50 protein-coding genes and 1 tRNA gene (2 of these 51 cut by a window edge) are annotated in these 57,671 nt (G+C 47.3%); 28 read left to right on the top strand and 23 right to left on the bottom strand.

What is annotated here, in order from left to right; all coding sequences use genetic code 11:
• The 3 genes from dnaG to rpsU all read right to left on the bottom strand — a co-directional run.
• Window positions 1–1,260, bottom strand: the 5' portion of a protein-coding gene (gene dnaG, locus P3C17_RS06660; protein ID WP_300928678.1) for a DNA primase. It extends 465 nt beyond the left edge of the window; the window shows 1,260 of its 1,725 coding nt (coding positions 1–1,260); it begins with the start codon at window positions 1,258–1,260; the stop codon falls past the left edge of the window.
• A 76-nt stretch (window positions 1,261–1,336) separates the two neighbouring features.
• Complete coding sequence (locus P3C17_RS06655) at window positions 1,337–1,780, bottom strand: GatB/YqeY domain-containing protein (RefSeq protein ID WP_300928677.1); 444 nt, start codon at window positions 1,778–1,780, stop codon at window positions 1,337–1,339.
• A 16-nt stretch (window positions 1,781–1,796) separates the two neighbouring features.
• Complete coding sequence (gene rpsU, locus P3C17_RS06650; protein ID WP_008899776.1) at window positions 1,797–2,012, bottom strand: 30S ribosomal protein S21; 216 nt, start codon at window positions 2,010–2,012, stop codon at window positions 1,797–1,799.
• 169 nt (window positions 2,013–2,181) lie between these two features.
• Between rpsU and tsaD the strand changes: the two genes are divergently transcribed.
• Complete coding sequence (tsaD, locus tag P3C17_RS06645; RefSeq protein ID WP_008899777.1) at window positions 2,182–3,195, top strand: tRNA (adenosine(37)-N6)-threonylcarbamoyltransferase complex transferase subunit TsaD; 1,014 nt, start codon at window positions 2,182–2,184, stop codon at window positions 3,193–3,195.
• Between the two features lie 55 nt (window positions 3,196–3,250).
• On the opposite strand, the gene plsY is transcribed toward tsaD, so the two are convergent.
• Window positions 3,251–3,874, bottom strand: coding sequence for a glycerol-3-phosphate 1-O-acyltransferase PlsY (plsY, locus tag P3C17_RS06640; RefSeq protein WP_300928676.1), 624 nt, complete (start codon window positions 3,872–3,874; stop codon window positions 3,251–3,253).
• Window positions 3,875–4,011: 137 nt separating this feature from the next.
• Between plsY and folB the strand changes: the two genes are divergently transcribed.
• Window positions 4,012–4,365: a dihydroneopterin aldolase gene (gene folB / locus P3C17_RS06635; RefSeq protein ID WP_300928675.1), complete on the top strand. Its 354-nt coding sequence runs from the start codon at window positions 4,012–4,014 to the stop codon at window positions 4,363–4,365.
• Window positions 4,365–4,874, top strand: coding sequence for a 2-amino-4-hydroxy-6-hydroxymethyldihydropteridine diphosphokinase (folK, locus tag P3C17_RS06630; RefSeq protein ID WP_300928674.1), 510 nt, complete (start codon window positions 4,365–4,367; stop codon window positions 4,872–4,874). The genes folB and folK overlap by 1 nt, the downstream gene beginning before the upstream one ends.
• On the opposite strand, the gene P3C17_RS06625 is transcribed toward folK, so the two are convergent.
• A complete protein-coding gene (locus P3C17_RS06625; RefSeq protein ID WP_300928673.1) occupies window positions 4,837–6,081 on the bottom strand; it encodes a multifunctional CCA addition/repair protein in 1,245 nt (414 codons plus the stop codon). The genes folK and P3C17_RS06625 overlap by 38 nt on opposite strands.
• A 113-nt stretch (window positions 6,082–6,194) precedes the next feature.
• On the opposite strand from P3C17_RS06625, the gene P3C17_RS06620 reads away from it, so the two are divergent.
• The gene (locus P3C17_RS06620; protein ID WP_300928672.1) at window positions 6,195–7,103 is read left to right on the top strand and encodes an AAA family ATPase; all 909 of its coding nucleotides are present in this window, start codon (window positions 6,195–6,197) and stop codon (window positions 7,101–7,103) included.
• Window positions 7,104–7,112: 9 nt separating this feature from the next.
• Window positions 7,113–7,949, top strand: coding sequence for a general secretion pathway protein GspB (locus P3C17_RS06615; RefSeq protein WP_300928671.1), 837 nt, complete (start codon window positions 7,113–7,115; stop codon window positions 7,947–7,949).
• Window positions 7,950–7,957: 8 nt separating this feature from the next.
• Here P3C17_RS06615 and P3C17_RS06610 read toward each other — a convergent pair whose 3' ends face one another.
• Window positions 7,958–9,172, bottom strand: coding sequence for an HD-GYP domain-containing protein (locus P3C17_RS06610; RefSeq protein WP_300928670.1), 1,215 nt, complete (start codon window positions 9,170–9,172; stop codon window positions 7,958–7,960).
• Between the two features lie 230 nt (window positions 9,173–9,402).
• The gene (gene putA, locus P3C17_RS06605; RefSeq protein WP_300928669.1) at window positions 9,403–13,176 is read right to left on the bottom strand and encodes a bifunctional proline dehydrogenase/L-glutamate gamma-semialdehyde dehydrogenase PutA; all 3,774 of its coding nucleotides are present in this window, start codon (window positions 13,174–13,176) and stop codon (window positions 9,403–9,405) included.
• A 134-nt stretch (window positions 13,177–13,310) separates the two neighbouring features.
• On the opposite strand from putA, the gene P3C17_RS06600 reads away from it, so the two are divergent.
• Window positions 13,311–13,820 carry a winged helix-turn-helix transcriptional regulator gene (locus P3C17_RS06600; protein ID WP_300928668.1) on the top strand — a complete coding sequence of 170 codons (510 nt, stop codon included), beginning with the start codon at window positions 13,311–13,313 and terminating at the stop codon, window positions 13,818–13,820.
• Window positions 13,821–14,229: 409 nt separating this feature from the next.
• On the opposite strand, the gene P3C17_RS06595 is transcribed toward P3C17_RS06600, so the two are convergent.
• Entirely contained in the window at window positions 14,230–15,138 is a 909-nt protein-coding gene (locus P3C17_RS06595) for an HNH endonuclease (protein WP_300928667.1), read from the bottom strand.
• 348 nt (window positions 15,139–15,486) lie between these two features.
• Window positions 15,487–16,110, bottom strand: a complete 624-nt coding sequence (locus P3C17_RS06590) for a TIGR04211 family SH3 domain-containing protein (RefSeq protein ID WP_233078849.1) — start codon at window positions 16,108–16,110, stop codon at window positions 15,487–15,489.
• A 126-nt stretch (window positions 16,111–16,236) separates the two neighbouring features.
• Between P3C17_RS06590 and P3C17_RS06585 the strand changes: the two genes are divergently transcribed.
• A complete protein-coding gene (locus P3C17_RS06585) occupies window positions 16,237–17,121 on the top strand; it encodes a CYTH domain-containing protein (protein WP_300928666.1) in 885 nt (294 codons plus the stop codon).
• Window positions 17,122–17,128: 7 nt separating this feature from the next.
• Window positions 17,129–19,954 carry a bifunctional [glutamate--ammonia ligase]-adenylyl-L-tyrosine phosphorylase/[glutamate--ammonia-ligase] adenylyltransferase gene (gene glnE / locus P3C17_RS06580; protein ID WP_300928665.1) on the top strand — a complete coding sequence of 942 codons (2,826 nt, stop codon included), beginning with the start codon at window positions 17,129–17,131 and terminating at the stop codon, window positions 19,952–19,954.
• 51 nt (window positions 19,955–20,005) lie between these two features.
• On the opposite strand, the gene P3C17_RS06575 is transcribed toward glnE, so the two are convergent.
• The 3 genes from P3C17_RS06575 to tolC form a co-directional block, all read right to left on the bottom strand.
• Window positions 20,006–20,614: a TcpQ domain-containing protein gene (locus P3C17_RS06575; protein WP_300928664.1), complete on the bottom strand. Its 609-nt coding sequence runs from the start codon at window positions 20,612–20,614 to the stop codon at window positions 20,006–20,008.
• Between the two features lie 91 nt (window positions 20,615–20,705).
• The gene (gene lpxL, locus P3C17_RS06570) at window positions 20,706–21,629 is read right to left on the bottom strand and encodes an LpxL/LpxP family Kdo(2)-lipid IV(A) lauroyl/palmitoleoyl acyltransferase (RefSeq protein ID WP_300928663.1); all 924 of its coding nucleotides are present in this window, start codon (window positions 21,627–21,629) and stop codon (window positions 20,706–20,708) included.
• A 130-nt stretch (window positions 21,630–21,759) separates the two neighbouring features.
• Window positions 21,760–23,103, bottom strand: coding sequence for an outer membrane channel protein TolC (gene tolC / locus P3C17_RS06565; protein ID WP_300928662.1), 1,344 nt, complete (start codon window positions 23,101–23,103; stop codon window positions 21,760–21,762).
• Window positions 23,104–23,219: 116 nt separating this feature from the next.
• Here tolC and nudF point away from each other — a divergent pair, with 116 nt between their 5' ends.
• From nudF to P3C17_RS06515, 10 genes are all read left to right on the top strand, one after another.
• Entirely contained in the window at window positions 23,220–23,861 is a 642-nt protein-coding gene (gene nudF / locus P3C17_RS06560; RefSeq protein ID WP_300928661.1) for an ADP-ribose diphosphatase, read from the top strand.
• 43 nt (window positions 23,862–23,904) lie between these two features.
• Window positions 23,905–24,348 (top strand): DUF1249 domain-containing protein, encoded by a 444-nt coding sequence (locus tag P3C17_RS06555; RefSeq protein ID WP_300928660.1) that lies wholly within the window; start codon window positions 23,905–23,907, stop codon window positions 24,346–24,348.
• Window positions 24,348–25,118 carry a metallophosphoesterase gene (locus tag P3C17_RS06550; protein WP_300928659.1) on the top strand — a complete coding sequence of 257 codons (771 nt, stop codon included), beginning with the start codon at window positions 24,348–24,350 and terminating at the stop codon, window positions 25,116–25,118. Before P3C17_RS06555 ends, P3C17_RS06550 begins: the two co-directional genes overlap by 1 nt.
• On the top strand, window positions 25,119–25,688 hold the full coding sequence (locus P3C17_RS06545; protein ID WP_300928658.1) for a YqiA/YcfP family alpha/beta fold hydrolase: 570 nt from the start codon (window positions 25,119–25,121) through the stop codon (window positions 25,686–25,688).
• Window positions 25,689–25,801: 113 nt separating this feature from the next.
• Complete coding sequence (gene parE / locus P3C17_RS06540) at window positions 25,802–27,697, top strand: DNA topoisomerase IV subunit B (RefSeq protein WP_300928657.1); 1,896 nt, start codon at window positions 25,802–25,804, stop codon at window positions 27,695–27,697.
• 29 nt (window positions 27,698–27,726) lie between these two features.
• Entirely contained in the window at window positions 27,727–29,178 is a 1,452-nt protein-coding gene (locus tag P3C17_RS06535) for a tetratricopeptide repeat protein (protein ID WP_300928656.1), read from the top strand.
• A 12-nt stretch (window positions 29,179–29,190) separates the two neighbouring features.
• A complete protein-coding gene (parC, locus tag P3C17_RS06530; RefSeq protein ID WP_233080908.1) occupies window positions 29,191–31,461 on the top strand; it encodes a DNA topoisomerase IV subunit A in 2,271 nt (756 codons plus the stop codon).
• A gap of 195 nt (window positions 31,462–31,656) precedes the next feature.
• Window positions 31,657–32,397, top strand: a complete 741-nt coding sequence (locus P3C17_RS06525) for a 1-acylglycerol-3-phosphate O-acyltransferase (protein WP_300928655.1) — start codon at window positions 31,657–31,659, stop codon at window positions 32,395–32,397.
• Window positions 32,398–32,401: 4 nt separating this feature from the next.
• On the top strand, window positions 32,402–32,803 hold the full coding sequence (gene rraB / locus P3C17_RS06520; protein ID WP_233080910.1) for a ribonuclease E inhibitor RraB: 402 nt from the start codon (window positions 32,402–32,404) through the stop codon (window positions 32,801–32,803).
• Between the two features lie 198 nt (window positions 32,804–33,001).
• Window positions 33,002–33,127 carry a hypothetical protein gene (locus tag P3C17_RS06515; RefSeq protein ID WP_300928654.1) on the top strand — a complete coding sequence of 42 codons (126 nt, stop codon included), beginning with the start codon at window positions 33,002–33,004 and terminating at the stop codon, window positions 33,125–33,127.
• A gap of 8 nt (window positions 33,128–33,135) precedes the next feature.
• Here P3C17_RS06515 and P3C17_RS06510 read toward each other — a convergent pair whose 3' ends face one another.
• Both P3C17_RS06510 and P3C17_RS06505 read right to left on the bottom strand, forming a co-directional pair.
• Window positions 33,136–33,930 carry an isocitrate lyase/phosphoenolpyruvate mutase family protein gene (locus P3C17_RS06510; protein ID WP_300928653.1) on the bottom strand — a complete coding sequence of 265 codons (795 nt, stop codon included), beginning with the start codon at window positions 33,928–33,930 and terminating at the stop codon, window positions 33,136–33,138.
• A 313-nt stretch (window positions 33,931–34,243) separates the two neighbouring features.
• Window positions 34,244–36,646 (bottom strand): TonB-dependent receptor, encoded by a 2,403-nt coding sequence (locus P3C17_RS06505; RefSeq protein WP_300928652.1) that lies wholly within the window; start codon window positions 36,644–36,646, stop codon window positions 34,244–34,246.
• A gap of 471 nt (window positions 36,647–37,117) precedes the next feature.
• Here P3C17_RS06505 and P3C17_RS06500 point away from each other — a divergent pair, with 471 nt between their 5' ends.
• Window positions 37,118–38,407, top strand: coding sequence for a dicarboxylate/amino acid:cation symporter (locus tag P3C17_RS06500; protein WP_300928651.1), 1,290 nt, complete (start codon window positions 37,118–37,120; stop codon window positions 38,405–38,407).
• A gap of 3 nt (window positions 38,408–38,410) precedes the next feature.
• On the opposite strand, the gene P3C17_RS06495 is transcribed toward P3C17_RS06500, so the two are convergent.
• From P3C17_RS06495 to P3C17_RS06480, 4 genes are all read right to left on the bottom strand, one after another.
• The gene (locus P3C17_RS06495; protein ID WP_300928650.1) at window positions 38,411–39,574 is read right to left on the bottom strand and encodes a PLP-dependent aspartate aminotransferase family protein; all 1,164 of its coding nucleotides are present in this window, start codon (window positions 39,572–39,574) and stop codon (window positions 38,411–38,413) included.
• 49 nt (window positions 39,575–39,623) lie between these two features.
• Window positions 39,624–40,685, bottom strand: coding sequence for a 2-oxoglutarate and iron-dependent oxygenase domain-containing protein (locus tag P3C17_RS06490; RefSeq protein ID WP_300928649.1), 1,062 nt, complete (start codon window positions 40,683–40,685; stop codon window positions 39,624–39,626).
• 437 nt (window positions 40,686–41,122) lie between these two features.
• Window positions 41,123–42,553 (bottom strand): Na+/H+ antiporter NhaC family protein, encoded by a 1,431-nt coding sequence (locus P3C17_RS06485; RefSeq protein ID WP_300928648.1) that lies wholly within the window; start codon window positions 42,551–42,553, stop codon window positions 41,123–41,125.
• 333 nt (window positions 42,554–42,886) lie between these two features.
• Window positions 42,887–43,288 carry a hypothetical protein gene (locus P3C17_RS06480; RefSeq protein WP_300928647.1) on the bottom strand — a complete coding sequence of 134 codons (402 nt, stop codon included), beginning with the start codon at window positions 43,286–43,288 and terminating at the stop codon, window positions 42,887–42,889.
• 254 nt (window positions 43,289–43,542) lie between these two features.
• On the opposite strand from P3C17_RS06480, the gene P3C17_RS06475 reads away from it, so the two are divergent.
• From P3C17_RS06475 to P3C17_RS06460, 4 genes are all read left to right on the top strand, one after another.
• Window positions 43,543–43,941 (top strand): BlaI/MecI/CopY family transcriptional regulator, encoded by a 399-nt coding sequence (locus tag P3C17_RS06475; protein ID WP_300928646.1) that lies wholly within the window; start codon window positions 43,543–43,545, stop codon window positions 43,939–43,941.
• Window positions 43,942–43,943: 2 nt separating this feature from the next.
• Entirely contained in the window at window positions 43,944–45,476 is a 1,533-nt protein-coding gene (locus P3C17_RS06470) for a M56 family metallopeptidase (RefSeq protein WP_300928645.1), read from the top strand.
• Window positions 45,477–45,599: 123 nt separating this feature from the next.
• Window positions 45,600–46,865: a serine hydrolase domain-containing protein gene (locus tag P3C17_RS06465; RefSeq protein WP_300928644.1), complete on the top strand. Its 1,266-nt coding sequence runs from the start codon at window positions 45,600–45,602 to the stop codon at window positions 46,863–46,865.
• A 100-nt stretch (window positions 46,866–46,965) separates the two neighbouring features.
• The gene (locus P3C17_RS06460) at window positions 46,966–47,142 is read left to right on the top strand and encodes a hypothetical protein (RefSeq protein WP_233080929.1); all 177 of its coding nucleotides are present in this window, start codon (window positions 46,966–46,968) and stop codon (window positions 47,140–47,142) included.
• Here the strand turns inward: P3C17_RS06460 and P3C17_RS06455 are convergent.
• Complete coding sequence (locus P3C17_RS06455) at window positions 47,081–48,412, bottom strand: MFS transporter (protein WP_300928643.1); 1,332 nt, start codon at window positions 48,410–48,412, stop codon at window positions 47,081–47,083. The two genes, P3C17_RS06460 and P3C17_RS06455, sit on opposite strands and share 62 nt — an antisense overlap.
• 153 nt (window positions 48,413–48,565) lie before the next feature.
• Between P3C17_RS06455 and P3C17_RS06450 the strand changes: the two genes are divergently transcribed.
• Window positions 48,566–49,024: a helix-turn-helix domain-containing protein gene (locus tag P3C17_RS06450; protein WP_300928642.1), complete on the top strand. Its 459-nt coding sequence runs from the start codon at window positions 48,566–48,568 to the stop codon at window positions 49,022–49,024.
• Between the two features lie 107 nt (window positions 49,025–49,131).
• Here the strand turns inward: P3C17_RS06450 and P3C17_RS06445 are convergent, their stop codons facing one another.
• From P3C17_RS06445 to pepA, 3 genes are read right to left on the bottom strand one after another with little or no spacing between them, the layout of a single operon-like run.
• On the bottom strand, window positions 49,132–51,996 hold the full coding sequence (locus tag P3C17_RS06445) for a valine--tRNA ligase (RefSeq protein WP_300928641.1): 2,865 nt from the start codon (window positions 51,994–51,996) through the stop codon (window positions 49,132–49,134).
• A 41-nt stretch (window positions 51,997–52,037) separates the two neighbouring features.
• Window positions 52,038–52,487: a DNA polymerase III subunit chi gene (locus P3C17_RS06440; protein ID WP_300928640.1), complete on the bottom strand. Its 450-nt coding sequence runs from the start codon at window positions 52,485–52,487 to the stop codon at window positions 52,038–52,040.
• Window positions 52,488–52,489: 2 nt separating this feature from the next.
• Entirely contained in the window at window positions 52,490–53,995 is a 1,506-nt protein-coding gene (pepA, locus tag P3C17_RS06435) for a leucyl aminopeptidase (RefSeq protein WP_300928639.1), read from the bottom strand.
• A gap of 203 nt (window positions 53,996–54,198) precedes the next feature.
• Between pepA and lptF the strand changes: the two genes are divergently transcribed.
• The gene (gene lptF / locus P3C17_RS06430) at window positions 54,199–55,308 is read left to right on the top strand and encodes an LPS export ABC transporter permease LptF (RefSeq protein ID WP_300928638.1); all 1,110 of its coding nucleotides are present in this window, start codon (window positions 54,199–54,201) and stop codon (window positions 55,306–55,308) included.
• The gene (gene lptG / locus P3C17_RS06425) at window positions 55,301–56,365 is read left to right on the top strand and encodes an LPS export ABC transporter permease LptG (protein ID WP_300928637.1); all 1,065 of its coding nucleotides are present in this window, start codon (window positions 55,301–55,303) and stop codon (window positions 56,363–56,365) included. Before lptF ends, lptG begins: the two co-directional genes overlap by 8 nt.
• 64 nt (window positions 56,366–56,429) lie before the next feature.
• Here the strand turns inward: lptG and P3C17_RS06420 are convergent, their stop codons facing one another.
• Window positions 56,430–56,927 (bottom strand): RDD family protein, encoded by a 498-nt coding sequence (locus P3C17_RS06420; protein WP_300928636.1) that lies wholly within the window; start codon window positions 56,925–56,927, stop codon window positions 56,430–56,432.
• 488 nt (window positions 56,928–57,415) lie between these two features.
• Between P3C17_RS06420 and P3C17_RS06415 the strand changes: the two genes are divergently transcribed.
• Together P3C17_RS06415 and P3C17_RS06410 are read left to right on the top strand one after the other, a co-directional pair.
• Window positions 57,416–57,502 (top strand) — tRNA-Leu (locus tag P3C17_RS06415).
• 109 nt (window positions 57,503–57,611) lie between these two features.
• Window positions 57,612–57,671 carry the start of a hypothetical protein gene (locus P3C17_RS06410; protein WP_300928635.1) on the top strand. The gene runs 819 nt beyond the window's last position, so the window shows 60 of its 879 coding nt (coding positions 1–60); it begins with the start codon at window positions 57,612–57,614; its stop codon lies off the right edge, out of view.

Raw genomic sequence — 57,671 nt, 5'->3', positions numbered from 1 at the left:
CTGCGACGATTTACCAACCAGCGACCCCAGGGTTTCAAACAAGGCATCGCGATAAAATTCACTTGGAATTTGTTTAATTAGCTCGTTACCTTTAACCCATAAAGCGGACTTTCCGGCATCGCTGGTTAAATCTAACTCTTTGGCCAGATGGTCAAATAAATACTGACCTAGAGGCATGGCCTGTTCCAGACGGTTTAAAAAGGCATCTTTGCCTTCTTTTTGCACCAGCGAATCCGGGTCTTCGCCGTCCGGTAAAAATACAAAATTCAGTTCCACGCCGTCTTTTAAATGCGGTAAAGCACTTTGTAAGGCACGCCATGCGGCGTCGCGGCCCGCTCTGTCGCCGTCGTAACAGCAAGTCACAGTGCTGGTCAGGCGGAATAGCGTATGCATGTGATCTGGGGTCGTGGCGGTGCCTAAACAAGCCACCGCAAAAGATATTCCTTGCTCGGCCAGACCAACCACGTCCATATACCCTTCAACAATCAGCACACGACTCAGTCTGTCCTGGCTTTGTCTGGCTTCGTATAAGCCATAAAGTTCACGGCCTTTATGGAAAAGCCGGGTCTCAGGTGAGTTTAGATACTTTGGCGTACCTTCACCTATCACCCTGCCGCCAAAACCTATCACTCTGCCGCGTTTATCCCTGATGGGAAACATCAGCCGGTCACGGAAAAAATCGTATTCACGGCCCTGATCATTGCGGCTGATCAGTTTAATTTCAAACAGCTGATCACGAGCTGAACGTGAAGCGCCTAACTGTTTTAATACAAAGTCCCAGCTGTCAGGTGCGTAGCCTATGCCGTATTTTGTCGCTGTGGCCTCTGAAATACCACGTTTCTGCAAATAGGTGGCAGCATGAAGCTGTTGTTTCAGCTGTTGCTGATACAAATCTGCCGCTTTTTGCATCTGGCTGTAATCGTCGGCCTGAGCCTGCGGATACTGCTTACCACTGCCTTGTTCGCGTGGTATCTCTAAATGATGCTGCTTCGCCAGTTCTTCAATGGCTTCTACAAATTCAAGCTGTTCGTACGCCATCATAAAACTGATGGCATTGCCGTGAGCGCCACAACCAAAGCAATGATAAAACTGTTTGTCGCTACTTACGGTAAAAGAAGGGGATTTTTCGTTATGGAAAGGGCAACAAGCCTGGTAATTCTTACCAGCCTTTTTTAACGGAACTCTATGATCAATCAGTTCCACTATATCTGTACGAGCTAATAAGTCGTCGATAAAGTGTCTGGGGATTTGTCCTGCCACCTTTTTCCTTTTTACTTGTATTCAGAAAAAGACAAGCCGTGCTAAGGGCACGGCGTGCAGTAGTTCAGCTAGAAGCTTAACTCAAACGAGCTTTAATAACCTGACTTAAAACGGCCATATCAGTACGGCCTTGAACCTGTGGCTTTAAGTGGGCCATGACTTTCGCCATGTCCTGCATTCCAGAGGCTGCAACAGCAGTAATTGCTTGTTGCACTAAATCATCAAGCTCAGCCTGAGATAAGGCTTGTGGCAAAAACTGTTCTACGATTACGATTTCTGCTAATTCAATATCAGCTAAATCTTGCCGACCTGCTGCACTGTACTGACTGGCAGATTCTTTCCGTTGTTTTACCATTTTGGTCAACACAGGAAGAATATTGGTGTCATCTGGCACCATCTGCAAGTCAATTTGACGTTGTTTGATTTCAGCTAAAGCTAAACGAATAGTGCCGAGACGCAATTTGTCTTTGGCACGCATTGCGTCTTTTTGGGCTTCTTGCAGCTGCTCTAACAATGCCATAGGTCAGGCAATAATCTTAGTAAAGCTTGATGCGACGAGCGTTTTCGCGAGAAAGCTTTTTCATGTGACGCTTAACAGCGGCAGCTTTCTTACGCTTACGAACCCAAGTTGGCTTCTCGAAAAACTCTTTAGAGCGTACATCAGCTAATACGCCAGCTTTTTCACAAGAGCGCTTGAAACGACGTAAAGCTACGTCAAATGGTTCGTTTTCTTTTACTTTAACAACAGGCATTAAATTCTCACCTCGGTCAACTCTGGTTAGTGTCTAACCAATACGATTAAAAATGGTGCGGCATTTTACTCAAAAGCCAGCCCCAATGTAAAGCAATAAGTGTTGTACTGGTGATGATGCTCGGATCCCAGTACAATTCGCCGCGTAGCATATAGGTAAGGGGAGAAAAATGCGAGTACTTGGCATAGAAACATCGTGTGATGAAACCGGCATCGCTGTGTACGACGAAGAGCGGGGTCTGCTAAGTCATGTGTTATACAGCCAGATCCCTTTGCATGCAGATTATGGCGGTGTAGTGCCTGAACTTGCCTCACGTGACCATATCCGTAAAACATTGCCTTTAATTCAACAAGCTTTAAAAGAAGCGGGTTGCGAGGCGTCCGACATAGACGGTGTGGCTTACACAGCAGGCCCAGGTTTAGCCGGAGCTTTGTTAGTGGGCGCATCAATAGGCCGTAGTTTAGCTTTTGCCTGGGGCAAACCAGCGCTTGCAGTACATCATATGGAAGGCCATTTATTGGCACCTATGCTGGAGGAAAACCCACCAGAGTTTCCTTTTATTGCCTTGTTAGTCTCGGGCGGTCATACCCAGTTAGTGCGGGTGGATGGCATAGGTCAGTATCAGTTATTGGGTGAATCTGTCGATGATGCTGCAGGTGAAGCCTTTGATAAAACCGCAAAATTAATGGGGTTGGAGTATCCGGGGGGGCCTTTGCTTGCCAAATTAGCCACACAAGGCCAAGCCGATAAGTATGCGTTTCCGCGCCCTATGACAGACAGACCCGGCTTAAATTTCAGTTTCAGTGGCTTAAAAACTGCTGCTGCTAATGTAATTGCTGCCGAAGGCAAAAGCCCAGAAGTGCAGGCAAACATAGCCGCTTCATTCCAGCAGGCTGTGGTCGATACCTTGGTATTAAAGTGTCGCCGTGCGTTAAAAGAGCAGCGCTTAAAACGTTTAGTGGTCGCAGGGGGCGTTAGTGCCAATACGTCGTTACGTGAACAGCTGGAAGTTTTACTGAAAAGCTTAAAAGGCGAAGTGTATTACCCACGCAAAGAATTCTGCACCGACAACGGCGCTATGATTGCTTTTGCTGGCTTTCAGCGTTTAAGAGCAGGGCAGCAGCAGGATTTAACCATAGGTGTAACGCCACGTTGGCCTATGGAGCAATTACCAGCCTTGTAATGAATTGGGGTCAGATCACATTGTTAACTGTTAACAATGTGATCTGACCCCATTTTTATTCCTGTTCGGGATTCTCTGGTTTGGTTTTGCGGTTTTTATGCCAAACCTTAGTTTCCTGATTGTTCCAAAGCCTGATGATATTGTCTTTGTGACGGATAATAATCAAAAGGCTCAGCATGGACACAGGAATGGTATACAAAGGTTTGATAAACCAGGTGAAAATGGGCGCAAGGCCTACAGTGACAATAGCGGCTAACGACGAGTAGCCGGTCGCTCCTACCAGCATCATCCAGGTGGAAATCAGTAAACCTGCCAAATCCAGCCCTATCGGCATCATACTGCCAAAAGCCGTGGCGACTGCTTTGCCGCCTTTAAAGCCAAAAAAAATCGGGAATATATGGCCTAAACAGGCGCAGACGGCAATCATGCCTAAATAAAAGGCTTCGACACCTAAAAAATAAGAACCCCAAACCGGAATAGTGCCTTTAAGCACATCAAATACCAGTACCAAAGAGGCTGGGAAAGCACCACCCAAACGTAATACGTTAGTTGCGCCCGGATTACCTGAACCATGAGTACGCGGATCGGGTAGCCTGAATATTTGACTGACCAGAATGGCAGACGAGATTGAGCCGCTTAAATAAGCTAACAGCATCAAAATCGCTATGGTAAGGGTCATGGATTAAGGTTCCTCAGTCCGGCAAAGTGCGCTAAAATCGCGTCCTGTTTAATAAGGCGTTCAGAGTATAGGCTTTTTTAAGCTTTGCCTATCCGACCAGCCTACCTGAAACAAGTCTTTAACAAAAGCGGAAATCTATGACGGATATAGTTTTTATCAAACAGTTCAAGGTTCAAACAGTAATAGGTGTGTATGAGTGGGAAAAAGCCATACAACAGACGCTGGAGTTTGATTTGGAGCTCGCTACCGATATCCGCCAGGCCGCTGCCACTGACGATTTGCAATATACCCTCGATTACAGCGCTGTTTGTACTGCTATCACAGAACTGTGTCAGCAACCTCATGAATTAATTGAAACTGTTGCTGAAAAAGTGGCATCTATGGTACTGGAAAAATTTCCGACTAAAGCGGTTAAAGTCACTATTGCCAAGCCTGCTGCTGTGCCTGCTGCTGCCAGTGTCGGTGTCTCTATACTGCGTGGAAGCTGGTAATGGCGCTGATTTATATCAGTATTGGCAGCAATATAGAGCGGGATCTGCATATCAGCGCTGCTTATCTGGAGCTGTCTGCATTATTCGGTGAAATTCGCTGCTCTGCAGTGTATGAAAGCGAAGCTGTAGGGTTTGATGGTGATGCTTTTTATAATCTGGTGGCTGAAGCCAACACCGATTTATCTGTGGCCGACTGTGTGGCGGCTTTTAAGGCGATAGAGCAAAAATATGGCCGCCCTGCGAAATCCCCTAAGTTTTGTGGCAAACGGCTCGATCTGGATTTACTGACTTACGATCAATTCGTGTGCAAAGAACCAGTTGAATTACCGCGCGATGAAATTACTAAAAACGCCTTTGTGTTGTTGCCATTATCACAACTTGCACCAGAGCAGGTTCATCCGCTGACAGGCCAAAACTATCAGCAGATGTGGCAGCAGTATCAAGAGCCACAAAAGCTGTGGCAAGTGGCTTTTAACTGGCCGGATGTTGCTCCTGCCACTGCTGTTTAGCTGCGCTAATCGCCTCAAGCCGTGCCTTAGCAACCTCCAGTTTAATAGCTTCACCTTTTAAACCCAAAGCCACTATAGCTTTCACATCAGTAGCACGAGCTGCTACTGCAAGCTGACGTAAATAATCCGCTTGTGGGTAATCGGCCTGTTCAAAGCCAGTACGGCCGCGTAAATCGGCTATGGCACACAGCAACAATAAATCCAGACGTTCGGGTTTGCGCCATAAATCTATGCCATCAAATAACTTTTGTACTGTGGCAGGGCGAAGCTCAAAAGCTTTGTGCAGCAACTGATGATATTCACAGGCCAATAACGCCAAATCACGGCAGTCGTTGGGCACACGAATACGGCTGCAAAGCTCCTGCACTAAAGGTAAACCGCTGTGTTCATGGCCATGATGTTTTGGCCATAACGCCGGATCTGTGATGCCTTTACCCAGATCATGACAAAGTGCGGCAAAACGCACATCCAACCGGTCAGACAATAAAGCCGCTTGTTTCAGTACCAGCATACAATGGATACCGGTGTCTATTTCCGGATGCCACTTTTCTGGATTTGGTACTCCCCACAGCTGATCCAGTTCTGCCATCAATACCTTTAACGCGCCGCAACTGTGCAGCAATTCAAAATAAGCTTGTGGGTCTTGTTCTGTTAAAGCGCGAGCCGTTTCCTGCCAAACCCGCTCTGCGGTTAAATGCTGCAGCTCACCACTGTTGCTCAGTTGTGTCATTAACTGCAAAGTTTCAGCGGCAACGGTAAAACCTAAATGAAAATAGCGGGCATAAAAACGCGCCACCCTTAATACCCGCAGTGGGTCTTCACTAAACGCAGGGGAGACATGGCGCAGAATTTTTGCCTTGATATCGGCCACACCACTATAAGGGTCGTGCAGCTGGCCAGTATCATCTTTGGCGATCGCATTGATAGTTAAATCTCGACGCTGTAAATCCTGCTCTAAGGTGACGTCCTCTGCAAAATAGCAGGCAAACCCCGTATAGCCTTGGCCTTGCTTACGCTCTGTGCGGGCCAAAGCGTATTCCTGCTTGGTTTTTGGATGCAAAAATACCGGGAAGTCTTTACCCACAGCCTGATAACCCAACCCCAGTAATTGTTCAGGTGTAGCACCGACCACCAACCAGTCCTGGTCCAATGCCGGGTAGCCCAACAACTCGTCGCGAACAGCTCCGCCCACAAGATAAATTTTCAATGTATGCCTGCTCCACCTACAAGATAAGTTTTCAATGCTTTCATGCAGTCTGTTTTTTTGCCATTATAACGCCTTGCTTACAATTGTCGCCCTAACTCAGCATCAGGAAGCTTATGTACACCGGATTTTTCGGTTTAACCAGTCAGCCTTTTTCTATAGCGCCAAACCCTGACTTTCTCTTTTTAAGTCCTCGTCATGCTGAAGCTTTGGCGCATTTGCGTTATGGCTTAGGCGAGGCCGGTGGCTTTGTGCTGCTGACCGGCGAAGTGGGTACTGGCAAAACTACAGTATCACGTTGTTTATTGCAGGAACTGACCGATCAAACCGAAGTGGCTTTTATCTTAAATCCCACTTTAAACGAGCTGGAACTGCTGGCCGCTATTTGTGATCAGCTAAAAATCCGCTACAAAAAATCTGATGCCAGCTTAAAAATGCTGACCGACAAAATTACCAACCGTCTGACGAAAAACCATCAGGCTGGTAAAAATACCATTTTGATTATCGACGAAGCTCAGCATTTACAACCCGCTGTACTGGAACAGCTGCGCTTGCTCACCAACTTAGAAACCAATACCAAAAAGCTGTTGCAGGTGATTTTGATAGGCCAGCCTGAGTTACAACAACTATTGCAGCGCCAGGATTTACGCCAGTTGGCACAACGTATTACCGCCCGTTATCACTTAATGCCTTTGACTGAACAGGAAGTGCAGCAGTACATCAGTTACCGTTTGCAGGTAGCAGGTTGTAGTCGCCCTGTGTTTACATCTTCTGCGGTGAAAAAATTATTTTTATTATCAGGTGGTATTCCGCGTCTACTCAATTTAATCTGCGACCGCGCTATGTTAGGGGGGTATAGTCAGCAAAAGGCATTAATTGATGCTGGCCTGGTCAGTCAGGCCGCTTCTGAAGTGCTGGCGATCAAACCTCAACCAGTAAAAGCGGCATGGCCAGTATGGGTATGGCCGCTTTTAACTGTAGTGGCCTTAGGAGCAGGTGCAGGGCTGTCTGCGTTAATTTGGTAGGAACCCGTCATGTCGTTATTAATGGATGCGTTAAAGCAACAACAGCAAGTGCCGATGGCAGCAGAACAGACTGCATCAGGCCATGGCTGGCGTATTGTTGCTTTAATTTTGTTAGTGGTTTTAGGTTTGGTTTTGGGCTTTTTTGTTGGTCAGTATCAATTCAACAAAAAAGAACCAGCTGCCGTTGCTGAAGCTGTGGCTGCTCCTGTGGTTCAGGCGGCACCTGTCATTGCTAATGCGGCTGATATTGCGATGGAATTGCAGCTGGCGGCAGACTTATTAAAGCCAGCAGAGCCAGTGCAGCTTGAAGAAGTGCCGGAAGATGATCGGCAATTGGTTGTATCGGCCAAACGTGGTGAGAAGGTGTTAGGCCGTTCCATTGGTGACGAGAGGGATGACGACTTTGTTGATTTTGAACAAATGCAGGAAGCTGATCTGCAAGATGACTTAACCCCTGTGGATGAACTCTTGCCTGCAGCTGAGCTTGAGCAATCTGATGTGTCGGCAGAGCTGCGTGGAAAATTTGAATCAGCGTTGGCAGCTGCTGATGGCTCGCAACTACGTCAACAACAGATTAATTACCACGATGCGCCTGCTATGGATATTAATCAGTTGGATGATCTATTGCAGCGCCAGTTACCTTCGCTACGTTTTGAAGCCCATGTCTATGCAACGGACGCTAAACAGCGCTGGATCAAAGTGAATGGCAAAGACTTACAGCAAGGTCAGTGGGTAACGGCAGATATTCAGGTGAAAGAGATATTGCCGCAGTATGTGGTTCTGCAGTTTAATCAAACCCAGTTTAGTGTTGAAGCCTTAGCAGACTGGAGTTATCAACGCCGCTAGTGGCGTTGTTACTCCAGCACTGACTGGCGGAAAAATCGAATGATATCAATGCCAAAATCTTCTGGCATTACAGCACCTTCAATTTCCACATCTGCTTTATTACTGGCTAAATCGACCATAGATACTTCGATATAACGTTTAAATTTACAGTTGTAAAACACCTTGATCACAGGGCGCAGTGGATCCAGTTCATTGGACTTAATCACTATGCCCAGCTTTTCATTACTCAGTTTGACTAAAGTGCCTACAGGGTGAATGGCTATGGCTTTAATAAACTGGGCCAAAAGCACAGGATCAAAACTTTGGGGGGATTCGCGTTTTAGTATTTTCAGCGCCGAAATACCAGTCTGGCCTTCTTTGTAGCAACGTTGTGCAGTAATGGCGTCGTACGTATCGACTATCGAAATCATCCGGCCATAGACCGAAATTTGTTGCTCAGCTAAACCATGTGGATAACCTTTGCCATCCAGTCGTTCATGATGCACGGCCGCCACGTCAATACTGATGGGGCTTAAGCCAGGGATTCTGTCCAGAATTTCTTTGCTGTACACCACATGGCGGCGCATTTCTCCAAACTCTTCTTCAGTCAGTTTGCCGGGTTTATTCAGTATGCTGTCCGGCACCAGAATTTTGCCTATATCGTGTAATAAGGCACCTGTGGCTAGTTGTTGGATCAGCTCTTCATCAAATTTCATCTGCTTGGCAAAAATAGTCATCAGAATAGACACATTGACCGAGTGCTCCAGCAGGTACGCATCTTTTTCCCGAATACGGCTGATGCAGAGCAAAGCATCCTGATTACGAAATACCGAGTCGATGAAACCCGTGGCACAGTCCTGAAAGGGCTGCAGATTTAACTCACGCCCTGCCTGAATATCGGCAAAGGCTTTTTTCTGCAGTCCTTTGGCTTGTTGGTACAAGACATTGGCCTGACCCAGTTCCTGTTCAAAACTGACTTTTTCGCGTGTTCTGCCAGTTGACGCTGCTGGCACAGGCTCTGATGGCGCAGCGGCTTCCACTTTGGGCTGTTCCAGAGTTTTACTTAAATCTACTACCAGTTCCAGCACGCCTTTTTTCTTCAGTTGCTCGATCACTGCCGCCGTTCTGGCCCAGCCCTGGGTCTTTATTTCAACAGTACCTTTTTGTTTATGCACAGAAACCACGTACATGCCTGGCTGCAATTCGGTAATAGACAAAACTTTAAGCTGAGCAGGTGCTGTCATAGACTGACTCTCTGTGATTGCCGAAATTCGGATAATCACTAATAAGTGTAAATATGAAAAAAATGATACACCATTGTCGAGCAAAAAAAAAGCCCGCAACAAGGCGGGCTATATGTCCATGGAGGGACGGTATGTCGCAACTGTCAGGAACGTTGTTGCGACGATGTCCATGGAGGGACGGTATGTCGCAACTGTCAGGAACGTTGTTGCGACGGTTTATTGCTGAAGTTTTAACTCAGATCGTCAGTCATCGTCATTAACGAAGCGTTACCACCGGCAGCTGTGGTATTGATAGTGACAGTTTTTTCTGTCACTAAACGGTGCAGCAACTGATGATCGGCAGGGCTGGTGACTAAAGCACTGATAGCGCCATCACGGGCTGCTATCCACCGGGCGGATAAAGCTTTCAGTGGGTTCGTGCCTTCAATCACAGCTGTTGCCAGTGTTGGGTGCGCTAACACTGCTTTTAAGGATGACAGCTTTACCCAATGGAACAAGTTCGCTGGTAAACCAGCCTGCAGTAACAACTTACGGCAGGTATCCATTTCAGCGTACTGAGCTTCGCCTGCAGTACTGACCACTGCATTACCTGATACCAGAGCCGTGATTAACGCCAGCATCCAATGCTGGAAGCTGCTGTGCTCATTGCGAATAAGCGCCACCACACCTTTGGCTTCCAGATGCAATTGGTTAGATTCACCTGTAGGTCCTGGTAAAGTAATAGGCTGAGCCAGCTCTTTTTCGATAAACAGCAGCTGTTCACGGGCGGCGGTGATCACGTCGTTTAAGTCGTGTTCTTGCTCTGATACCAGTTTATTACCTGCTAACTGAGCGATAAAACGACGTAACACAGAACCTCTGTTGGTGACGTTTTGATTCAGCCATGCCACCTGAGCCACAGCCATTTGCTGTAGTTGAGTATTCAGCTGCGCATCAAAACCGCTGGCCGCTTCTAACTGCTGTTGCACAGCAGCATCTAAAGCAGGGGCCTGTAATTCATGTTCTTTTACCAGACGGCTTAAGTAAAACGGGCCACCGGCTTTAGGGCCAGTACCAGATAAACCACGGCCACCAAATGGCTGAACACCGACCACAGCACCAATCATATTGCGGTTCACATAGATGTTACCTGCTTTGATTTCGCTGGCGACTTTCATCGTCGTCTGAGCAATACGGCTGTGAATGCCGGTAGTCAAACCATAGCCTGTCGCATTAATTTGCTGGATAACTTTATCCAGTTCTTCAGCTTTAAAGCGGATGATATGCACCACAGGGCCAAAAACTTCACGTTCCAGCAAATTCAGACTGCTGATTTCATATAAACGTGGTGCAAAGAAGTTGTGAGCTCCAGGAGACGGCGCGTCACAGACATAATGCAAGGTGGCTTTGCCTTCCAGATACTGCACGTGCTGGTTTAAGCGTTCTAAGGCTTTTGGATCGATCACAGGACCTAAGTCAGTGCTTAACCAGGCCGGATCGCCCACATGCAACTCTTTCATTGCGCCTTTGATCATGGTGATGATTTTATCGGCCACATCTTCTTGCAGGAACAAGACTCTAAGTGCAGAACAACGTTGGCCAGCGCTTTGGAAACCAGAAGAGATTACGTCATCCACCACTTGCTCAGGCAAAGCTGTGGAGTCAACAATCATACAATTCTGACCACCTGTTTCGGCAATTAGCGGCACTGGCTCACCACCACGTTCGGCCAGTTTGCGGGCAATCCAGGCACCGGTTTCAGTAGAACCGGTAAACATCACAGCTTGAAGGCGTGGATCGGGGACCACATGCTCACCTACCTCGCGGCCCGGTGCTATCACCAATTGCACTACATGGTCAGGAAAACCAGCGGTTTTCATCAGCTCAACGGTGCGTACTGCAATTAAACTGGTTTGTTCTGCAGGCTTAGCCACAACGGTATTACCAGCTACTAAAGCTGCACTAACCTGGCCTAAGAAAATAGCTAAAGGGAAGTTCCATGGGCTGATACAAAGCACGACACCACGGGCTTTAGATTCCTGCATTTTCGCGCTTGCTTCTGCAGCGTAATAACGGCAGAAGTCCACAGCTTCACGTACTTCAGCCATGCTGTCGCCGACAGTTTTACCAGCTTCTTTAATACATAAAGCCAGTAATTCGTCGCGGTGTAACTCCAGTTGATCAGCCAATTTGATTAAAAGCGCTGCACGTTCTGTCACTGCAGTGGCAGACCAGGCCGGGAAAGCGGCTTCGGCTAAAGTGACAGCCTGTTGCATTTGTTCTGGTGTGCTGTGGTAGTGGAAACCTATCACTTCGTTGGTATTAGCCGGGTTAGTCACTGCAGAAGCCCCTGCCGGTACTTCAATCTGACTGACCGAAGCCAGCCATTTGTCCATGGCCTCGCGCATCGCAGTCATCTGATCCACATCAGTAAAATCCTGACCTTGGGAGTTCAGACGGCTGGCACCGTAAAGCTGGGCAGGCAGCGGAATAGAATTGTTCCGTTTTTTGTTCCATGCGCGCACTGTTTCTACCGGATCTTTTAATAAAGATTCAACCGGAATGTTTTCATCCACAATGTTGTTTACAAAAGAGCTGTTAGCACCGTTTTCTAATAAACGACGCACCAAATAGGCCAGCAGGTCTGAGTGTTCACCGACAGGGGCATAAATACGACAAGGCACTTTGTCATCCGCCACCACCTGGTCGAACAATGCATCACCCATACCGTGTAAACGCTGGAACTCATAACCAGTGCGATCCGGCGCCATTTCTAAAATAGTGGCAACAGTGTAGGCGTTGTGGGTGGCGAACATAGGGTAGATACTGTCGCGGTATTCCAGCATCTTTTTAGCACAAGCCTGATAAGACACATCGGTCGATGGCTTACGGCTAAATACCGGGAAGTCACTTAAACCTTCGGTCTGGCTAACTTTAACTTCAGTATCCCAGTAGGCGCCTTTCACCAGACGTACCATCATTTTGCGGCCAACTTTCACCGTCAGCTCACGCAGCCATTCAATGACAAACAAGCCACGTTTGGAGTAGGCCTGAACGGCTAAACCAAAACCTTCCCAGCCGTTTAATTCCGGATCTGAGAATACAGCTTCGATAATATCCAAAGATAAATCTAAACGGTCGGCTTCTTCTGCATCCACAGTAAAGCTGATGTCATAGGCTTTGGCGGCTATGGCCAGTTGCTTTAAGCGCGGTACTAATTCATTGATCACCCGGTCGCGATGGGTAAATTCGTAACGTGGGTGAATGGCGGATAATTTAACGGATATGCCAGGGCTTTTTAATGGACCACGTTTTTTCGCAGCAGTGCCTATGACTTTAATCGCCATCATGTAGCTGTCGAAATAACGGTTGGCATCGTCCATAGTGCGGGCGCCTTCACCCAACATATCGTAGGAATAAGTAAAACCTTTGCTTTCCAGCTCTATCGCACGTTCCACGGCTTTTTCAATACTGGTGCCCATCACAAACTGGGTGCCCATAATTTGCATTGCATAACGCACAGCCTGACGGATCACCGGCTCGCCCATACGGCCACAGGTACGTTTTAATAAACCAAACTGAGCTTTTTTCTGATCGTCGCTGTAATTCACCAGCTTGCCAGTCAGCAATAAACCCCAGGCCGAGATATTCACAAATAAAGATTCGCTATTGCCTAAATGCGAGCTCCAATCCCCGTTGGATAACTTGTCGCGAATAAGCAGGTCGGCCGTATGTTTGTCTGGTACACGCAATAAGGCTTCGGCTAAACACATCAGCACTAAACCTTCTTCGGTCGACAACGAAAACTCGTTCAGCAGCGCGTCTACACCCCCTTTACCGACCTGAGCTTCACGGATATTCACCACCAACTGACGGGCTTTTTCCCAGGCACGGCTGCGCGCTGCAGGGCCAATATCAGCAATAGGTAATAAGTTGTTGAGTACCTGATCTTCATCAGCACGGTAGTGGTCGCGCATGGTTTGACGAATAGCATGACTGGTGGTCAATTGGCCTTGGAATAACATAGGGTTTTAATCCAGTGAAGTGAAAAAAATTATGCTGCATTTTAGTGAAAGCGCAGCCCTATTTGGTGGTTTCTTTTTCAAACTAACCTTATATAATTCGGTTTATAAATCATAAAACCAGAAAAAATACTGCCATGACTCAAAGTGCCAAAGGCCGGTTGCCTGACCGTATCGACATGACAATTCTAGACACGCTACAAAAAGATGGCCGTATTTCTAATGTCGAACTGGCAAAAAAGGTCAACTTAAGCCCAAGCCCTTGTATAGACAGGGTTCGCAAGCTGGAGCAGGACGGTTTTATTGAGGGGTATGGCGCCCGTTTAAACGCCAGCAAATTGGGTTTTGGCACTGCAGCTTTTATTCAGGTGACGCTGGATAGAACCACAGGCGCAGTCTTTGATCAGTTTCGTGATGCTGTGGTTAAAATCCCACAAGTGGCGGAGTGTCATATGGTAGCCGGTGGTTTTGATTATCTGCTGAAACTACGTTTATCCAGTATGGAGGCATACCGCGGGGTATTGGGCTTGATTGTGGATTTGCCTGGTGTGTTACAGACTCATACTTATGTGGTGATTGAGCAGGTAAAACAGGATGCGGGTTTGCCGCTTAAGTTTGCTACGGCGCCAGAGGGGAAGGCGGAATAATTGTTGTCTTCCAAATTATGGCGACGGAGCAAATTGTAGGGGCGGGTCTTGTACCCGCCCGTCTGGAATTTGAATCATGTCTTTATAATTCAAAGCGTTTCGCCGCTGGCGAGATACTTTCTTTTGCTTCGCCAAAAGAAAGTATCCAAAGAAAAGGCGACCCCAGGTCGCAGCGAAAGCCCGGCCCAAAATCGTGTGTCCAAGGCGACGCGGCAACTCGCTCGTCGCTACCGCTCCTCACTCAGACACTCCGCGTCTTAAAACCTTGGCCACCCAATTTTGTCCGGCTCGCGCCCCAATGGGGGACTGGTGCCATTAGTTGATATGGTTCGTTGCTTATAAACTATGAAAAATGAAAATGACGCTTACAGCAAGGCTTAAGCCCACAGTTCATTATGAGCTGTCATTGCTATAAATCGAGTGCGTCAGGTAGTCTTTCACGTTCTTCATTTGTAAATTCAAGGAGTCGAGCGTCAAATCCTCGTATGTCTCCTTCGATAGTGAGGAATTTACCAGACTCTGCAAAAAACATTGGATTAATATCCTTTCGTACAACATCACCTACCCAATTTGCGGCTTTTGTCGCGAAATGAATTGTGGCGTGACAAGAATCAACCCAGTCGTTGTATTTCTTGAGATCATGATTGAAATTATCGTTCCAATCTCCGGCCTTATAAAATTTGTGTGGATAGTATGTGTCACCGTGAAGCTCAGAATGCTCCATGAATTTATTACACGCTAGACTTAACGATATTGACAATGTTGTTATGGCTCTCTTTAACTCTTCGAACTCTTTTGGCCAAATCGCTGCAATTACTTTTAGGCGAAACTCGAATATCTCATTTGGGAGCTCGCGAGGCCAAGTTGGATCTGGAGATAATGCAAAGCTTGTCCAAGCATGCCAGGTATCTAAGCGACAGTACTTAACTGCTGCATCAATAACAGAAGTTATAGATATTTCCTTCGCTAGTTTGACCTGATCAGCTGTTTGGCTAAGCGTTTCGTTCACCCACAACTCATGTTCAGACTTTTTAAAATGCAGTTTTTCAACCGGCCAGTCATCTTCATTCTTATCTATCTCGGTATGGTGGTTGGGGCAGAGGAGAATTAAGTTGTGGTAACTATTTCTATCTTCCAGAGTAAGGCTTGAAATACCTCTTGCTGCATCAGTCTTCTCTCCCACGATATGGGCTTGCTCTCCGAGAGCATAAGCAGATGTAACAGCTGCCTTGTCTTGGGTAAGCTCGGTTTTACATATCGCACAACGACTAGCTGAGCGACCCCACAGTAATTTTATATCTTTTTGATTAATCGCCATTTTCTACCTATTTAATATGTTTTCAAAAGCAGAGTACCCGCACGTCGCGCATATTTCAGTATTTTTTATGATTTCTATTTTTACCAAGCTAATGCTGATGTACCTCTATTCTAATAGGTTTTTCTGAGGGCAATGACATTGATGTGGTGAATGCTTTTGCAGTGAGTGCTGAACATATTTTTACTTGGTTAACACTGCTGAAGCTTCAGGCAGTGTGTCTGGCTATTACAAAGAGAAAAGTGTGTATAGAAGGGAATCAAACCAGATACTGAGCCTTCGTAGCCAACTCAGCACCTGATTTTCAACAATAACTAGGGTATTTCAGAAGGTAAAACTAATAGCCTTACATTACATCCAGCGTTCTTTGCGGCGGCGGCCTGGGATTAGGGATGGAACTACTAAACCAAACAGCAAACCGGCGAAACCCAGAATGGAACCTAATACCATTTTGTCTTGCCAGAAGGCGGAAGGTTTTTCCTGCAGTTGTTGAGTCAGCAGGGCTATGGTTTGCTGAGCAGTAGCTGTGGCTGTTTCAGCTTGTTGCACTGCGGCGTCGGTTTCATTGAGTTGTTGTTGTAACTGATCTTTTTCCTGCTGCAACTGGGCAACTAAAGTTTGTTGTTGCTGCAATTGTTGTTGCAGTTCACCTGTCTCGCTACCAAAGACCGGGGTTAAGCTGACGTATTGTTTTAAAATCCAGCCGGTGCGGCCTTTGCTGTCGGTGAGTTGCCAGTATTCTGAGGTACTGTCTTCTGCCACCAATTTAATTTCTTCACCAGCTGCAATGCTGCCGATGATTCTGAAGTCACGACCCGGACCGCTGTACAGATAAGTAATCAGCTTATCGCTGATGTAGGCATTTTGTGGGCTGACCGGAGTGCCTGTTGTTTCTTGTTGTGCAGTGACGCTTGTACTTAGCAACACTGTGGCCAGTAGCATTCCTGCTTGCCAGGGTCTTGAGGTGATCAACATATAAATCCTAAAAAAACCGACCAACATCTGGCCAAAATGGAGAATTGAGCCGATCATAGGCCAGATAGTTATCAATTGACAAGAGCTTAAAATAAGCCCTTGTTACAGAACAGGAAATAAGCCGCTATGGCGACGGAAGCTGAACTTAAATTTTTACTCACCCAAAGTACTGTGCCTGCTTTGGAGCTGGTATGGCAACAGCTGGCAGTGACAGTGCAGAAGCATGAAAGCGTGCAATTACTGAATGCTTATTATGAAACGGACGATCTGTGGTTTCGCCGTTTTGATGCGGGTCTTCGCACCCGGCTGAAAAAAGGTCAGTTTGAACAAACCATCAAGTTAGCTGGGCAGCAGCATGGTGGTTTGCATTTTCGGCCTGAATACAATCTGCCTTGTGCCTCTGTATGGCCTGAATTAAATGCTTTTCCTGCTGAAATCTGGCCGCAAGGTACTGATTTAGCGCTGCTGCAAAGTCAGTTGAAACAGCTGTTTCGCACTGATTTTATGCGTCAAAGCTGGTTGTTAACTTTAGCTGATGGCAGCACAGTAGAAGCTGTGTTGGATCAGGGGGAAGTAGTTTCTGGCGAGCAAAAAGAAGCTATATTTGAGCTGGAACTTGAGCTGCAACAAGGCGAGGTCAAAGCCTTGTTTGAGTTATCACGTCAGTTAGTCCAAGTGTTGCCACTGCGTTTGGGCTGGCAGTCCAAAGCTGAGCGGGGTTACCGTCTGGTACAGCAGCAGCCTTTGGTCTTTATGCCACTGGATAACAGCAGTACAGCCGCGTTATTAAAATCTTTGCAGTATCACGAAAGTTACTTTTTACGCAGTCAGGATCCGTTGTCCTGGCAAGTGATCCTGCAGGCTTTTGTGGCTTTAGCTGCTGTGTCGGCTGAATTCGCTGCGTTAACCCTGCCGCAGCAAGCTGACTCTACACAAGCCTTGAGTTTTTTTAGCAGTGCAGCTTATAACTGTGCATTGCTGAATTGTTCTGAATCTTTGTTTTCTGCCTGAGGTACTGATGAGCCAATTGACCGCCCGGTTAGCCGCTGTATTGCCGTCTGAGTTACAGCATGAAGTCGATCTGGTATTGCCCACTCTGCTGATGCCGGATTTAAATACTGAACAGCTGCAGGATCTCAAACTCTTGCTGGCGGTCAGCCCATTTTTAAGCCGGGTGATGCAACAGCAACCAGAGCTTATTGCTGTGCTGCTGAATAAAGAGCTATTGGCTAAAGCCTTAACACATCAGAACCCATTGTCTGATCTTGCCGATCAAACTGAAGCGACAGTTTTTAAAGCGCTGCGTCGTTGCCGTAATGCGCAACTGGCGCAAATTCTGGCGGCCGACATTCTCGCAGTGAAATCCACAGAGCAATGTCTGCTGGATATATCCGGCATGGCAGACAACCTGATTAACAGCGCTTATCAGTGGGCTTATCAGGATATTGCCACTCAGTGGGGCCAACCTTTGGATCAACAAGGTCAGCCTATGCCTTTGCTGATTTTAGGCATGGGTAAACTCGGTGGCGGTGAGCTGAACTTTTCGTCCGACATCGACCTGATTTTTACCTATCCGCACAATGGTGAAACCAGTGGCGGCCGCAGGTCGGTTGAAAACCAGCAATTTTTTACCAAGCTTGGCCAGAAGTTAATTTCTGCTTTGCATCAGGTTACGGCCGACGGTTTTGTGTTTCGGGTCGATATGCGCTTGCGGCCTTTTGGAGACAGTGGCCCGCTGGTGCTGAGTTTTGCTGCTATGGAAGATTATTACCAGGCGCAGGGCAGGGAGTGGGAGCGTTATGCCATGCTCAAAGCTCGCATTCTGAACCCCGACCCTTTGCATGCAGTGGAATTAAATCAGCTGCTGAAACCTTTTGTCTATCGGCGTTACATCGACTTTTCAGCACTGGATTCTTTGCGCCGGATGAAGCAACTGATAGAGCAGGAAAACCGCCGTCGTAACCGTATTGATAATATTAAGCTCGGTGCTGGTGGTATTCGTGAAGTGGAGTTTGTGGTGCAAACCCTGCAGCTGATTCGTGGCGGCCGTATTCCTGCTTTGCAGCAGGTTTCTATTTTTAAAGCGCTGGATGCGTTGCAAAGCCAGCAGTTGCTGGAGCCAGAGCAGCAGCACCAACTACGCCAGGATTATCTGTGGTTGCGTAAAGTCGAACAGCTATTGCAGGGGCTGGACGACCAACAAACTCAAACTTTACCTGCCGATGAGCTGAATCGGCAACGACTGGTATTGGGCTTAGGCTTTAGCAACTGGCAGCAACTGACCGAGACCACAGAACAGGCCATGAGCCGTATTCATCAGCACTTTAAACTGGTGATCGATCAAGGCGATAACCCTGAGCCAGAAGAAATGGTGTTGGGCCGCCTATGCTGGGACAGCGAATTGCCGTCAGAAGATTTAGCTGAACACCTGCACTGGTTAACTGCAGAGGAAGCTATACAACTGCTGGATCATCTGAAGCAGTTTAAACAGGATTGTCAAAAACGCAGTGTAGGCCCTCGTGGTCGTGAACTGCTGGAAAAACTTATTCCATCTTTATTGCATCAACTGGCTAAACAACAAGGTTCAGCTTTGGTATTGCAGCGGGTGCTGGGTGTATTCCGGCAGATAGTTAGCCGTACTGCTTACCTTGAGCTGCTATCTGAAAACCCGCCTGCGCTGCAGCAGTTGGTGATGTTATGTCATAAAAGTGGCTGGCTGGCTGAATACCTGGCGCGTTATCCGTTATTGCTGGACGAACTGATCGACCCGTCCCAGTTGTACCAGGTGCCGGATTCTACCGATTATCAGGATAAATTACGGCAAAGCATGCTGCGGGTGCCGACTGATGATTTAGAGCTGCAAATGGAAGTGCTGCGCCAGTTTAAGCAGGCACAGCAACTGCGCATTGCAGCGGCCGACATCACCGGCATTTTGCCGCTGATGAAAGTCAGCGATCATCTGACCTTTTTAGCAGAAGCCATTATTGCAACTGTAGTGGAGTTGTCCTGGCAACAAATGGCGGAAAAATATGGTTTACCTGCTGGCTTAAAAGCAGAAGATGCCAAAGCTTTTGCTGTGCTGGCTTATGGCAAACTGGGCGGGCTGGAGCTGGGTTATGGCTCAGATTTAGACTTAGTATTTGTGCATCAATGTGACAATCTGGCTCCGACTCAAGGTGATAAAGCCATTGATTCACGGCAGTTTTATATCAAGATGGTACAACGCATAGTGCATATGTTTACCACCAGAACCCCAAGTGGTGTGTTGTATGACATAGACACCCGCTTGCGTCCTGCTGGCAACGCTGGCTTATTGGCTGTGCATATTGATACTTATGCTGAGTATCTGGAAAAAGAAGCCTGGACCTGGGAGCATCAGGCGTTAGTGCGTAGCCGTTTGGTCTATGGCGACAGCAAAATTGCTCAACGCTTTAATCAAATACGCAGTGAAGTTTTAGCCAAACCCCGTGATTTAGCAGTATTGAAAGCAGAAGTGACAGAAATGCGACAAAAGCTGCGGCAACATCATGGCGCGCAAAACACAGAAGTTAAACACGCCTGGGGTGGCATAGTGGATCTGGAGTTTATCAGCCAGTATCTGGTATTGGGCTATGGCGCTCAGTTTCCTGATTTGTATTTCTACAGTGACAATATTCGCATCCTGGACGCTGCTGCTGTTGCTGGTCTATTGCAATTGGAGCAAACAGAAGCCTTGCAGCAAGCTTATCAGCAATTAAGGGGCGTCAGTCACAGGCAAACGTTGGACCCGGCCACTGAAACTGTGCAGCAGTCAGATGATGCGATGGTGCAGGTGCGGCAAGTATGGGACCAGTTGTTTAATTAAGATTGTTTAGTGAAGGGTGTGAAATGACAACAGCAAGGACGCTGCTGTCAGTTAGCCTGTAACGCGGCGGCGTGGTGCGTTGATGTTAATGCAGTTTTGCTGCAAAAACGGAATAATTTTGTCTGTCAGTACCACAGCTCTGGACACATTGCAGAAGTACGCCTGCACCGGCTGTTCAAAGTCTGATGAAATAGCTTGGGACGCTTCCTGAATAGCGCTGATATAGCTAAAGTCAGTCTGGAAATAATGTTTTACTTTGTAGTCTTTCGACAAAACCCAAAACAGTTCAACCCCTTCTTTTCGGCCTTGCATCGTCAGCACAGTTTTTAGCGTATCGCCGACCCGGAATCGTCTGTCGGTTTCATTGCCTTTCCAGTTCTCTGGTAAAGCCACCATGCGGTTTGCTCTGTCGCGCAACAACGAAATCAGGTTGCTGTGATCTTCTGTTAATTCAATCACAAAATCAGCCGATCCATCGTCTTTATCAGCCAAAGAACTACGAATATTGCTATAGAAATTAGTAAAGCCCTTGACTGCGTCTGAGCTTCTTTCTGATAATTTTTCCGGCTTGAAATACAGCAATTCCGGTTTAAACATCACAATAGCAGCAAGTATGAATAATAAAGCTGCAAGCAATAAGTGCTTGATCCAAAACCACATAGCTTTTATCCCTGGTCAGCGTCACAGCATAATAGCCTGCCTTAACGCTGTGCTGCAACTTCAGTTCATTGCAATAAAGTATAGAGCTATTTTAATACAAACTCGGGTCTTCCGGATTTGGTCTGGTTTTAAAGCGACGATGCAGCCACATATACTGTTCAGGGTGAGCCATAACACCTTGTTCTAACCACTGATTGACGCGTGTTACATCGGCTTTGTTATCGCCACTTGGAAAGTTTTCAAAAGCAGGTAAGGCATCTACTCTGTAGCCCTGATAACCAGGCAAACGGTAACAATGAATAGGCACAGTTTCACAGTTCGCACTGCTGGCAAACAATAAAGTACCAGTAGTAGTGGCGGTTTCTTTGACGGCGAAAAATGGCACAAACTCTGCTTTGTTGCGACCATAGTCCTGATCGGGCAGATAAAAACAGACTTCTTTTTCGTTTAAGGCTTTGATCATAGTGCGTACATCACGTTTACCAATCAGGTAGCGGTTTGAGCGCACCCGGCCATGGTATTGGAAGTACTCCATAATTTCATTGTCGTTCGGGCGGTAAAAACCAACAGCAGGGCAATGAAAACCAAAGGTACGGGCTATCATCTCCAGTGACAAAAAGTGGCCACAAAGCAGCAATACGCCTTTGCCCTGATCCAGTATGTCCTGAATATGTTCTTTACCTGTGAACTGGCATAAAGGACGGGCACGCCAGTCTGGCCACCACCAGCCGATAAAGGTTTCAAAAGCGGCTTTGCCGGTTTCTTTGAAATTTTGTTTGACCAGAGCTTCGCGTTCGGCTTCTGGCATATCCGGGAAACACAGCTCCAGATTACGGCGCGTCACTTTCACCCGTGATTTCATAGCTTTCATCAGTAACCAGCCTAAGCCTTCGCCCATTTTCATCAATACAGGGTAAGGCAGCCACAGCAGGATCCACATCAGGCCTAAACCACACCATAAAGGCCAGTGTTTAGGGTGCAAAAAACCAATGGTAAAACGTGGAACATGAACCACAGCAAATCCTCGGGCAAAAAAAGTGCGGCTATTGTAACGAAAAAAAACGGGGAAAAAAGTCTTAACTGGTAGGAACAGGCTCCTCTGAAGCTGTGTTTACAGCTTCAGAGGAGCCAATTTGAAAAGAGATTTAGTTACCTAAAGCTCTGTTTACAGTGAATAAATCGTCTTCAGTTAAAGTACCTGCTGCTTGTTTTAAGGCTAAAACAGACAAGATGTAGTCGTAACGAGCTTTTGACAGGTTTCGACGGGCATCAAACAGGTTACGGGTACTTTGCAGTACGTCAACAATAGTACGGGTACCTACTTCAAAACCTGCTTCAGTGGCTTTTAACGCACTTTCAGCTGAAACCACAGCCTGTTCTAAAGCTTTGGTGCTTGAGATCAAAGCGCCTACGTTGTTGTAGTTGCTGCGTACCTGACGGATCACACTACGGTGGCTCAGTTCTAAATCTTCAGCCGCTTCGACGTAGTTCGCACGAACCACTTCTTCGTTAGCAACAGTGCCGCCGCCTGAATAAATAGGTACCACTAAATTAATGCCAACAGAGCTGCTGTCCTCACGAGGTGAGTTAAAACCTACGTTGGTGTCTTTGTTTCTGCTGTTGCTGTTGCTCAGGCCCGTAGAAGCTTCTAAATCCAGAGTGGGGTAATGACCTGACTTCGCAATCTGAATATTGTGTTCGGCAATATCTAATGACAGCTTACGGATTTTCAGCTCCAGGTTATTGTCCTGTGCTGTTTGTACCCAGTCCTGTGCATTGTTTGGTGTTGGTTGGCTGGTGCTGAATCGTGACGTATTTAACGAGTCAAGCTGAGGATGATATTGGCCAGTAATTTCACGTAAAAATTCACGGGCTGTTTCCAGTGCGTTTTGAGCACTGATTTCCTGAGCTACTGCGATATCGTATTGAGCCTGAGCTTCATGTACGTCGGTAATAGCAGTTAAACCTACAGCAAAACGTTGTTTGGTTTGTTCCAATTGGCGCTCAATGGCGCGCTTTTCCGCAATGACAAAACTTAAGTTGTCGTCTGCAGTTAATACATCAAAATAAGTCTGAGAAACACGGACTATCAAAGTCTGTACTGCGGCGTCATAAGCCGTCTGACCTTGTAAGGCTGCTTTTTCAGCGATAGACAGGTTTTCATAACGAGCCCAGTCAAATAAAGACTGAGTTAAACCTATGCCTGCTCTGACAGTGTTGCTTTCAGCATCAAACACACTGCCGCTATTGTCTCTGCTGTCGCCAAAGGCATGAGTGGCACCTGCAGTAAAGTTTACTGCAGGTAATAAGCGTGCTTTAGATACGTCAATACCAGCTTTGGCTGCATCACGAGTCGCTGCGGCTTTTAATACTTGCGGGTCTTTTTTTGTCGCTAACTGATAAATGGTTTGCAAGTTTTCGGCATTTGCCTGCACACTCAGAAGAGCCAGTGCCGAGCCAATCAACGTGCCTAACAAGGTTTTTTTCATAACCGAAAGTCCATAATTGTGCAAAAGTGAGCCAATAATACCTTGTTGGTATTAACTAAGTAATGAATAAAGCGTAAACAGCATAGGTTCAAGTGTAACAGAATGTGAGTCTTCAAATGCCTGATTTCAAGCCAGAAAATTATCCTTCTTTTCATTCATCTGATGTAAAAATACTCGACCAGAACACAGTTTTTCAGGGTTTTTTCCGGATCGACAGTTACAAAGTAGAACATAAATTGTTTAACGGCAGCTGGAGTACAGAAGTAAAGCGCGAATTATTTGAGCGTGGTCATGCTGTCATAGTGCTGCCTTATGATGTGCAAAACGACAGTCTGGTGCTGATTGAGCAATTTCGTATCGGCGCCTTGCAGAATCCAAACGGCCCTTGGTTACTCGAAGCTATAGCTGGCATGATTGAGCAAGGTGAATCGGTGGAGCAGGTTGCACAACGTGAATCTGAAGAAGAAGCTGGTCTGAAGCTAACAGAATTCTGGCCTATGCTTAGTTATCAAAGTAGCCCCGGTGGATGCACAGAACGAGTGTATTTAGTGCTGGCGCGACTGCAGCATCAGGTGACCACAGGGATTTATGGCTTGGCATCTGAGCAGGAGGATATTAAAGTTCACAGCATGTCACGCCAGGTCGCGATGCAACTTTTGAAAGCCGGAAAAATTGATAACGCTGCCACTGTCATTGCACTGCAATGGTTAGCCTTGAATCTGGATGAAGTAAAACAACGCTGGTCTGAATCAACATGAGTGCCGTCATGATGAGAAAACAAGAATAAAGAGAGTAGCTGGTATGCCAAATTTGGCCCGAAAACGTTATGTGCCTTACCTGCCTGATTTCCTCAGTTTATGTGAGCGCAATTACGCACAGCTGCGTTTTTTTCTGCCCCGCCATCAGCGTCCGGGGCAACGTTGTCTTATTCATATCAATGCCAGCGAAAGTTATCAGGTAGAACTGCTTGAGCTATGTAAATACACCACCACTATCAGCATTGAACTCATTAGTCAGTCGATGATTGGCTGGTTGAAACCGCGCTTTGAAGTGCGGCTCTATCATGATGCCCGGCTGGCGGAAGTGCTGGCTTGTCAGCAGGTGCGGCAGCTTAAAGCTGTGTACAGTTATCCAAATGTCGATATGTTACTGCCTGACGAAAAACGACAGATTAATTTGTTACTGCGTGACTGGCTGAACCTGTGTTCACGCCGCGGCTATCAAAATGCTGAGTTATTGGCCTGATGGCTTTTGTGTTTGCACCACAAGACTCTTATCGTCTGCTGCAAATTTCTGATTGTCATTTAGTGGCAGAAGCGGATGGCTGGTTTTGTGGAGTTCAGCCTTATCGGCAACTGGAATTGTTGTTGTCTCCACTTCAGCATAACCAGCCTGATGCGGTGATCCTGACCGGAGATTTAACTCAGGATCATAGTCTGGTCTCTTATCAGTTGATCGCGGCTTTATTCAGTGAATGGTCGTGCCCGGTGTTTTATTTGCCCGGCAATCATGATGATATTGGCTTGATGCAACAGGCTTTTGCAACGCCGCCTTTTTGTGCTGAGACAGAGTTAAGTCTTGGCAGCTGGCGTTTGTGTTTATTGAACAGTAAAGGGCCAACACCAGCAGGCTATTTTGATACAACACGACAACAGCAGTTAGAACGGCAGCTGTTGTCTTATCCGCCGGATTCGGCTGTCTGGTTGTTTTGTCATCATCATATCAGCTCGATGGGTAGTTTTATTGACGAACATATTCAACTGAATGCAGCTGCTGTATGGCAGATCCTGGCCTCAGATCCGCGTATCAAAGGCCTGGCCCATGGTCATTGCCATTATGCCTATGCCACAATGCAGCAAGGTATTCAGCTGGTGGGTTGCCCTGCCAGTTCAGTGCAGTTTTTGCTGACACCTGACTATCAGCCTGTGGCGGGTCGTCCCGGATATATTGAATGGAATTTTAAAGCCGCTGCTCATCTTGATACCGCAGTGCGCTGGCAGTTTTTGGAAGGGTAAATGTCTAAACTTGTTGTCTATTTACATGGCTTTGCCAGCTCGTCGCAATCCGAAAAAGCCTTAATCACCAAGGCATTTTTTCAGCGGCAGTTGCCTGATGTTGAGCTGGTGATGCCGGATTTACCTTACACACCAAAAGAAGCTGTAGCTGCAATAGAGCGGGCGCTGAATGGCCGGCGTCCAGATGCAGTGATTGGCAGTTCTCTGGGCGGATTTTTAGGAACTTATCTGGCCGAACAAACAGGTTGCTATGCTGCATTGATTAACCCTGCTGTGGCACCTTACGAGTTATTGAGCCAGCATTTTGGCACTTATCATCATCCGGTGTTGAAGCAGGATTTCAGTGTTGAACCCCAGCATATGCCGCTGCTGGCTGAGCTTGAACATAAACCTTCGGCTTTGGATCGTTATCTGGTGCTGTTGCAAGAAGGCGACGAAGTGCTGGATTATCGTAAAGCGCTGCAGTTTTATGCAGGTTGTACACTGGATGTGCAACCAGGTGGTGATCATAGTTATCAGGGCTATGCCAATTGCCTGCCCGCTATTGTCAAGTTTTGCCAATTAGAGTAAAACACTGGTTGTTAATACAGTTATTCTGGCTATATATCCTGCGTACCTGAAGTAGCCGCTTCACGTATGACTGGTACATTAAAATGAGTGATTAAAGAAGTGATGTTTGCCCCATGACAGACCAGCAATACAACGCCGACTCCATTGAGGTGCTGACAGGCCTTGAGCCAGTGCAGCGCCGTCCAGGTATGTATACAGATACCACCCGTCCTAACCATTTAGGTCAGGAAGTTATAGATAACAGCGTCGATGAAGCTTTGGCTGGCCATGCTGATCTGGTGCATGTCATTTTGCATGAGGACCAGTCGCTGGAAGTGATAGACAATGGTCGTGGTATGCCGGTGGATATTCACCCGGAAGAAGGGGTGTCCGGTGTTGAATTGATCCTCTGTCGTCTGCATGCCGGTGGTAAGTTTTCTAATAAAAACTACCAGTTCTCCGGTGGTTTGCACGGCGTAGGTATTTCTGTGGTCAACGCCTTGTCGAGTCGGGTCGATGTGGCTGTGCGCCGTGATGGCAATGTGTATGAAATAGCTTTTGAGCATGGCAATAAAGTCAGTGAGCTTGCGATTACCGGCACCGTAGGTAAACGTAATACAGGCACTCGCGTGCGTTTTTGGCCAGCCCCTGATTATTTTGATTCACCTAAGTTTTCCGTCAGTCGCATGCTGCATGTACTCAAAGCCAAAGCGGTATTGTGTCCTGGCCTTACTATTAAGTTTGACGACAAGGTCAACAATCAAAGTTATCAGTGGTGTTATCAGGCCGGTATCCGTGATTATTTAATGGATGCGGTCAAAGACATGGTGGCTTTGCCTGAGCAGCCTTTTGTCGGCAGCTTAAGTGCCAGTAACGAAGCAGTCGAATGGGCTGTGCTCTGGTTACCTGAAGGTGGCGAGCTGGTCACTGAAAGTTATGTCAACCTGATCCCAACTGCTCAGGGCGGTACTCACGTCAACGGTTTACGTCAGGGCTTGTTAGAAGCACTGCGCGATTTTTGTGAATTCCGTAACTTATTGCCACGCGGCATTAAGTTAACGCCTGAAGATGTCTGGGATCGCTGTAGTTACATTCTGTCATTAAAAATGCAGGAACCTCAATTTGCCGGACAGACTAAAGAAAAACTGTCGTCGCGTCAGGCTGTGGCTTTTATCAGCGGTGTGGTGAAAGATGCTTTTAGTTTGTGGCTGAACGAACACACAGATATAGCTGAGCAACTGGCTGAGTTTTGTATCAATAACGCACAAAAACGTTTACGTGCGGCCAAAAAGATTATCCGCAAAAAAGTCACTGCTGGCCCCGCTTTACCCGGCAAGTTATCTGACTGTTCATCGCAGGATCTTAATCGCACAGAGTTGTTTTTTGTCGAAGGGGATTCAGCAGGTGGTTCGGCGAAACAGGCTCGGGATCGTGAGTTTCAGGCGGTGATGCCACTGCGCGGTAAAATTCTGAATACCTGGGAAGTTGAATCTGAGCAAATTTTAGGGTCACAGGAAGTGCATGATATTTCTGTGGCTATAGGGATGGATCCAAACTCTGCTGATTTGAGCCAGCTGCGTTACGGCAAAATTTGTATTCTGGCTGACGCCGACTCAGATGGTTTGCATATCGCCACCTTATTGTGTGCTTTGTTTATGCGCCATTTCCGCCCGCTGGTGGAAGCCGGTCACATTTATGTGGCTATGCCGCCTTTGTACCGTATCGACTGTGGCAAAGAAGTATTTTACGCACTGGATGAAGACGAGAAAAAAGGCATTCTTGATCGCTTAGAAGCCGAGAAAAAGCGTAGCAAAATCAACGTGCAACGTTTTAAAGGTTTGGGCGAAATGAACCCGTTGCAGCTGCGCGAAACCACCATAGATCCAAACACCAGACGTCTGGTGCAATTGACCATTGATGACCTGGTTCAAACCATGGAAATGATGGATATGCTGCTGGCGAAGAAGCGGGCAACGGACAGAAAAGACTGGCTGGAGATGAAAGGCGACCGCGCTATAGTCGCAGTCTAACCTTTCGCTTTTTGCTTGAAGGACTACAGATGATACAAAAACAATACCTCATATCATGGGGAACGCTGTTGGGCTTCTGCTTGTGTTTTGCCTTTGGGCTGCAGGCCAATGACGCTGTATTGCCTGAATGGCTGCAACAAGTTAAACAACAAAAAGCCCAACAACCTGAACAAATGTTGCTGCTCTTACAGCAACAACAGGCCGCATATGGCGAATGGGACAACGAGTTGCAGGTGCAGTTTTTATTGCAGCTCTCTGATGTGTATGAAAGTTTAGGTAAACATCAGCAGCAGAAGGAAGTAGCGGAGCGGGGTCTGGCATTACTAGGTGAGCGCCGTGATTTAACCACTATCGATTTTTGGAACAACTTAGGTTTTGCGCTTGAAATGCAAAGCCAGTATCAACAGGCCTTGCATTATTACCTGCAGGCTTCAGCCCTGGCTGACGAATTAAAAGCCGAAAAACTGCATATTGAAGCGGATATTAATATCGCGGCTATTTACAGCATTCAGGATAAAACTCAGGAGGCGCTGGCGCTGCTGAAAAGCAGTTACGACAGAGCTGTGCTGCTAAAAGATCCGGAAAGTCTGGCTTATGTAAACGCTGAACTGGGCTTGCTTTATGTTGGCCTGGGTTTTGATAAAGAAGCCATTCAGTTTATGGAAGAAGCACTGGTAGGGTATGAGGCTTTAGGCTGGCAAAAAGATAAAATGGACGTGTTATTTAACTTAGCCAGAAGTTACAGCTACTTAGAGCAATACGACAAAGCCATGTTACGTTATGATCAGTTGCTGCAACTGGCCATAGCACAACAGGATCAGGCCAATTTGTATTTTGCTTATCTGGGGCTGGCGTCCACCAGTAAAGACAACGAAAAGCTGGACGTCGCTTTGGCCTATATAGAAAAAGCTGAACAGTATTTACCAGGTTTACAGTCGACTTATCAGAACTCTATGCATCACTATGAAAAAGCGCTGATTTATCGTGAGTTAGGCCAGATTTCCCTGGCAAGTCAGCAATTGGCTCAGGCCGAGCAAAGCTTAAGCAAAGAAGAAAGTAATGCCAACCAGTCCAGTGTGCTGTGGATTTTGAATTTAAAAGCCAGGCTGGAGGCTGATTCCGGTCGCTATCAAAAAGCCTATGAGCATCTGAATCAGTTTTTTCAGGGGTATCACAAATTACGCAATAAAGAACACGAGCTGTCGGTAGAAAAACTGCGCTTAGGTTTTGATGCAGAGCGCCAGCAAGCTCAAAATGAACTACTGGCTAAAGACAATGAATTACAAGCGCTGCGTTTGCAGGAAGCTGAACGTAAAAGACAGATCCAGTGGTTATGGATTGGGTTGTTTGGCTGCACCAGTTTAGTCCTGCTGGTGTTATTGCTGTGGCAACTGGCGCGCCGTCAGGCTCAAATGCAGGCGCAATTACAACAGCAGCTACAAGCAAAAGCGCTTGAAAAACAACAGAATCAGGCTGGTTAACGGAAGCTAAAAATGACAGATATTATGATATCCAATGAAGGGACGGAACAGCTACCGCTGCGCCGTTTTACAGAAGAAGCCTACCTGAATTATTCGATGTACGTCATTATGGACCGGGCTTTGCCCTTTATTGGCGACGGTTTAAAACCAGTGCAACGTCGTATTATTTATGCGATGTCAGAACTGGGTTTATCCCATCTGGCGAAGTATAAAAAATCTGCCCGTACTGTGGGTGACGTATTAGGTAAGTTTCACCCTCATGGTGACAGCGCCTGTTACGAAGCTATGGTACTGATGGCTCAGCCCTTTTCTTACCGTTACCCGCTAGTCGATGGTCAGGGTAACTGGGGTGCGCCGGACGATCCAAAGTCCTTCGCTGCTATGCGTTATACCGAAGCCAAGTTGTCCCGTTTCAGTGAAGTACTACTGAACGAGCTGGGACAGGGCACTGTGGACTGGGTGCCAAACTTTGACGGCACTATGGACGAGCCCCGCACTTTACCTGCGCGTTTGCCGCATATTTTGCTGAATGGCGTGACAGGTATAGCTGTAGGTATGGCGACAGATATTCCGCCGCATAACGCCCGTGAAGTGGCCAACGCTACCGCCTTTTTACTGGATAACCCTAAAGCCACTATCCCGGATCTGATGCAGTATATTCAGGGGCCGGATTATCCGACGGATGCTGAAATTATCAGCCCGGCGCATGAGTTGCAGGCCATTTATGAAACAGGCCGTGGCAGCATTAAGATGCGTGGTTTGTATCAGTTGGAAGATGGCGACATTATTATCACAGCCTTGCCGCATCAAACCTCTGGCTCGAAAGTACTGGAACAGATAGCTGCTCAGATGAACGCGAAAAAACTGCCTATGGTCAGTGATTTGCGTGATGAATCTGATCATGAAAACCCAACCCGCATCGTGATAGTGCCTCGCTCAAACCGCATCGACGTTGAGCAGTTGATGGCGCATTTATTTGCCACTACGGATCTGGAAAAAAGCTATCGCGTGAATTTAAACATTCTGGGCCTGGATCAGCGTCCCCGGGTGAAAAACTTATTGGAAATTTTATCTGAATGGCTGGTGTTCCGCCGCGACACAGTACGTCGTCGTCTGCAGTTCCGTTTAGATAAAGTGCTGGATCGTTTGCATGTATTAGAGGCGTTGTTGATCGCGTTTTTAAACATCGACGAAGTGATTAAAATTATCCGCGAAAACGATCAGCCCAAGCCGGTGTTAATGGCGCATTTCGGCATTACCGAACGTCAGGCTGAGGCCATACTGGAGTTAAAGTTACGTCATTTAGCTAAGCTTGAAGAGATGAAAATCCGCGGCGAACAAGCCGAGCTGGAAAAAGAACGTGATTACTTAGAAGGCATTTTAGGTTCAGAGAAAAAGCTGACCAAACTTATTCGTGAAGAACTATTAGCTGATGCTGAAAAATATGGCGACAACCGTAGAAGCCCAATCGTCATGCGCGAAGAAGCCAAAGCCTTAAGCGAAAAAGAATTACTGCCAAGTGAACCTGTCACAGTAGTGCTGTCCGAAAAAGGCTGGGTGCGCTGTGCCAAAGGCCATGATGTCGACGGCAACAGCCTGCAATACAAAGCAGGGGACGGCTTTAAAGCGGCCGCTACAGGCCGAAGTAACAGATATGCCGCCTTTATCGACTCATCCGGTCGCAGCTTTGCCGCCGAAGCTCACGATTTACCTTCTGCCCGTGGTCAGGGCGAGCCATTAACAGGCCGCTTTACCTTGGTGGCAGGAGAAAATTTTGAGCATGTGCTGATGGCTGAAGACAGCCAGAAGTTATTGCTGGCCAGTGATGCAGGTTATGGTTTTGTTGGCACCTTCGCCGATTTAGTCAGCCGTAATAAAGCCGGTAAAGCGGTGTTAACTTTACCAACTGGCGCTAAGGTATTAAGCCCTATTCCGATTAAAAACCCGGAAACAGATTTAGTAGTGGCTATCAGTACTGAAGGCCGCATGCTGGTATTCCCTGTTGCCGATTTACCGCAGCTGAGCAAAGGCAAAGGCAATAAGATTTTATCTATTCCATCGGCCCGGGCTGCCAGTCGTGAAGAGTATCTGAAACTCTTAACCGTAGTGCCTGCTGCCACAGCTGTGACTTTAGTAGCGGGTAAACGCAAAATGACCATTAAAGTGGATGATTTAGCGCATTACATAGGCGAGCGTGGTCGTCGTGGTAACAAGCTGCCTCGTGGTTTACAGCGTATTGATGAGCTGTTGACCGGCGAAGTCGCTGGCGATACTACGGAATAGACTGTAGGGGCGGGGTTTATCCCCGCCCGTCTAATGACACCGCGGTACAGATAGAAAGGGCCGGGACAAGCCGCGGCCCCTACACCACCCGCCCGTCTTGAATTACAATTCGATCCCGAACGGGAAACAGATCAAACCAGACAAAAGCTGCCAAACCGTTATACTCTGGCCCTTGTAAAAAACAGGGGCTTTTTTGTGGTAGCTATTCTGCGTTTGGTGCTGGTCGCCATTTTTATTGTATTCAGTGCCGTAGTGGGTTTGCTGATCTGTCTGGTTCGTCCTTTTTATGCCCCCAATGTGGCTTTATTTTCCAGCTGGTATGGCTGGGCTGCCTGGATCTTTGGTTTGAAAGTTGAAGTGCGTCAGGCTCCTGAAGTCACTGCTGCTATGCCTTGCGTGTTTTTAGCCAACCATCAGAATAACTACGATTTATTTACCATCAGCAAAGCCTTGTTGCCTGGCACTGTGACCATAGGTAAAAAAAGCCTGAAGTGGATCCCGTTTTTTGGTCAGCTGTATTGGCTCAGTGGCAATATTCTGATCGACAGAGCGAACAAGTCGAAAGCTGTAGGCACTATGCAAGGTGCTGTTGACCGTATAGTGCAGGACAAGGTATCGGTGTGGGTCTTTCCTGAAGGCACCCGCAGTTATGGTCGTGGTTTATTGCCTTTTAAAACCGGTGCTTTTCATATAGCGCATCAGGCCAAAGTGCCGCTGGTGCCTATTTGTATGAGCAACACCAGCAAAGTACGCTTAAACAAATGGAACAATGGCAGAGTGATTATTGAAATCATGCCGCCTATATACCCTGAAGCAGGAACTCCGGCCCGTGAACTGGCTGAAACAATACGGCAACAGATGGCAGATAAGATTAAGCTGCTTGATAGCGAAGTGGCAACCGACTACACTGCCGACTCATTGACTGTCACGGGGTAATATCATGGAAAACTGGCAAGAATTTACTGAAGACACCATAGCTGCACTGATGGAAGACGGCAGCGATCCGGATGCGGAATACACCATCGAACACCATTTTTACCATGAAGATTTTGCCCGCTTAGAAAAACTGGCTGTTGAAGTCTTTAAGTTAGGTTACGAAGTCACAGACGCCGAAGAAGTCGAATTTGAAGAAGGCGGCACCGCCTGGGTATTCGACGCAATTCGTGAACAATCTCTGGACGGCGGCAGCATTACAGCAGATGCGATCAAACTGGAAGCCTTAGCGCAGAAGTTTGGCGTGGAATACGACGGCTGGGGTACCTATTTTGAAGGTGGTGAAGACGAAGACGGCGAAGACTTCGATGATGACGAAGACGACGGCGACGAAGCTCCACGTCATTAAGTAAAAGCTGTTTTTACCTATTCAGATCTCTCATCTGTTGGGATCAAACAAAAAGGCCAGAGCTACAACTCTGGCCTTTTTCTATCACCGTCTTATATTTCTATTTCGTATAACCTTGCTACTTTAAAGTATTTTAAGTTATTAGTTGGCTCTGCTTTAATGCTTAAAGAGATAAAGATGTCTTAAAGGAGAACAGAGATGGCGGCTAAACACCTAGTACATTGGTTAGACTTGTGGCTGGATAAACTTGAATTGCTCGTTAACAAGATTGAACTGGGCGAGCAGGATCCTTCACAAGCTCATATCAATCAAAACCAGCCTTAATTCAGTTGTTAAACTGCGGCTTCACTTTCATACCATTGTTCCAGCCTTAAGCCAGTCAGTTGTTCTGACATCAAAACACCTGAACCTAGCTGTTGTGCCATTTGATGTTGTAAGCTCTGGTAGCAATGTAAAAACAAGGCCGGACCGTAACTCAATCGTTTGACGCCCAATGCTGCTAATTGTGTTTTATCCGGCAGATTCGCCAGCCACATCAGATTGATCGGTATTTGAATGGCCTGACATAATTGCTGTATAGCCAAGGGTTCTGTCAGACATGGAATAAAGAGCCCATCAGCTCCTGCGGCTTGATACAAAGCGGCGCGTTCCATACAGATCTCAACAGCAGTTTGACCCTCCGCCAACCCAGCCAGATAAATATCAGTTCTGGCATTGATAAATAACTCCCTACCAGCCAGTGCTTCACGACAGCTGCGAATTTTGGCGCAAAGTAACTCCGGGCTTTCACTGCCATCTTCCAAATTGATACCTGCAACACCTAAAGTCACAAGCTGTAAAACCAGTCGGGCAACCTGTTCAGGATCCTTGCTGTACCCCTGCTCAATATCAACAGACAAGGGCAACTTATTCACCCTTTGGATCCGCTTTATAGCGGCCAGAAGCTCGACAACAGGTAAATGTTCGCCATCTTTATATCCCAAAGACCAGGCTAAAGCTGCGCTGGATGTGCCGAGAGCTTTGGCACCTTGCTGCTGTGCTAAAACGGCACTGGCCGGATCCCAGATATTTGCAAGGAGTAAAGGGAGCGCTTGTTGGTGCAGTTGTTGAAAGTATGAGGCTGACATGATACTTATCCTGTTCAAAAAGAAGACCTCATACTAAAGAGCCTTTGCGGTTCTGTCTGGCCAGTTCCGGCACTGAGCAGCAAATTCCGCTGATATCGTCGCAACAGGCTTCCGGCCTGCGCCAGAGGCGAAGGCGTGATAACTGCGAAATGCCAAACTGTTGGCATTTCGAAAGACCGTTATCACCCCGACATTTTCGACATACCGTCCTTCCATGGACATCGTCGAAAATATGCTCCTGCATTTTCGACATACCGTCCTTCCATGGACATAAAAAAGGCAGCCGAAGCTGCCTTGAGTAGAGTGAACCTGCTTAGAAGCGATAACTCAGATCGGCATAATAAGAGCCGCCATTAAAACCAAAAGGAGCATTGGTATTCGGGTAAATAAAGATCCCATTGAAGCTGTTGATGGTCGGTTGTTTATCCGGATAGGTATCAAACAGATTGTTTGCACCAAAACCAAAACGTAATTGATCCGTCAGCTCATAGTGGAAGGTGATATCCACTGTGGTTTTGCCACTGTAGGTTTTATCTCCTGTGGCATAACCAATAGTGTAAGGACCAAAGTAGTTCAGCCTCAGGTTGGTTTGCAGCTGTTTATAATCTTGCGTCAGGCTCCAGACCGCGCTTTTGTTTGGGTTGGCTTTGGTTAAGCGTACCTGTTCAACCCGGTCAAAGAGTTTGCTTTCCAGGCCATCCAGCAAGGCAGGAACCCGAATTGCATCTATGCCGGTGTCGTTGTACTGAGCGCTGAAAGAGGTTTTCCATTCGCCCCATAAACCTGCATCCCACTGATAGGCGGCCACAGCTTCCAGACCCTGAGTGGTGGTATCCACAGCGTTGGTAAAGAAGCGCACAGAGTTTGCTCCCGAGTCGCCCAGAATTTCCGCTAAGGCAGCACTGTCGGCCCGGCCAACACTGCCTGTTAGTATCACGCGGTCGTCCAGTTCAATACGGTAAGCGTCCAGCGTAAAGCTAAAACCATCGTCGCCCTGAAAGGTAATACCGGCGCTGAAACTTAAAGCCGACTCAGCTTGTAAATCGCCCTGACCTATAGCGCGGGTGACGGCTGAAATATTATTAAAAGTACCGGACTCAGTTGGAGTCAGCACACCGGTTTGTGGATCAGCCACAAAAAGCGTCGACAGGTTGGAGAAATACAGTTGCTGCACACTAGGGGCACGGAATGCATCGTTTGCTGTGGCGCGCACTGCCCATTGCTCCGTCAGTTGATAACGGCCAGACAGTTTCCAGCTGGTGTCGCTGCCAAAGTCGGAATAGTCTTCCTGCCGCAGTGCTGCACCCCAGGTGAAATCATCAGTCAGGGCGTTTTCCAGCTCCAGATAAAGCGCAGTATTGTGACGCGATTCGTCCACTTCAGACTCTGGTGTAAAACCACCAAAACCCTGAATACCACCGGCTTTATTCTGATACCCATAATTGCGCCATGACAACTCTTCACCCGCATTGATCTGGTAGCTGTTGTGACGGCGGCTGAGGCCTGCAGACACCACCAGTTCTGAGTCGTTGATAAAGCTGTATCTTTTGCTGGCATCTATATTGAAGTTTTGCTCGGCATTCACCAGCTCACCGGCATAAGCGCTGGTTGGGCTGTTGGGACCAAAAGACGCGTTCAGCGAATTATTGACATAATATTTGAAGCTACTTTCGCCTGTGCCTGCAGACAAATCCAACCGCCAGTCGGCGACATCAAATTTAACACCAGCAGTGAAAGAGTAATCGCCTGATTCCGGTGCTATTTCCGGCAGATAACCGTCAGGGTAAATTTCCGGGATATTACGGGCATCTTTCGCTATACGATAAAAGGCGCCAGAAGCTGATTCTCTGTGGCTGGCACCGCCAAAAGCATACCATTCTGTAGTGCCGTGTTCGTAACCAGCATTAATAAATACAGACTGTTGCTTAAATGCGGCATCACCCACTTTATGGCTTAAGCGGTTAAAGCTGGCTTCACGTGGGTCGGGTGCGCCATTGATCGGGTTGTATTGTTCACGGGGATCTAAACCCGCTCTGTTGGTGCCATTTTTGTGTTGCTGTTCAACACTCAGGTTCACAAAACCTGTGTCGGCAAAACGAAAGCCTGAATTCAGCGATGCTTTGTAGTATTCGCCGTCGCCTTCATAAGTCTGACCAGCGCTTGCTGCGATTTCACCTGAGTCCGCCTGATCTTTCAGCACTATGTTAATGACACCTGCAATAGCATCCGAACCATATTGAGCCGCGGCTCCGTCACGTAATACTTCAATACGTTTAATAGCAGAGACAGGGATAGTATTCAGATCCACGTTTGAACTGCCACGGCCCATAGTGCCGTTCAGGTGAACCAACGCTGTGCCGTGCCGTCTTTTACCATTGACCAATACCAGCGTATGGTCAGGTGACAAACCACGTAAGCTGGCTGGTTTTACTGCATCTGAACCATCAGTAATAGAAGATGTCGGGAAGTTAAAGCTTGGAACCAACATTTGCAGCGCTTTTGCGGTTTCCAGTGCTCCTGTACCTGCCAGTTGAGCTTCATCAATAATATCGACTGGTGAGCTGGTTTCAGTGGCTGAGCGCACAGATAAGCGGCTGCCAATGACAGAAATTTTTTCTACGTCGGCCTGCGCCTGTTGCGCCAGAGTGCTACCGCTATAAGTGCCGCTGATCAGTGCCAAAGTAGTAGCTGAGACCAGTGGAGTGTTTATCGTCATGCTAAATCCTTTCTTTGATAATGCTTTAGCGGAATGATACCGAATCTTTTATGTAAGTATTTCAATAAATTGTGATTGAATATTTCAAATAGATGTAGTTTTTTTGTAAAAAGTGCCTAATAAGCTGGCAGGGTTATATAGGGGGTAGTCCCTCAAGCCGATAAGGACTCCTGACCACAAGCAACAGGACAAGGAATAAAACGAGTACATCCTGTACCCTACGAATTTCAAATCCATTCAACAACCAGAGTGGCTGCCGCTTCTCGCTGACACTGAGTTGCGGCAACAACTTCAATCTATTAGATCAAAACGTTTGTGTAAACTTTATTTATATTCCAAAAATGAATATCATATTTTAGCTACAGCAAAAACAAAACCCTTGCTCCTTTTGGTTCTTGCTTAGAACAGAACTGAATAGGTCGGAACAGGCGCAGCCTCTATACTGGCGACCTTGACAGTGCGGAATTAGTTATGAAAAACATCAATTTAAAATTAGCCCTCTGGCAGCAGGTGGTACTTGCTCTGGTATTGGGAGTGATCGCAGGTTTAGTCTTAGGCGGCGATGCTTTGGCATTAAAACCTCTGGGTACCGCCTATATCAATGCCATTCGAATGTTGGTGATCCCGCTGGTGTTTTTTAGCCTGATTTTGAGTATCACCTCACTTGGGCAAGGCAAAGGCTTAGGTCGTATTGCCAGTAAAACTGTGGGGTTGTTTTTACTGACAGCCTTGATTGCCAGTCTGATCGGCCTTGGCGTTGGTACTGCCTTTCAATTTGAAACCGGCCAAAACTTAGTGGCGGCACAAGTCACTGAAAAAGTCATACCTCCGGTCAGTCAGGTGTTAGTGGATTTAATACCAGCCAATCCTATTGCTGCTATGGCCCAGGGCCAGGTTTTACCTGTGATGTTATTTGCTATTTTATTGGGACTGGCGCTGCGTAATATTGGTGAGAAGGGCTCCGCTATGCTTTCTGTGGTACGCTCTGGCGCTGATATGATGTTTGAAGTCACCCGTCTGGTGCTGCTGTTTACTCCTGTGGGTGTTTTTGGTTTGATGGCCTGGGTGGTGGGCACTTATGGCTTAGAAATGCTGCTGCCTCTGGGTAAGTTTATTCTGGCTATTTATGTCGGCTGTTTGCTGCATATCAGCCTGACTTATGGCGGTTTTGTGCACTTTTTCAGTTCAATGAAAGTAACAGACTACTTCAAAGCTATCTTCCCCGTGCAACTGGTGGCGTTCAGTACCTGCTCCAGTTATGCCTCCTTACCTGCCAGTTACAAAGCTGTGACTGAAGATCTGAAAGTCTCCAAAGACTATGCCGGTTTTGTGTTGCCTTTAGGCTCAACCATTAATATGGATGGTTGTGGTGGTATTTATCCGGCAATAGCCGCTATTTTTATCGCCAGCTTATATGGCATTGAACTGCAGTTTATTGACTATCTGCTGATTGTCGGTACTGCTACTTTGGCGTCGTTAGGCACAGCTGGTGTACCAGGTACAGCGCTGGTGATGCTGACAGTTACTTTATCCGTAGTAGGTTTACCGCTGGAAGGTATTGCTTTTATTGCCGCCATAGACCGTATCATCGATATGGCCCGCACTACGACTAATGTTACAGGCGATACCATGGTGGCTTTAGTGATCGCAGAGCAAGAAGGCTTACTGACAAAAGAGCTGGTTACAGATGACCTAAAAGATGACAGCGCTTTTGCAAAAGCGCTGGCAGATACACCAGTTAGCTGCGAAATCCGCAGCTAACTTTTATAGCTTGGCGAGCGCCTGTGCCAAATCAGCAATTAAATCATCGGCATCTTCCACGCCAATACTCAGGCGAACCAGATTGTCGGTGACGCCCGCTCTTTGTCTGTCTTCAGCTGTCATAGCTGCATGAGTAGTGCTGGCAGGGTGACAAGCTAAGCTTTCCACATCACCCAGGCTCACCGCCTGAGCGAATAAGTGCAGGTGATTTAAAAACACTGCAGCTTTGGCAAAACCACCTTCGATATCCACGGCCACCATGCCACCAAAACCAGTGGCTGTGTCTGCTATCGCCTGATGTCCTGGATGACTGGCATGACCCGGGTAATACACTTTGGCCACTTTAGGCTGAGCGGCTAAAAAGTCTGCCACTTTGCGGGCGTTTTCGATATGAGCGTCCATCCGCAAGGTCAGGGTTTTTACGCCACGTTGCAGCAAATAAGCTTCCTGCGGGCCTATAGGCGAACCTATATGTTTTAGCGCCACAGTACGGATTTTCTGCATCAGCTCGCTGCGTCCTGCCACTATGCCGGCAATAATATCGCCATGGCCAGACAGGTACTTAGTGCCGCTGTGCATCACAATATCAGCACCTATTTCCAGCGGGCGGAATAAATAAGGGGTTAAAAAGGTATTATCACAAATCACTAATGCACCGACTTTACGGGCCGCTTCCACCACAATACGGGTATCTATCACTTTTAAGGTGGGGTTAGTGATAGGTTCAAATAACACTACTTTGGTGTTGGGTTTCACCCGCTCTGCAAAGTCTTTATCGCTGCTGTAACGGCTTAAAGTGACGCCAGCTCGGGTTAAGGTATTACGTAAAAAGGCATCAGTACCGCCGTAGACCGGGTCGATAAAAGCCACTTCATCACCGGCATTGGTTAGCGCATACATAATAGCGCTGACAGCAGCCATACCGCTGGCCACTACTAAAGCTTCGTCTGCCCCTTCCAGCGCTGCTAGTTTCTGCTCTAAAGCTGCGGTAGTAGGGTTAGCAAAACGGCTGTAGATATAACCGGGATTCTGCCCTGAAAAACGCGCCTGACCTTCTTCGGCTGTGCCGTAACTAAAGGTGCTGGTGAAATACACCGGAGTAGCTAAAGCTCCGGTACTTGGGTCTGGTTGTTGTCCGGCATGAATACTTAAAGTACGAAATTTCATTAGTTAACCTTGATTGTGTTCTTTTTATTTATGTTGGGTTGTGCTGAGCTTAGACAGCTTTTGCCAGCTCTGCGTAATGAGCGGCAGCCACATCACGGTGTGAACGTAAACGTCCTTTTAGCACATTCTGGCCCACCTGATAAAACAATGGGTTAGTTGGATCGCTGGCCGGACCTTTAGCTTCGTCAGCTAAATGAGACGGTAACTGCAAGAAAGGCACAGTGGCGTCCAGTTGAGCTGCCATAAAAAAGGCACAGGAATAACGTTCTATGCCTGAATTTGGGCTGACCACTCGGTGCAAAGTAGCTTTTAAATAGCCGTTGGAAGCCAGTTCTAATAGCTCACCTATATTGACGACAAAAGCACCTGGCAGCGGGGTAACGCTGACCCACCCTTGTTCGGTTTCCACTTCTAAACCTGATTGATCATCCTGCACCACTAAGGTCAGATAACCCGGATCTTTATGGGCGCCTACACCTTGTTTGCTGTTCGACGCTTTTGCATCCACACCTGGATAACGAATAAGCTTCATATGCTGATAAGGACCGGCTTTGATAGTGTCATCTAAAGCATCTGCAGGTTGTTGCAAGGCCAGCATTAAAGCACGCATCAGTTTTACCGTGATGTCTGATAACGACTGTTGCCAGTTCAGCAATTCAGTTTTCATCTGCGGTAAAGCCGTTGGCCATTGGTTCGGGCCAATTAAACCTTGCCAGGCCGGGCTGATATCTGTCTGTGCTGGTGCAGCTTCTTCACGCATCACGTCAAACTGTTCACGTATATCTGGCTGACCTCTAGTTAATTCACCGCCTAAACCTGTGTAACCACGAAAATGCGGTGAGTGGATCATCTGCACTTGCTGTTTATCGGCCAGTGGCAGCGCAAAAAATTGTTTTGCCAGCGCTAAAATCTGTTGCTGCTTCTGCTCGCTCTGACCATGACCCGTCAGGTAAAAGAAACCCACATCACGGGCTGCGACACGCAATTGCTGAATAAAAGACTGTTGCTCAACAGCTGTGCCATCCATCAGGCTTAGATCCAGCACAGGCAAAGCACTGCTGGCCTCTGGTGTGGCGTTGCCGGATAAAAATTCTTGTGTTGAATGAAGCATACACACCTCGATGTTCTCAAATTCATACTGGCCATCTGCTACATCAAAGGAACTGATTTGAACAGCTGGCAGAAAGTGTGCGCATTCTAGGCTTCTGCAAAACCTTAAATAACTAATGGATTGGTCTTGTATAGATGAATTAGAAATAACCGGATGTCTGGACAGTTAGCGGTCTTTAGATATAAAAGTCTTACTATCTAAAACTTTATGGAATAAAGGAGTTGCAACTTATGCCTTTAGAGCAAGGTATTCGCTAACTGGCTTATTTATAGCAATATTTCGCAAAAAGCGGATGATAAGTCTAAACCTGTACGCTTTTGTGGATTAAAGGCAAGTGTTTTTCTATATCGCCAAAAGTTATAACCAAGATAAATTTGGCCTGTAGCCAGATACAACAAAGGCACCATCAGGTGCCTTTGTTCATACTGAATTAGCTGTTAAGCAATCAGGATAAAGCCTACAAAGGCCAGAGTGGCTGCTATTAACGCATAAGGCAACTGAGTGACGGCATGCGACACCAGATTACAGCCTGAGCCCTGAGCTGCTAATACAGTAGAGTCACTGTAAAAACAGGCCTGGCTGCCAAAAGAGCTGGCCGATAACAGTGCACCAATCACCAACGGAATATCTGCTTCTACTGCATAAGCCAAAGGCATCACAATAGGAATAGATACCGCAAAAATACCCCATGACGAGCCTGTCGCAAAAGACAACACCGCCATAGCTAAAAACACAATGGCAGGTAGCATTTGTGCCGTCATATAAGGGGTCAGGTTTTCAATCACGTACTGAGGCAGCAATAACTTGTCGCAGACATCTTTAAAGATAAAAGCGGCAATGACGGTACAAATGGCTGGCAGCATGGTTTTAAAACCATTCATCATCACTTCCATCATATCGCCTAAAGACATCAGGCGCTGATAGCTGTAAAACACAATAGTCAGTACCAGCGTGACCAACAAGCCTTTTAGGACATCGATATCGAAGTAGATGGTAAAGCCAATCAGCATCAGCATTGGCACTATAAAGTTACGCAGTTTGCCTTGCTTATTGCTGTCTTCAAATTCCTGTTCCATGGAGTGTACAGCATACTGATCACCTGCTGGTACATTCTGGCCTTGCACATGGTGGTGACTGGCTGAAGCTTCGACACTTACCTCTGGCAGCGCATCTAAAGGGGTACCATTTTGCGCTGCAAGTTCAGCTTTTTTCATTGGGCCTATGGCTGGCATTATTTTCAAAGTCACCAGCAACACCATAGTGACAGCTAACCATGGATAGAGCATATAAGGGATGGCTTGCATATAGACTTCCACGCCTTGCCCGGCCTCAGCCACTTTGTTGTTTTCCAGTAAACCGCCAAAAAAGATGGCCCAGGTGGAAATAGGAATGATGACGCAAATAGGGGCAGCCGTAGAGTCGACTATATAAGCCAGCATCTGACGGGAGATTTTATATTTGTCGGTGACTCTTTTCATCGCTTCACCCACGCTTAAGGCATTGAGGTAATCGTCGATAAAAATAATGCAGCCTAAAACAAAGGTCATAAACATGGAGGAGCGTGGGCCTGTGGCAAGCTTTGAGGCTGAATGACCAAAAGCCACAGCGCCGCCTGTGTGGATTAATAACCCAATCAGTGAGCCAAAACCACCACAAACCAGAATCAACCAGCCAATGGTTTCATCCTGCATTACGCTGGTAGAAATTTCAGCGAAGGTATTCAATAACTCAAGAGGTTGAGTTGGGAACAGCATCAGCAAACCTGCAACAGCACCCACAACCAGCGACAAAATAGGTCGCTTCAGCCAGATGGCAACAGCCATCACAACAACTGGTGGGATCAAACTAATGGCACTTGGTGAATCCATTAAAGGGTTCCTTCACAAAGCCTGGCAATGCCAGAAAAATAAAAGCCAACCGCAGTAGAGCATAGCTTATTAGCTTATTTGCTTACGTACGGAGTGTTTGGGGTTGAGCTGCCAGAGCCCGGGACTGAAAGTGATTGCTTATGGCGCAATTTCATCAGATCAGGGTAAACAACAGAATGAATTTACACGGGTTAAATTCAGGCGCGCAATAATAACAAAAAAAATGTTTTGTACAATATTTGTCTGAAGATGGAATTTAGGTAGGGGTTTAGTTTAACCATTTGAATTTAATTAGAAAAATCACTGCCACCACAGGCAGCAGTGATCAGAAAATTATTTAGCCTGAGTGATCAGTTCTAACTTATTTAACACATCAGCGTTAAAGCTTAGTTGCACTGATTTTTGTGCAGCTTCCTGAGTTTTTACTAACTCCGTTAAAGTAGGGTAGCTGGCAGACAATACAGTCACGTCGTATAACCACAAGGTTTTACCGTCTTTTTCTGTTTTGCTTGCTGGTTCACCCAGTTTTTCAGCAATAGCAGCCTGAGTAGATTTACCTTCAGTTAAACCTAAAGCTGTACGCACTGACGTATTTAAAGCTGCAGTTTTGGCGCTTTCTTTGGTTTCTTTTAGTGTGCTGCCTACACCATCTTTAACAGCATTTAACCAGTCAGCCTGAGCTGGCACTGCAGTCACTACTAAGGCAACAAATAAGGCGCTTAACTTTAATTTCATCTTGTCTCTTCCATTTGAGAATTAATCAGGGAACCTGCAACCTCGGTGCTGCAGGCGGCGCGGATGGTATAGCAGATTGAGCTTCAGTCCAAGTTTTTTACCAGAACTTTACATAATTCTGCGATGGAATAGCGGTAAAGCTAATGTCATTCGTTCAATTATCTACAAAAACTAAAGAATTAGTTGCAGTATGAAAAATGCTCAGCTATCTTGGAACTAATTCTTTAGTAGATAATTTTTTTCGGGTAACAGGCATGGCCAGAACAAAATCCCTCGAGCTAACCAGTGCAGAGCAAAAAATCATGCAGGTGTTATGGCAACATGGCCCTTGTTCAGTGAAAGACATCACAGCAGAGCTAAGCAAAGATGCTGCTGTGGCTTACACTACAGTACAAACTTTATGTCGTATTCTGTTTGATAAAGGCCATGTTGAGTGTGAGAAGCAAGGCAAAGCTTTTATTTATCAGGCGACTACAGTGCAGCAGGAAGCCCGCAGTCAGGCCCTAAGTACACTGCTGCAGCGTTTTTTTGGCGGCTCTCCGGCGTTGCTGGCACAACATCTGATAGAGCAAGAAGAGTTAGCGCCAGAACTTGTTGATGAATTACAGGCGCAAATTAACGCTCACTCAGATAAGGCAGCACAGGGAGACTGATCATGCTGGAATTTAGCTGGTTGTTGTTTTATCTGGTTTTACATCTGCTATTGGCCTTGGTGACAGTGCCATGGCTGTATTGGCTTGGCCAAAGCTCATGGCGGCCAAAACCGCAGTGGATGTTGCGCTTGTGGACTGTCTTGGCGGTGCTGTTGTATGTGTTGCCCGCTGTTGTATTAAGTGAAGGCACTGAACAGGGAGCGCCGCAGCACTGGTTTAACGCTGATATCTCTGTTTTACAGCAACAGCTTCAGTTATCAGAAGCCACAGCAGTTGCAGAGACTGAACCGGCTTTAACTCAGCGCTGGGATTTGGCGCCGCAGCTGTTTTATTTATTTGTCCCTCCATCCTGGTGGTTATTAATTATTCCTTTGGGCTGTTGCTGGCAACTAGGGCGATTCGGCCAAAGTTACAGAGCGAGCCGCCAGTTATGGTTACAGGCTCAGCCCTTGAACTTGCCAGATTCAGCTCACCATAAACCAGCACTTTATCAGCACTCTGCCATTGATAGCGCTATGCTGGTGGGGCTGCGTCAGCCTCGTATTATCCTTCCTGCATTATGGGTGAAGCAGTTATCGGCAGAGCAGTTGCAGCATGTGATTGCCCATGAGCGTATGCATTGGCGTCGATGCGATCTGGCGGCTTTTTATCTGCAACAATTATGTGCAGTGTTGTGCTGGTGGAGCCCGGTCTGGGGCTTAATCTGTCGGCAACTGAATAAATACCGTGAATTAAGTTGTGATGCTGCTGTAACGGCGCAATTAACGCAGCCACATCGTTATGCCCAAACTTTACTTGATTGCAGCAAAGCCCATCAGACTGCGCAGCCGCTATTACTTGCAATGCCGTGGCAGCAGCAACCTTTGTTAGCGCAGCGGATCCGCCTTGTGCTGCAAGGTTCTGCAGGCAAAATCACACCACAAAGTTGTGCTTTGCTCATGGCGTTGTCTTTGTCGGTCGCCGCCACTTTGGTTTTGGCGGAGCGCGCTCAGGTGGCCAGGTTGCCTGCTGAATATGCTCAGGTTAGCCTGACCGAACTGACGCAACTGCAACAATTACTACAAAAAGTGCGGCAGCGGGATTTAGCCGAAGTGCGTCAATTGCTTGCTTTGGGTTATCCGTTAAACGCAGCTATGCCGGGTGAGGGCACTGCTTTGATGCTGGCCGTACGAGCAGGTGACAAAGCTATGGTGGAATTGCTACTTGCTGCTGGTGCTGATGTGAACCAAAGCAGCAGACGGGATGGCAACCCGCTGATTATCGCTGCGCAGCATGGCAATCTGGAGTTAGCTAAGCTGCTGGTTCATTCTGGGGCTGATGTGAATGCCATAGTGCTGGCGGATGAAACTCCGCTGATTAATGCCAGCTTTATCGGCGACTTGGCCATGGTGCAATATCTGGTTGAGCAAGGCGCCAGAGTGAATCTGAAAGTGGAAGCGACCATGATGGATGGCAGTGAACTGCGATCGCCACTCAGCAGGGCTTCTACTGCCGAAGTCAGGGCTTATCTGTTACAGCAGGGGGCTACACCCTAAAGCAAAACTGCTGCTCCTGTTTAGAATTTAATATTTTGTGGACTTCGAATTCGGGCTTTTCAGCCTGCGGGCGGAGCTTTGCCAAAAAACCATGAAAACGACAACATGAAAAGGACAAAACCAATGAAGAAAAGACTAATCACTACGGCAGTGGTGTTGCTGGCTGGGGCTGTAGTGGCATGGGATCAGTTGTCTGGCTGGACAGATTTATCGGCTGGGTTACCCGCAGAGAAACCTGCGCAAAGCAAAGTCTATCAATCCGAGTTTCAGGTCACTGCCGAGCAAGCTATGATTGCGCTAAAGCAAAGTCAGCAACAAGGCCAGTTTCCGGCTTTGACGGCTGCGGTGGCATGGCGTGGCCAGTTGTTATGGGCCGGAGCTGTAGGTTATGCTGATCTGGAAAGTCAAAAGCCAGCCAGTATTGAAAGTCAGTTTCGTATTGGCAGCACATCAAAGGCGGTGACAGCAACCGCATTAGCCAGAGCCATGGCAGTCGGCGTTATAGAGTTGGATACGCCAATCAGCCGCTATAAAACCGATCTGCCCAATTCGCAGTGGCAGGATTTAACGTTACGGCAATTGATGTCACACACAGCGGGTTTGCCTGGCTATAAAGAAAACACCGACTGGATTGGTGCGGTACAAACTTTATTAAAGCAAGCTGAGTTTCATGATGTGCATGACGCTCTGGACTTATTTGACGAAAGCAAGCTGCTGTACCCGGCAGGCACAGATTTTCATTACAGCTCCTTTGATGTCAATCTGGCCAGTGCTGTACTGCAAAGTGCAGTAAAAACACCGTTTTTACAGTATCTGGATACGCAAGTCAGTCAGCCACTTGGATTGTCTTCTCTGGCTGCTTCCGAGCTACCATCGCCCCATCAGGTCAGCTTTTATACGACCCATGATGGTTATGCCAAAAAACACAGAGAGGTGAATTTAAGCCAAAGGTGGGCTGGAGGAGGTCTGGCCGCCAGTTCAGTCGATTTAGCAGTGTTAGGCTCAGCCTGGTTTAACTCAGACTTTATTCCTACGGTAGTACAGCAGCAGTTCTGGACACCACAAAAATTGAGCAATGGCGAAGTCAATGAGCAGTCTTATGCCTTGGGTTGGCGTAACTTTTCGCAAAACTATTTGTTTTGTGACAAAGACAATCCGCTTAGCCGTACTATCAGTTTTGTGCATCATGGTGGCGTGTCCAGCGGCGCACAAAGCTGGTTAGTTATTTATCCGGAGTTACAACTGGTGGTGGCGATGAATACCAATACAGTCAAAGAAAACTACTGCGATTTTGCCAAACAGGCTGCTTTAATCACCCGACCATTTTTACAGCAGATAGCTCCGGATTGGTTATTGCCTGCCAAGCCGCAGGACAGCGACAAAGGCTAAACCGCGCGTTAAATCATAGCTGCTTTGTTCTGTATCAATGTGCTTCGCCAAACGCAGGCATAAAGTGATGAATCAAAGTGGTGCATCAGAGGGGGCAGCTATGAGTTGGATAGTGCGGGCTTTATTATTTATCAGCGGCGTGATTACCAGCTGGTTTGTCTCAGTGGAGGCCAGTAACTACATTGTTTATCAACTGGTGATTGCGGTTTTCCTGATCACTTTATGTGCTGTGGCTTTGGTGTATCTGCCTGTTTTTTTGCGACGTTTAAGGGCTTAAGGCAGAGTGGGCTTGATGGGAGTGCAGTCTGACACTGTGCTCGCCCGATATGCGCAGTGGTAGCCCAGAAAACAACACCCACTATGCTGATGGTCGCGCCCAAAATACATACACCATTCCAGCCCGCACGCTCGTATATCGCAGTGGAGGCAATAGCTCCGATGGCACTTCCGATAGAGTAGAAGAGCATGTAGCCAGCAACCAGTCGGCTATGTGCCTCAGGCTGAATGGCGAAGATCATGCTTTGGTTTGTAACGTGGACTGCCTGCACTGCCAGATCTAGAATAACCACACCAATCACCAGTGCCAGTATTGAGGAATCAAGAAGGGCAATGAATCCCCAGGATATGAGCAACAACAGCAGAGATATTCCACTCGTCCATTGCCCAAGACCCCTATCGGCCAAAGGTCCAGCTCCGCTGGCAGCAAATATACCAGCCAGCCCTGCAAGACCAAACAGGCCGATTTGCGTGTGTGACATAGCGTAAGGGGGCGCGCTGAGTGGCAGCACCAGCGCAGTCCAGAATGCACTGAAAGCGGCAAATAGTAGCAGAGCAAGAATGGCACGGATCCGTAAAATAGGCTCCTGCACAAACAATGTTAGCACCGAGCGAAGTAGTAATGGATAGGAAACCGAAGAGCGAGGAGCAGCCTCACGCGGCAAAATGCGATAAAGGACCGCTGCCATAAGTAGGGTTGTTATGGCAGATGTCATGTAAACCGTGCGCCAGCCGCCAAGATCAGCAAGCACTCCAGACACGAAGCGGGCCAGCATCAGACCGACGACTATACCGCTTGTCACCATCCCTACCGTTTTTCCTCGTGTTGTTGGCGAGGCGAGCATTGCAGCATAAGCCACCAAAACCTGCACGACAACGGCCAATAGTCCTACTGCGACCATGGCGATGAATAACATAGCTTCATTTCGGGTCGTCGCAACAACAGTCAGGGCTATAGCGGACAGCAACCCTTGAGCTACGATCAGCTTGCGACGATCGAGAATGTCACCCAACGGTACGATAAACAGAAGCCCGCATGCATAACCGATTTGCGTCAACGTAATGATCAGGCCAATCACAGAAGGAGCTATTCCGAAGTCGGCAGCCATGGTGTCCAGTAGGGGGTGTGCAAAGTAGATGTTGGCGACGCTTAGCCCGCTGGCTATTGCAAAGATAATAGTCGTTCCCATCGAGATGCTACTGGTATTCGCTGGGGCTGGCGGATCGCTGGGTTTTGTCGTTGAGTCATGGTCATTTATCTGGCTGTTCATACGATATCCTGAAGCAATAAGATGTTACATGGAATGAAGTCTCATAATAAGACCAGGTTTTGAATATATCTAGTCTTATTTTAAGACTTCATTTGCAGGGGTGATAAAGGACCGTATAATGAGGCAGTCAGGTGAACCAGAAAGGATAACTGAATGAAGCGCAAGAACTTAAGTAAGGCTGAATGCCCTGTGGCACGCTCTCTGGATGTGATAGGTGACTGGTGGTCGCTTCTGATCATACGAGACGTTCTCGACGGTATAAATCGCTTCAGTGCGCTTCAGAAGAATCTCGGTATTGCACGAAGCATGTTGACTACTCGGTTGCAGGATCTGGTAGACCATGGAGTATTGGAGACTGCGCCAGCTTCTGACGGCACTGCTTATCAGGAATATGTTTTGACAAAGATGGGGCATGGGCTTTTTCCTGTGATTGTCGCTTTGCGCCAGTGGGGCGAGGATAATCTCTACCAACCGGACGAACAACACTCAGTGCTGGTCGAAACTCAGACTGGCGAGCCTGTAACACGCCTTGAATTACGGTCTCGGGAGAACCGGGTTCTCGAATGGCGAGATACTACGATTAGGAAAGTATCGTCAGATTTGAAGCCGTAGAACCTAAAGTAAAAGCGCAGCGACGATGACCCGCAAGGCATTTTGCAGGACGAAAAATGTAAAAGGCGACCCGCAGGTCGCCTTTTGTCTTTCTATGCAACTGACAGTTAAATCGCAGCGATTTGTTCCTGCTGGGCTTTTAACTTAGTGATAGCTTCTAAAGCTTCAGAGAGTTTTTCACGCTCTTTTGCGAGTACTGCCTCAGGCGCTTTAGCGACAAAACCTTCGTTCGCCAGTTTACCGGCAACACGGTCATGTTCCTGCTGAGCTTTTTCCATTTGCTTGGCAATACGAGCCAGTTCGGCTTCTTTGTCGATAAGACCAGCCATAGGGATCAGAATATCCATCTTGCCCAGCAACTGAGCGGCACAAGCTGGTGCTGTGTCGCCATCATTCAATACAGTAATGGCTTCTAACTTCGCCATATTCTGCAGGAAGGCCATATTGCTTTGTAAACGGCGGCTGTCATCGCTTGTCAGGTTACGCACCAGTACAGACAACGGCTTGCTTGGCGCTATATCCATTTCACCCCGTACGTTACGGATGGCAACGATAAAGCTCTTCACCCATTCCAGATCTGCAGTAGCAGTTTCATTCACCAGTGCCTGATTAAATTCCGGGTAAGCCTGCAGCATAATGCTGTCGCCAGGGTTGATGTCAGTGCGAACCATAGGAGCTACGCGCTGCCAAATTTCTTCAGTGATAAATGGCATGATTGGGTGCATTAAACGCAGCAAAGATTCCAGCACTGTCAGTAAGGTATGACGGGTGCCACGTTGCTGAGCTTCGGTGCCTTTAAACAATACAGGTTTGGTCAGCTCTAAATACCAGTCACAGAACTGGTTCCAGGTAAATTCATACAGCGTATTGGCCGCCATATCAAAACGGTAGCTGTCTAAATAACCACGGAATTGAGTAATAGTTTGCTGATACTGGCTGATGATCCAATGATCGGCTAACGACAGCTCCATCTCTCCACCGGCCAGGCCGCAGTCTTTTTCTTCAGTCATCATGGTGACGTAACGGCTGGCGTTCCACAGCTTGTTACAGAAGTTACGGTAACCGTCTAAACGTTTCATATCCCAGCTGATATCACGACCTGTTGAAGCTAAAGCCGCTAACGTGAAACGCAGTGCATCTGTACCGCTGGCTTCAATACCTTCAGGGAATTGTTTTTTGGTCTGGTTGCCAATTTTTTCGGCCAGCTGGGGTTGCATCATATTGCTGGTGCGTTTCACCAACAGGTCTTCCAGACTGATGCCGTCAATCATATCCAGCKGGTCAATCACGTTGCCCTTGGATTTTGACATCTTGTCGCCGTTTTCATCACGAATAAGACCTGTTACATACACAGTCTTAAACGGCACTTGTGGTTTGCCATTTTCGTCTTTAACAAAATGCATCGTCATCATAATCATCCGGGCAACCCAGAAGAAAATAATGTCAAAACCAGTGACTAACACGTCGGTCGGGTGGAAGGTTTTTAACTCTTCCGTATTGTCCGGCCAGCCTAAAGTAGAGAAAGTCCACAGCGCTGAGCTGAACCAGGTGTCCAGTACATCGTTGTCCTGACGCAATTTCACGTCATCGGCTAACTCGTGTTTAGCACGAACTTCAGCTTCATCACGGCCTACATAAACTTTACCTGTTTCATCGTACCAGGCTGGAATACGGTGACCCCACCACAGCTGACGGCTGATACACCAGTCCTGAATGTCACGCATCCAACTGTAGTACATGTTCTCATACTGCTTAGGCACAAACTGAATGTCGCCATTTTCCACAGCTTCAATGGCAGTTTTGGCCATAGGCGCCACACGCACATACCACTGGTCAGTTAATAAAGGCTCAATCACCACACCAGAACGGTCGCCGTACGGCAGGGTGTTATTGTGATCTTCAACTTTGTCTAACAGGCCAGCTGCATCAAAAGCCGCTACTATGGCTTTACGGGCCACATAACGATCCATACCCTGGAATTCAGCAGGAATATCAGCCTTGTGGGCCGGGTTTACTTCGCCATTCGGGAAGAAACATTCGCCTTCACTGCGGATAGTGGCATCCGCTGTCATCACGTTGATCATGGGTAACTGATGACGTTTGCCTACTTCGTAGTCGTTAAAGTCGTGAGCAGGTGTGATTTTTACGCAGCCTGTGCCTTTGTCTTTATCCGCATGTTCGTCTGCCAGAATTGGAATACGGCGATTCACCAGCGGCAGCAATACTTCTTTACCAATCAGGGATTGGTATCGCTCATCGTCCGGGTTGACTGCAACACCGGTATCGCCCAGCATAGTTTCAGGACGGGTGGTGGCTACGACTATGTAGTTTTTGCCATCAGCCGTAGTAACACCATCAGCCAGCGGGTAACGTAAGTTCCACAGGTGGCCTTTTTGTTCTTTGTTTTCTACTTCTAAATCAGAAATCGCAGTGTGCAGCTTCGGATCCCAGTTCACCAGGCGTTTGCCACGGTAAATCAGGTCGTCCTGATACAGACGCACAAAAACTTCCTGCACTGCATTCGACAGGCCAGCGTCCATGGTAAAACGCTCTTTATCCCAGTCGACTGAGTTGCCTAAACGGCGCATTTGTTCAGTAATGGTGCCACCTGATTCGGCTTTCCATTCCCATACTTTTTCAATAAAAGCCTCACGGCCCATGGCGTGACGATCTGGTTTGCCTTCAGCAGCCAGTTTACGCTCCACTACCATTTGCGTGGCGATACCAGCGTGGTCAGTCCCTACTTGCCATAAGGTATTTTTACCCAACATACGTTTGTAGCGGGTTAAGGCATCCATAATGGTTTGCTGGAACGCATGGCCCATATGCAGGCTACCGGTCACGTTTGGTGGCGGGATCATGATGCAATAAGCACCATTGCTGTTATCACCACTTGGCTTGAAATAGCCTTTGCTTTCCCATGCCTGATACATGGCTTGTTCAACTTGACTCGGGTTAAATGTCTTTTCCATCTTCGTTACCTGAAACTCTCACTAAAAACGCAGGCCGGCCATCAGAGCTGCACTGTTTGCGGGGTTAACCCCGACTGGCGATAAAATTTAAATCGTTCCCGCGCCTGAACCTTAAGCTGTTCTTCGGCTGGAACAAATTCGATAATTTGTTGAAAACGCTGACTAAAAGGCGGCACTGTCGCCGACAGGTTAATTAAAACCGGCCTCGCGTTGCTTGGAGGCAGCCAGCTGATTTCCACCGGAGCGCCTCGTGCAGGGCCTTCGCCCGCCAGATTGTGTGGCACAAATCGCATCGGATCAAAGCGCCATAATACCTCATCCAGCAGTTCGGCGTCCGCCTGATTTTGGCAGAACACAAAAACCCGCTGTCCGGCCTGATACAAATCGGCGCAGAGTTTTGCTGCTACATGAAAAAAAGCTGGCTCTGACGCCAGCTGTGATTCAGCTTCTGCTGCCTGGTCCGGCAGCAGATAAAAACTGACTTGAGGCACTGTTATCCCTCGATGTCGGTTCCGACACGGTTAATTAAAAACTGGGTCAACATAGCCACAGGGCGGCCTGTTGCACCTTTGTCTTTACCGCCACTGCGCCATGCAGTACCGGCAATATCCAAATGCGCCCAGTTGTATTTACGGGTGAAGCGCGACAGGAAACATGCTGCGGTAATAGTACCGGCGGCACGGCCACCTAAGTTACTGAAATCCGCAAAGGGGCTTTCCAGCTGATCCTGATAGTCATCCCACAAAGGCAAACGCCAGGCTCTGTCACCACTTTGATCCGAGGCATTTAAAATTTCATGCGCCAGCGGGTTATGGTTACTTAATAAACCTGAGGCGTGTTTACCCAAAGCAATGACACAAGCACCTGTTAAGGTGGCTACGTCAATGACCACGTCCGGGTCAAAACGCTCAACATAAGTTAAGGCGTCACAGAGCACTAAACGGCCTTCAGCGTCTGTGTTGAGTACTTCAACCGTCTGGCCCGACATGGTGGTTAAAATATCACCAGGGCGATAAGCGCGGCCATCCGGCATGTTTTCGGCACCAGCCAGTACAGCCACCATATTAATAGGTAAACCTAAGCTGACCACTGCATGCATAGTACCCAGCACTGAAGCTGCGCCACACATGTCGTATTTCATCTCGTCCATCGCATCACTTGGTTTGATGCTGATACCGCCGGTATCAAAGGTTAAACCTTTGCCGACCAACACCACAGGTGCGCTGTTATCCATAGCGCCGTTGTATTTAATCACCGCCATTTTGGCTTCGTTTTCCGAGCCACGGCCAACAGCCACGTACGAATGCATACCCAAAGCTGTCATTTCAGCAATGCCCAGCACTTCCACCGACACTTTGTCGTGTTGCGCTAACGTCACTGCCTGATCGGCCAGATAAGCCGGAGTACAGATGTTTGGCGGCATATTCGACACGTCTTTACATACCTTGATACCAGCGGCTACAGCCAAACCATGTTCAACGGCTTTTTCGCCTATGGTTAAGTCGCGACGGGTCGGTACGTTAAAGACAATTTTACGCAGCGGGCGACGGGTTTCGTCTTTGCGGCTTTTTAGTTTGTCGAATACGTAGAGGCAGTCTTGCGTGGTTTCCACCGCATGACGGACTTTCCAGTAGGTATCACGCCCTTTGACATGCAGCTCAGATAAGAAACACACAGCTTCCATTGAGCCGGTTTCATTTAAGGTGCTGATGGTTTTAGCAATGATTTGGCGGTACTGACGTTCGTCTAACTCACGCTCTTTACCACAGCCCACCAACAGTACACGCTCACTCAACACGTTAGGCACATGGTGCAATAACAACATCTGGCCGGGTTTGCCTTCTAAATCTCCCCGGCGTAATAAATTGCTGATGTAGCCTTCGCTGATTTTATCCAGCTGTTCGGCAACCGCTGACAAGCGGCGCGGCTCATAAACGCCGACAACGATACATGCACTTCGTTGTTTTTCCGGACTACCGCTTTTTACGCTGAACTCCATGCTCACTCCTGATTCTAAGACTTCCGGCCACTATACCAAGTTAGTTCGGTGTTACAGTGGGCTTCTTTGTGATGATATTTTGTCCTGCTTTATAAAAAAGCTCGGATTTATCGCCACTTTAGTCAATAATAATTGCTGTAAACATCCAGTTTACTTAAAAATCGTCAGGGTTCCAGCAAAAAGACAGGTTTTAGGGGGCATTTTTGATTGTTTTTCGTTATCTGATTGGTGAAGTGTTTAAATCCCAATTGGCGGTCTTCCTGATCCTGATCACTATTATCATGAGCCAACGCTTTGTGAAAATTTTGGCTGATGCATCAGACGGTGATATTCCGGGTCAGTTAGTACTGACCATCCTGTCATTAAAGCTGCCACAACTGGCGGTGGTTATTATTCCTTTAAGCGCCTTTTTGGGTGTTTTAATAGCTTATGGCCGTATTTATGCCGACAGCGAAATGACGGTGTTACATGCCACTGGTATCAGCGAATGGTATGTCACACGCTTAACTTTGATGCTGTCTGTGGTGATGGCGCTTGGGGCGGGTTTTGTCACTTTGTATTTAAGCCCCTGGTCTATCGAGCGCGAATATCAGATTCTAGAACAGGCCGAAGCCGATTCTGGCCTCAGCAGTTTAATACCGGGGCGCTTCCAGCAAACCTCGAATGAAAAAGCTGTGGTTTTTGTGCATGACATCAGCCGCGATGGCGGAGAGCTGGAAAAGGTATTTTTAGCCCAGACCTCTTCAGAACCTGGCGGACAAACCTCTATTGTGTATGCTCAGTCCGGTTACGTGAAAGAGGATGCCAGCGGTGCTCAGTTGCTGGAATTAAACAGCGGCCGTCGTTATGCAGGTGAAACCCGTTCTCCAGGCTATGAAGTAGTGGAATTTGGTCAATATCAAATTCAAATTCGCGAACAGCAGGTGGAACAAAAACGCCGCAAGTTATCCAGTTTACCTACGGCTGAACTGCGCAAGCAAACTGGCCCTGAAGCTGCGGCAGAATGGCACTGGCGTATCGCTATACCGCTGTCTATTCCTATTTTGATGTTAATTGCTGTGCCGCTGAGTAAAGTGAACCCACGTCAGGGCAAGTTTGGCCGCTTATTGCCTGCTTTGGCTTTATACCTGCTGTATTACATTCTGCTGATTGCCAGCCGCTCAGCTATTGAGGACGGCAAAATTCCGGAGCAATTAGGCATGTGGTGGATCCACGCTTTGGGCCTGACTTTTGGCACTGTGATGCTGGTGAAACACCGTACTGCAGGCCAGAAGTTAAAAGCATTACTCACAGGGCGCTCTTCTCATGTTTAAGATCCTCGACCTCTACATAGGTCGCACCATTTTGACCACAGTGCTGATGACAGTGACAGTACTGATGATTTTATCCGGCATGTTCAGGTTTATCGACCAGCTGCGTTTAACAGGGCGGGGCGATTACGACTTGTTGTCGGCCGGTTTATTTACCTTATTCAGCGTACCAGGTGATTTGATTTTGTTTTTCCCTATGGCGGCTTTAATAGGCGGCTTAGTAGGGCTTGGCATGCTGGCCAGCAATAGCGAATTAGTCGTGATGCAGGCTGCGGGTTTATCGCGCTTGAATATCATCAACTCTGTGATGAAAACCTCATTACTGATGATGCTGATTGTGATGCTGGTGGCTGAATTTGGCGCGCCAGTGGCGGAGAAAACCGCCCGTGAACTGCGAACCAAAGCCATTTCAGGTGGTGATTTAATTTCAGCGCGGCAAGGCGTATGGGCTAAAGACGGTGATCATTTTATTAATATCAAGCAGGTGGATGACTTTGGTAACCTGACTGATTTAACGATTTATGAGTTTGATACCGACTTAAAATTGCAGGCCATTGTTAGCGCCAAAACTGCAGTTTTTATCAGCAATGCCTGGCGTTTATCAGATGTTAGCCGATTAAATTTTCGTGACGACAGAGTAGAGAAACATCAGTGGCAGGAACAGCGCTGGCGCTCTACCTTAACTCCAGACAAACTGGGGGTTGTGTCTATTAAACCTGAGTTGTTATCGCTCAAGGGCTTAACCGACTACATCGACTATCTGGACAGTAATAAGCAGGACAGCAGCAAGTTTGAACTGGCATTCTGGCGCAAGGCCACCCAGCCTTTAACCATAATTGCTATGTTGCTGGTGGCTTTGTCTTTTATTTTTGGACCGCTGCGCAGCGTGACCATGGCAGCCCGTATTCTGATGGGGATTCTGACCGGTTTTGCGTTCTATATGAGCGATCAGGTGTTTGGGCCTGTGGCTTTGGTGTACCAGCTGCCGCCTGTTTTGGGGGCAATACTGCCGTCAACTTTGTTTATCGTGCTGGCGATGTATTTATTGCAGAAGAAATAGATATAAAAATGGGGTCAGATCACATTAGTTATGCGTAACTAATGTGATCTGACCCCATTTTCTATTAACCCGCTTTACGATGTAAATTCAGCTCTTTGCTTTCATCTTTGGTCAGCTTCACCACTATGGTATTGGTGATTTGATCCTGCAGCGCCAAGCCTTGGCCCCAGCGGATCCACAACCAGAAATTCCCCACACCTAACAAAGACACCACTAAACGTAGCAGTCCTTGTTTTAGTGTAATAAGCGAGCCATCCGGCTGTATCAACAAAATACGCCAGGCCCGCATTCCCAGGGTTTGACCAGCTTTGACCCAGAAATAAACATAAAACCAGATAAAAACCAACAGCGAATACAGCTGAAACCAAATGGAATGTTTCTGAATAAAATCCGCCTGATCCTGATAAGCCGCCAGCGAAACCAAACCCAGCTTATCCAGAATAGTTACCAGCAACAGCGCCAGACCCATAGCCAGCATCCAGAGCGCTGCTAAAATCAGCACGTCATAAACAATGGCAGCTAAACGGCGGAACAAACCCGCCTTTGGTGATTCGTGATACATCAGTGTTTCCTGATTTTTATTGATTCTGTGAATGGCGCTAAGTGTATCACGCAGCTTAGTTTTTCCGAAACTGCTGCAAAAACGCGCAACCACACAGCGAACTGAAACTTTTGCTTGCGCCGCGCCATTCGCTTTGTATAATGCAAGCGTTTACTTCTGTACGACCCTCAATGCCTGGGTGGCGAAATCGGTAGACGCAGCGGATTCAAAATGCAACGCGTCAACGAAGAATTTTGGCTCAAGTGGTTGATTAGTAAGTAGATAAAAAGATTGTATAAGTAAACCGAGCTTGTAAAGTCTTGTGAAGTTTTAGAAATGCCCCTTCTATATGCCTGGGTGGCGAAATCGGTAGACGCAGCGGATTCAAAATGCAACGCGTCAACGAAGAATTTTGGCTCAAGTGGTTGATTAGTAAGTAGATAAAAAGATTGTATAAGTAAACCGAGCTTGTAAAGTCTTGTGAAGTTTTAGAAATGCCCCTTCTATATGCCTGGGTGGCGAAATCGGTAGACGCAGCGGATTCAAAATCCGCCGGGGGAAACTCCGTGTCGGTTCGAGTCCGACCCTAGGCACCAATCCTTATAGAATTCCTAAATAAGTTTGTTGTATCTCAAGGTAAAATCAGCATAATTGAAACACTAACTGAACCCAACAGTTGGATTTTTTCATATAAGGATGTTGATAGTGACCAATCTAGTCGTAGAAAACTTGAGACTGAAAGAGCTTATTCTTGTAGTAAATAAA

This window comes from Rheinheimera sp. 1928-s (assembly GCF_029269265.1).
Classification (GTDB): Bacteria; Pseudomonadota; Gammaproteobacteria; order Enterobacterales; family Alteromonadaceae; genus Pararheinheimera.
The sequence above is the reverse complement of the archived record's forward strand: the minus strand, read 5'-3'. Positions and strand labels throughout refer to the sequence as shown.

Excerpts from the sequence above, each read along its gene's own strand:
- P3C17_RS06545 (WP_300928658.1), top strand. The coding sequence starts at position 25,119 with ATGTCTAAACTTGTTGTCTATTTACATGGCTTTGCCAGCTCGTCGCAA.
- P3C17_RS06575 (WP_300928664.1), bottom strand. The coding sequence starts at position 20,614 with ATGTGGTTTTGGATCAAGCACTTATTGCTTGCAGCTTTATTATTCATA.
- folK (WP_300928674.1), top strand. The coding sequence starts at position 4,365 with ATGGCGCTGATTTATATCAGTATTGGCAGCAATATAGAGCGGGATCTG.
- nudF (WP_300928661.1), top strand. The coding sequence starts at position 23,220 with ATGCCTGATTTCAAGCCAGAAAATTATCCTTCTTTTCATTCATCTGAT.
- pepA (WP_300928639.1), bottom strand. The coding sequence starts at position 53,995 with ATGGAGTTCAGCGTAAAAAGCGGTAGTCCGGAAAAACAACGAAGTGCA.
- P3C17_RS06480 (WP_300928647.1), bottom strand. The coding sequence starts at position 43,288 with ATGAAATTAAAGTTAAGCGCCTTATTTGTTGCCTTAGTAGTGACTGCA.
- parE (WP_300928657.1), top strand. The coding sequence starts at position 25,802 with ATGACAGACCAGCAATACAACGCCGACTCCATTGAGGTGCTGACAGGC.
- parC (WP_233080908.1), top strand. The coding sequence starts at position 29,191 with ATGACAGATATTATGATATCCAATGAAGGGACGGAACAGCTACCGCTG.
- P3C17_RS06535 (WP_300928656.1), top strand. The coding sequence starts at position 27,727 with ATGATACAAAAACAATACCTCATATCATGGGGAACGCTGTTGGGCTTC.
- P3C17_RS06550 (WP_300928659.1), top strand. The coding sequence starts at position 24,348 with ATGGCTTTTGTGTTTGCACCACAAGACTCTTATCGTCTGCTGCAAATT.
- folB (WP_300928675.1), top strand. The coding sequence starts at position 4,012 with ATGACGGATATAGTTTTTATCAAACAGTTCAAGGTTCAAACAGTAATA.
- P3C17_RS06590 (WP_233078849.1), bottom strand. The coding sequence starts at position 16,110 with ATGTTGATCACCTCAAGACCCTGGCAAGCAGGAATGCTACTGGCCACA.
- P3C17_RS06420 (WP_300928636.1), bottom strand. The coding sequence starts at position 56,927 with ATGTATCACGAATCACCAAAGGCGGGTTTGTTCCGCCGTTTAGCTGCC.
- P3C17_RS06595 (WP_300928667.1), bottom strand. The coding sequence starts at position 15,138 with ATGGCGATTAATCAAAAAGATATAAAATTACTGTGGGGTCGCTCAGCT.
- P3C17_RS06610 (WP_300928670.1), bottom strand. The coding sequence starts at position 9,172 with ATGACAGCACCTGCTCAGCTTAAAGTTTTGTCTATTACCGAATTGCAG.
- putA (WP_300928669.1), bottom strand. The coding sequence starts at position 13,176 with ATGTTATTCCAAGGCCAATTGACCACCAGTCATGCTATTCGTCAAACC.
- P3C17_RS06510 (WP_300928653.1), bottom strand. The coding sequence starts at position 33,930 with ATGTCAGCCTCATACTTTCAACAACTGCACCAACAAGCGCTCCCTTTA.
- P3C17_RS06470 (WP_300928645.1), top strand. The coding sequence starts at position 43,944 with ATGCTGGAATTTAGCTGGTTGTTGTTTTATCTGGTTTTACATCTGCTA.
- P3C17_RS06555 (WP_300928660.1), top strand. The coding sequence starts at position 23,905 with ATGCCAAATTTGGCCCGAAAACGTTATGTGCCTTACCTGCCTGATTTC.
- lptG (WP_300928637.1), top strand. The coding sequence starts at position 55,301 with ATGTTTAAGATCCTCGACCTCTACATAGGTCGCACCATTTTGACCACA.
- rraB (WP_233080910.1), top strand. The coding sequence starts at position 32,402 with ATGGAAAACTGGCAAGAATTTACTGAAGACACCATAGCTGCACTGATG.
- P3C17_RS06495 (WP_300928650.1), bottom strand. The coding sequence starts at position 39,574 with ATGAAATTTCGTACTTTAAGTATTCATGCCGGACAACAACCAGACCCA.
- P3C17_RS06615 (WP_300928671.1), top strand. The coding sequence starts at position 7,113 with ATGTCGTTATTAATGGATGCGTTAAAGCAACAACAGCAAGTGCCGATG.
- P3C17_RS06505 (WP_300928652.1), bottom strand. The coding sequence starts at position 36,646 with ATGACGATAAACACTCCACTGGTCTCAGCTACTACTTTGGCACTGATC.
- P3C17_RS06620 (WP_300928672.1), top strand. The coding sequence starts at position 6,195 with ATGTACACCGGATTTTTCGGTTTAACCAGTCAGCCTTTTTCTATAGCG.
- P3C17_RS06450 (WP_300928642.1), top strand. The coding sequence starts at position 48,566 with ATGAAGCGCAAGAACTTAAGTAAGGCTGAATGCCCTGTGGCACGCTCT.
- rpsU (WP_008899776.1), bottom strand. The coding sequence starts at position 2,012 with ATGCCTGTTGTTAAAGTAAAAGAAAACGAACCATTTGACGTAGCTTTA.
- P3C17_RS06475 (WP_300928646.1), top strand. The coding sequence starts at position 43,543 with ATGGCCAGAACAAAATCCCTCGAGCTAACCAGTGCAGAGCAAAAAATC.
- P3C17_RS06585 (WP_300928666.1), top strand. The coding sequence starts at position 16,237 with ATGGCGACGGAAGCTGAACTTAAATTTTTACTCACCCAAAGTACTGTG.
- P3C17_RS06490 (WP_300928649.1), bottom strand. The coding sequence starts at position 40,685 with ATGCTTCATTCAACACAAGAATTTTTATCCGGCAACGCCACACCAGAG.
- P3C17_RS06515 (WP_300928654.1), top strand. The coding sequence starts at position 33,002 with ATGGCGGCTAAACACCTAGTACATTGGTTAGACTTGTGGCTGGATAAA.
- P3C17_RS06460 (WP_233080929.1), top strand. The coding sequence starts at position 46,966 with ATGAGTTGGATAGTGCGGGCTTTATTATTTATCAGCGGCGTGATTACC.
- P3C17_RS06455 (WP_300928643.1), bottom strand. The coding sequence starts at position 48,412 with ATGAACAGCCAGATAAATGACCATGACTCAACGACAAAACCCAGCGAT.
- P3C17_RS06655 (WP_300928677.1), bottom strand. The coding sequence starts at position 1,780 with ATGGCATTGTTAGAGCAGCTGCAAGAAGCCCAAAAAGACGCAATGCGT.
- P3C17_RS06500 (WP_300928651.1), top strand. The coding sequence starts at position 37,118 with ATGAAAAACATCAATTTAAAATTAGCCCTCTGGCAGCAGGTGGTACTT.
- P3C17_RS06600 (WP_300928668.1), top strand. The coding sequence starts at position 13,311 with ATGACTCAAAGTGCCAAAGGCCGGTTGCCTGACCGTATCGACATGACA.
- glnE (WP_300928665.1), top strand. The coding sequence starts at position 17,129 with ATGAGCCAATTGACCGCCCGGTTAGCCGCTGTATTGCCGTCTGAGTTA.
- P3C17_RS06465 (WP_300928644.1), top strand. The coding sequence starts at position 45,600 with ATGAAGAAAAGACTAATCACTACGGCAGTGGTGTTGCTGGCTGGGGCT.
- P3C17_RS06485 (WP_300928648.1), bottom strand. The coding sequence starts at position 42,553 with ATGGATTCACCAAGTGCCATTAGTTTGATCCCACCAGTTGTTGTGATG.
- plsY (WP_300928676.1), bottom strand. The coding sequence starts at position 3,874 with ATGACCCTTACCATAGCGATTTTGATGCTGTTAGCTTATTTAAGCGGC.
- tsaD (WP_008899777.1), top strand. The coding sequence starts at position 2,182 with ATGCGAGTACTTGGCATAGAAACATCGTGTGATGAAACCGGCATCGCT.
- tolC (WP_300928662.1), bottom strand. The coding sequence starts at position 23,103 with ATGAAAAAAACCTTGTTAGGCACGTTGATTGGCTCGGCACTGGCTCTT.